This is a genomic window from Streptomyces mesophilus (genome assembly GCF_011044995.1).
Lineage (GTDB): Bacteria > Actinomycetota > Actinomycetes > Streptomycetales > Streptomycetaceae > Streptomyces > Streptomyces mesophilus.
Map to the genome: position 1 here is coordinate 1 of NZ_JAAKZW010000020.1, position 55,628 is coordinate 55,628.

General features: G+C 68.5%; 56 protein-coding genes. 30 read left to right on the forward strand and 26 right to left on the reverse strand.

Annotated elements, in window-relative coordinates:
* The 15 genes from G6045_RS08720 to G6045_RS08790 all read left to right on the forward strand — a co-directional run.
* A partial coding sequence (locus G6045_RS08720) for a hypothetical protein (RefSeq protein ID WP_165331270.1) occupies positions 1-422 on the forward strand: 422 nt, incomplete at its 5' end.
* Entirely contained in the window at positions 419-1,717 is a 1,299-nt protein-coding gene (locus tag G6045_RS08725) for a vWA domain-containing protein (protein WP_165331271.1), read from the forward strand. The genes G6045_RS08720 and G6045_RS08725, both read left to right, overlap by 4 nt.
* Complete coding sequence (locus G6045_RS08730; RefSeq protein ID WP_165331272.1) at positions 1,714-2,658, forward strand: hypothetical protein; 945 nt, start codon at positions 1,714-1,716, stop codon at positions 2,656-2,658. Before G6045_RS08725 ends, G6045_RS08730 begins: the two co-directional genes overlap by 4 nt.
* A 499-nt stretch (positions 2,659-3,157) precedes the next feature.
* A complete protein-coding gene (locus G6045_RS08735) occupies positions 3,158-3,544 on the forward strand; it encodes a hypothetical protein (RefSeq protein WP_165331273.1) in 387 nt (128 codons plus the stop codon).
* Between the two features lie 89 nt (positions 3,545-3,633).
* The gene (locus tag G6045_RS08740) at positions 3,634-4,422 is read left to right on the forward strand and encodes an ATP/GTP-binding protein (RefSeq protein WP_235967714.1); all 789 of its coding nucleotides are present in this window, start codon (positions 3,634-3,636) and stop codon (positions 4,420-4,422) included.
* Positions 4,423-4,449: 27 nt separating this feature from the next.
* A complete protein-coding gene (locus tag G6045_RS08745) occupies positions 4,450-5,163 on the forward strand; it encodes an SAF domain-containing protein (RefSeq protein ID WP_165331274.1) in 714 nt (237 codons plus the stop codon).
* A 2-nt stretch (positions 5,164-5,165) separates the two neighbouring features.
* Positions 5,166-6,125, forward strand: coding sequence for a hypothetical protein (locus tag G6045_RS08750; RefSeq protein ID WP_165331275.1), 960 nt, complete (start codon positions 5,166-5,168; stop codon positions 6,123-6,125).
* A complete protein-coding gene (locus G6045_RS41310; protein ID WP_165331276.1) occupies positions 6,118-7,686 on the forward strand; it encodes a CpaF family protein in 1,569 nt (522 codons plus the stop codon). The genes G6045_RS08750 and G6045_RS41310 overlap by 8 nt, the downstream gene beginning before the upstream one ends.
* Positions 7,687-7,709: 23 nt before the next feature.
* Positions 7,710-8,597, forward strand: a complete 888-nt coding sequence (locus G6045_RS08760; protein ID WP_165331277.1) for a type II secretion system F family protein — start codon at positions 7,710-7,712, stop codon at positions 8,595-8,597.
* A gap of 38 nt (positions 8,598-8,635) precedes the next feature.
* Positions 8,636-9,484: a type II secretion system F family protein gene (locus G6045_RS08765; RefSeq protein WP_165331278.1), complete on the forward strand. Its 849-nt coding sequence runs from the start codon at positions 8,636-8,638 to the stop codon at positions 9,482-9,484.
* Positions 9,485-9,510: 26 nt separating this feature from the next.
* Positions 9,511-9,711, forward strand: a complete 201-nt coding sequence (locus G6045_RS08770) for a hypothetical protein (protein ID WP_165331279.1) — start codon at positions 9,511-9,513, stop codon at positions 9,709-9,711.
* 2 nt (positions 9,712-9,713) lie between these two features.
* On the forward strand, positions 9,714-10,127 hold the full coding sequence (locus G6045_RS08775; RefSeq protein WP_165331280.1) for a TadE/TadG family type IV pilus assembly protein: 414 nt from the start codon (positions 9,714-9,716) through the stop codon (positions 10,125-10,127).
* Between the two features lie 62 nt (positions 10,128-10,189).
* Positions 10,190-10,612, forward strand: a complete 423-nt coding sequence (locus tag G6045_RS08780; RefSeq protein WP_165331281.1) for a TadE/TadG family type IV pilus assembly protein — start codon at positions 10,190-10,192, stop codon at positions 10,610-10,612.
* Positions 10,609-11,055, forward strand: coding sequence for a TadE/TadG family type IV pilus assembly protein (locus tag G6045_RS08785; RefSeq protein ID WP_206343462.1), 447 nt, complete (start codon positions 10,609-10,611; stop codon positions 11,053-11,055). The genes G6045_RS08780 and G6045_RS08785 overlap by 4 nt, the downstream gene beginning before the upstream one ends.
* A gap of 54 nt (positions 11,056-11,109) precedes the next feature.
* Positions 11,110-14,526: a LysM peptidoglycan-binding domain-containing protein gene (locus G6045_RS08790; RefSeq protein ID WP_165331282.1), complete on the forward strand. Its 3,417-nt coding sequence runs from the start codon at positions 11,110-11,112 to the stop codon at positions 14,524-14,526.
* Between the two features lie 834 nt (positions 14,527-15,360).
* Here G6045_RS08790 and G6045_RS42355 read toward each other — a convergent pair.
* Complete coding sequence (locus G6045_RS42355) at positions 15,361-16,683, reverse strand: type I-E CRISPR-associated endoribonuclease Cas2 (RefSeq protein ID WP_408056319.1); 1,323 nt, start codon at positions 16,681-16,683, stop codon at positions 15,361-15,363.
* On the opposite strand from G6045_RS42355, the gene G6045_RS42360 reads away from it, so the two are divergent.
* Positions 16,585-16,917, forward strand: coding sequence for a hypothetical protein (locus G6045_RS42360; protein ID WP_408056320.1), 333 nt, complete (start codon positions 16,585-16,587; stop codon positions 16,915-16,917). The two genes, G6045_RS42355 and G6045_RS42360, sit on opposite strands and share 99 nt — an antisense overlap.
* Positions 16,918-16,959: 42 nt before the next feature.
* Here the strand turns inward: G6045_RS42360 and cas6e are convergent, their stop codons facing one another.
* The 6 genes from cas6e to cas3 all read right to left on the reverse strand — a co-directional run bounded on the left by cas6e (position 16,960) and on the right by cas3 (position 25,324).
* Complete coding sequence (gene cas6e / locus G6045_RS08800; RefSeq protein ID WP_206343463.1) at positions 16,960-17,712, reverse strand: type I-E CRISPR-associated protein Cas6/Cse3/CasE; 753 nt, start codon at positions 17,710-17,712, stop codon at positions 16,960-16,962.
* A 5-nt stretch (positions 17,713-17,717) separates the two neighbouring features.
* Positions 17,718-18,515, reverse strand: a complete 798-nt coding sequence (gene cas5e, locus G6045_RS08805; protein ID WP_165331284.1) for a type I-E CRISPR-associated protein Cas5/CasD — start codon at positions 18,513-18,515, stop codon at positions 17,718-17,720.
* The gene (cas7e, locus tag G6045_RS08810; RefSeq protein WP_165331285.1) at positions 18,512-19,666 is read right to left on the reverse strand and encodes a type I-E CRISPR-associated protein Cas7/Cse4/CasC; all 1,155 of its coding nucleotides are present in this window, start codon (positions 19,664-19,666) and stop codon (positions 18,512-18,514) included. Before cas7e ends, cas5e begins: the two co-directional genes overlap by 4 nt.
* Positions 19,667-19,763: 97 nt before the next feature.
* On the reverse strand, positions 19,764-20,351 hold the full coding sequence (gene casB, locus G6045_RS08815) for a type I-E CRISPR-associated protein Cse2/CasB (RefSeq protein ID WP_165331286.1): 588 nt from the start codon (positions 20,349-20,351) through the stop codon (positions 19,764-19,766).
* Between the two features lie 125 nt (positions 20,352-20,476).
* Entirely contained in the window at positions 20,477-22,174 is a 1,698-nt protein-coding gene (gene casA, locus G6045_RS08820; RefSeq protein WP_165331287.1) for a type I-E CRISPR-associated protein Cse1/CasA, read from the reverse strand.
* Positions 22,175-22,411: 237 nt separating this feature from the next.
* The gene (gene cas3 / locus G6045_RS08825; RefSeq protein ID WP_328707707.1) at positions 22,412-25,324 is read right to left on the reverse strand and encodes a CRISPR-associated helicase Cas3'; all 2,913 of its coding nucleotides are present in this window, start codon (positions 25,322-25,324) and stop codon (positions 22,412-22,414) included.
* Between the two features lie 156 nt (positions 25,325-25,480).
* Between cas3 and G6045_RS08830 the strand changes: the two genes are divergently transcribed.
* Both G6045_RS08830 and G6045_RS08835 read left to right on the forward strand, forming a co-directional pair.
* Positions 25,481-25,663: a hypothetical protein gene (locus G6045_RS08830; RefSeq protein ID WP_165331289.1), complete on the forward strand. Its 183-nt coding sequence runs from the start codon at positions 25,481-25,483 to the stop codon at positions 25,661-25,663.
* Between the two features lie 50 nt (positions 25,664-25,713).
* Positions 25,714-26,163: a DUF6221 family protein gene (locus tag G6045_RS08835; RefSeq protein WP_165331290.1), complete on the forward strand. Its 450-nt coding sequence runs from the start codon at positions 25,714-25,716 to the stop codon at positions 26,161-26,163.
* A 119-nt stretch (positions 26,164-26,282) separates the two neighbouring features.
* Here G6045_RS08835 and G6045_RS08840 read toward each other — a convergent pair whose 3' ends face one another.
* Positions 26,283-26,591 carry a hypothetical protein gene (locus tag G6045_RS08840; protein ID WP_165331291.1) on the reverse strand — a complete coding sequence of 103 codons (309 nt, stop codon included), beginning with the start codon at positions 26,589-26,591 and terminating at the stop codon, positions 26,283-26,285.
* A gap of 116 nt (positions 26,592-26,707) precedes the next feature.
* On the opposite strand from G6045_RS08840, the gene G6045_RS08845 reads away from it, so the two are divergent.
* Together G6045_RS08845 and G6045_RS08850 are read left to right on the forward strand one after the other, a co-directional pair.
* The gene (locus tag G6045_RS08845; RefSeq protein ID WP_165331292.1) at positions 26,708-26,974 is read left to right on the forward strand and encodes a hypothetical protein; all 267 of its coding nucleotides are present in this window, start codon (positions 26,708-26,710) and stop codon (positions 26,972-26,974) included.
* Positions 26,975-27,864: 890 nt separating this feature from the next.
* Positions 27,865-28,452 (forward strand): peptidoglycan-binding domain-containing protein, encoded by a 588-nt coding sequence (locus tag G6045_RS08850; protein ID WP_165331293.1) that lies wholly within the window; start codon positions 27,865-27,867, stop codon positions 28,450-28,452.
* Between the two features lie 317 nt (positions 28,453-28,769).
* On the opposite strand, the gene G6045_RS08855 is transcribed toward G6045_RS08850, so the two are convergent.
* Positions 28,770-29,144, reverse strand: a complete 375-nt coding sequence (locus G6045_RS08855) for an SH3 domain-containing protein (protein ID WP_328707708.1) — start codon at positions 29,142-29,144, stop codon at positions 28,770-28,772.
* Positions 29,145-30,286: 1,142 nt separating this feature from the next.
* Here G6045_RS08855 and G6045_RS08860 point away from each other — a divergent pair.
* The 3 genes from G6045_RS08860 to G6045_RS08870 all read left to right on the forward strand — a co-directional run bounded on the left by G6045_RS08860 (position 30,287) and on the right by G6045_RS08870 (position 32,169).
* Entirely contained in the window at positions 30,287-31,363 is a 1,077-nt protein-coding gene (locus G6045_RS08860; RefSeq protein ID WP_165331294.1) for a tetratricopeptide repeat-containing glycosyltransferase, read from the forward strand.
* Between the two features lie 138 nt (positions 31,364-31,501).
* On the forward strand, positions 31,502-31,957 hold the full coding sequence (locus tag G6045_RS08865; protein WP_165331295.1) for a hypothetical protein: 456 nt from the start codon (positions 31,502-31,504) through the stop codon (positions 31,955-31,957).
* A 23-nt stretch (positions 31,958-31,980) separates the two neighbouring features.
* Positions 31,981-32,169, forward strand: a complete 189-nt coding sequence (locus G6045_RS08870) for a hypothetical protein (RefSeq protein ID WP_165331296.1) — start codon at positions 31,981-31,983, stop codon at positions 32,167-32,169.
* A 15-nt stretch (positions 32,170-32,184) separates the two neighbouring features.
* Here G6045_RS08870 and G6045_RS41320 read toward each other — a convergent pair whose 3' ends face one another.
* The 8 genes from G6045_RS41320 to G6045_RS41340 all read right to left on the reverse strand — a co-directional run bounded on the left by G6045_RS41320 (position 32,185) and on the right by G6045_RS41340 (position 39,622).
* The gene (locus tag G6045_RS41320) at positions 32,185-32,373 is read right to left on the reverse strand and encodes a hypothetical protein (protein WP_235967730.1); all 189 of its coding nucleotides are present in this window, start codon (positions 32,371-32,373) and stop codon (positions 32,185-32,187) included.
* A 2,966-nt stretch (positions 32,374-35,339) separates the two neighbouring features.
* Positions 35,340-36,308 carry an amidohydrolase family protein gene (locus tag G6045_RS08880; RefSeq protein WP_165331297.1) on the reverse strand — a complete coding sequence of 323 codons (969 nt, stop codon included), beginning with the start codon at positions 36,306-36,308 and terminating at the stop codon, positions 35,340-35,342.
* Positions 36,309-36,351: 43 nt separating this feature from the next.
* A complete protein-coding gene (locus G6045_RS08885) occupies positions 36,352-36,870 on the reverse strand; it encodes a gamma carbonic anhydrase family protein (protein WP_165331298.1) in 519 nt (172 codons plus the stop codon).
* 13 nt (positions 36,871-36,883) lie between these two features.
* On the reverse strand, positions 36,884-37,342 hold the full coding sequence (locus G6045_RS08890; RefSeq protein WP_165331299.1) for a MaoC family dehydratase: 459 nt from the start codon (positions 37,340-37,342) through the stop codon (positions 36,884-36,886).
* A gap of 80 nt (positions 37,343-37,422) precedes the next feature.
* The gene (locus G6045_RS08895; RefSeq protein ID WP_165331300.1) at positions 37,423-38,430 is read right to left on the reverse strand and encodes a hypothetical protein; all 1,008 of its coding nucleotides are present in this window, start codon (positions 38,428-38,430) and stop codon (positions 37,423-37,425) included.
* A gap of 287 nt (positions 38,431-38,717) precedes the next feature.
* Positions 38,718-38,972 (reverse strand): FAD-binding protein, encoded by a 255-nt coding sequence (locus G6045_RS08900; RefSeq protein ID WP_328707709.1) that lies wholly within the window; start codon positions 38,970-38,972, stop codon positions 38,718-38,720.
* Positions 38,973-39,077: 105 nt separating this feature from the next.
* Complete coding sequence (locus tag G6045_RS41335; RefSeq protein ID WP_235967715.1) at positions 39,078-39,290, reverse strand: hypothetical protein; 213 nt, start codon at positions 39,288-39,290, stop codon at positions 39,078-39,080.
* 92 nt (positions 39,291-39,382) lie between these two features.
* Positions 39,383-39,622: an alpha/beta hydrolase-fold protein gene (locus G6045_RS41340; protein WP_235967716.1), complete on the reverse strand. Its 240-nt coding sequence runs from the start codon at positions 39,620-39,622 to the stop codon at positions 39,383-39,385.
* Here G6045_RS41340 and G6045_RS41345 point away from each other — a divergent pair.
* The gene (locus G6045_RS41345; RefSeq protein ID WP_165331301.1) at positions 39,621-40,895 is read left to right on the forward strand and encodes a pentapeptide repeat-containing protein; all 1,275 of its coding nucleotides are present in this window, start codon (positions 39,621-39,623) and stop codon (positions 40,893-40,895) included. The two genes, G6045_RS41340 and G6045_RS41345, sit on opposite strands and share 2 nt — an antisense overlap.
* A 17-nt stretch (positions 40,896-40,912) precedes the next feature.
* On the opposite strand, the gene G6045_RS08915 is transcribed toward G6045_RS41345, so the two are convergent.
* Entirely contained in the window at positions 40,913-42,229 is a 1,317-nt protein-coding gene (locus G6045_RS08915) for a phosphatase PAP2 family protein (protein WP_235967725.1), read from the reverse strand.
* A gap of 157 nt (positions 42,230-42,386) precedes the next feature.
* Between G6045_RS08915 and G6045_RS41350 the strand changes: the two genes are divergently transcribed.
* Entirely contained in the window at positions 42,387-42,674 is a 288-nt protein-coding gene (locus G6045_RS41350; protein ID WP_235967726.1) for a DUF6183 family protein, read from the forward strand.
* 164 nt (positions 42,675-42,838) lie between these two features.
* Here the strand turns inward: G6045_RS41350 and G6045_RS08920 are convergent, their stop codons facing one another.
* On the reverse strand, positions 42,839-43,735 hold the full coding sequence (locus tag G6045_RS08920) for an NAD-dependent protein deacetylase (RefSeq protein WP_165331302.1): 897 nt from the start codon (positions 43,733-43,735) through the stop codon (positions 42,839-42,841).
* A gap of 52 nt (positions 43,736-43,787) precedes the next feature.
* Positions 43,788-44,105: a hypothetical protein gene (locus G6045_RS08925; RefSeq protein WP_165331303.1), complete on the reverse strand. Its 318-nt coding sequence runs from the start codon at positions 44,103-44,105 to the stop codon at positions 43,788-43,790.
* Positions 44,106-44,689: 584 nt separating this feature from the next.
* Here G6045_RS08925 and G6045_RS08930 point away from each other — a divergent pair.
* Positions 44,690-45,808: a hypothetical protein gene (locus G6045_RS08930; RefSeq protein WP_165331318.1), complete on the forward strand. Its 1,119-nt coding sequence runs from the start codon at positions 44,690-44,692 to the stop codon at positions 45,806-45,808.
* Positions 45,809-46,494: 686 nt separating this feature from the next.
* Here the strand turns inward: G6045_RS08930 and G6045_RS08935 are convergent.
* A complete protein-coding gene (locus tag G6045_RS08935; protein WP_165331304.1) occupies positions 46,495-46,647 on the reverse strand; it encodes a hypothetical protein in 153 nt (50 codons plus the stop codon).
* 504 nt (positions 46,648-47,151) lie between these two features.
* Here G6045_RS08935 and G6045_RS08940 point away from each other — a divergent pair.
* On the forward strand, positions 47,152-47,619 hold the full coding sequence (locus tag G6045_RS08940; protein ID WP_165331305.1) for a nuclear transport factor 2 family protein: 468 nt from the start codon (positions 47,152-47,154) through the stop codon (positions 47,617-47,619).
* Between the two features lie 85 nt (positions 47,620-47,704).
* Here the strand turns inward: G6045_RS08940 and G6045_RS08945 are convergent, their stop codons facing one another.
* From G6045_RS08945 to G6045_RS08960, 4 genes are all read right to left on the reverse strand, one after another.
* On the reverse strand, positions 47,705-48,169 hold the full coding sequence (locus G6045_RS08945; protein WP_165331306.1) for a GNAT family N-acetyltransferase: 465 nt from the start codon (positions 48,167-48,169) through the stop codon (positions 47,705-47,707).
* A gap of 304 nt (positions 48,170-48,473) precedes the next feature.
* Entirely contained in the window at positions 48,474-49,790 is a 1,317-nt protein-coding gene (locus G6045_RS41355) for a DUF2637 domain-containing protein (protein WP_328707710.1), read from the reverse strand.
* Between the two features lie 189 nt (positions 49,791-49,979).
* A complete protein-coding gene (locus G6045_RS08955; protein ID WP_235967717.1) occupies positions 49,980-50,816 on the reverse strand; it encodes a DUF3558 domain-containing protein in 837 nt (278 codons plus the stop codon).
* A gap of 145 nt (positions 50,817-50,961) precedes the next feature.
* Complete coding sequence (locus G6045_RS08960) at positions 50,962-51,798, reverse strand: DUF3558 domain-containing protein (RefSeq protein WP_165331308.1); 837 nt, start codon at positions 51,796-51,798, stop codon at positions 50,962-50,964.
* 203 nt (positions 51,799-52,001) lie between these two features.
* On the opposite strand from G6045_RS08960, the gene G6045_RS08965 reads away from it, so the two are divergent.
* Positions 52,002-53,195 carry an RtcB family protein gene (locus tag G6045_RS08965; RefSeq protein ID WP_165331309.1) on the forward strand — a complete coding sequence of 398 codons (1,194 nt, stop codon included), beginning with the start codon at positions 52,002-52,004 and terminating at the stop codon, positions 53,193-53,195.
* Positions 53,196-53,326: 131 nt separating this feature from the next.
* On the opposite strand, the gene G6045_RS08970 is transcribed toward G6045_RS08965, so the two are convergent.
* Positions 53,327-54,091 carry an SDR family NAD(P)-dependent oxidoreductase gene (locus G6045_RS08970; RefSeq protein ID WP_165331310.1) on the reverse strand — a complete coding sequence of 255 codons (765 nt, stop codon included), beginning with the start codon at positions 54,089-54,091 and terminating at the stop codon, positions 53,327-53,329.
* A gap of 201 nt (positions 54,092-54,292) precedes the next feature.
* On the opposite strand from G6045_RS08970, the gene G6045_RS08975 reads away from it, so the two are divergent.
* Complete coding sequence (locus G6045_RS08975) at positions 54,293-54,760, forward strand: hypothetical protein (RefSeq protein WP_165331311.1); 468 nt, start codon at positions 54,293-54,295, stop codon at positions 54,758-54,760.
* A gap of 133 nt (positions 54,761-54,893) precedes the next feature.
* Positions 54,894-55,601 carry an AAA family ATPase gene (locus tag G6045_RS08980; protein WP_165331312.1) on the forward strand — a complete coding sequence of 236 codons (708 nt, stop codon included), beginning with the start codon at positions 54,894-54,896 and terminating at the stop codon, positions 55,599-55,601.
* Positions 55,602-55,628 lie beyond the last annotated feature (27 nt).

Genomic DNA, 55,628 nt, shown 5'->3' on the forward strand with positions numbered 1-55,628 from the left:
CCCCCTCCACCGCCCCGCATCACGCCACCAGCCACGACCAGCCCCGCCCGAAAGCCACCAGCGACCAAAGCGTGGCGCGCGGCCCCTGGCCGGCGCGCACCGAGAGCGTGCGCCGCCACAACGGGATGGTCGAACTGCGCGGCACCTTCACCGACGCCGACCTGGTCCAGCTGCAGCGCGCCGTGCCCGCCCGCGTGATCACCCTCGATCAGGACCGAATCCTCATCTGGCCGCCCGGCACCAGCGCCATAGAGCACCACAACCGCGGACTCGTCTTCCTGCACGGCTACTTCGAGGCCGGCGACCTCGCCGCCATACGGGCCCTACACCCCGAGCAGACGGTCAGCCACGCCGGAGACCAGATCACCATCTGGCCGACCACCCTCACCCGCGCCCGACTCGAGAAGGGAGACCAGCGATGAGCACACCCTGGCGCATCGTAGCCGCCGCGCTCGGCGCCGCCCTGGCCCTTGCCGTGACACCGAGCGCCCACGCCGACGAGCCCGAGGGTTCGAGCACCCCGCGCATCGAAACGATCATCGACGCATCCGGGTCGATGAAGGAACGCTCCGGCACCACGGTGAAGATGGACGCCGCGAAGGCGGCCGTGACCCAGCTCATCGACCGCATCCCGGCCGAGGCACCGATGGGCCTGCGGGTGTACGGAGCGACCTACCCCGGCGAGGACAAAACCACCGGGTGCGCCGACACTCAACTCCTGACACCAGTCGAGCCGATGAACCAGGCCGCCAAGCAGGACGCGAAACAGAAGATCAACGCCCTGGTCGGGACCGGGTTCACGCCGATCGGCGACACCTTGAGGATCGCGGCCGAGGAACTCGGCACCGAAGGCAACCGGCGCATCATCCTCGTGTCCGACGGCGAGGACACCTGCGCTCCCCCTGACCCGTGCAACGTCGCCCGCGAGCTGAAAGACCAGGGCGTGGACTTGGTCATCGACACCCTCGGCTTCCAGGTCGACGCGAAGGCCGAGCGGCAGCTGCGCTGCATCGCGGACGCGACCGGCGGCCAGTACGACCCCGTCGGCTCCGACGATCTCGCCGAGCAGCTCGACGACGCCTTCAAGCGGGCCTGGAACCCCTACGAGGTGTCCGGGTCCAAGACCAGCGGATCCGACCGGTGCGCCACCGCTCCCCTGCTCGCCCCCGGCCAGTACACCGACGAGGTCACCCACACCCAGGAGCGCTGGTACAAGGCGAAGTTGACGGTCGGACAGGCCATGCGGTTCTCCGCATCGATGGTGCCGCAGTCCGCATACAAGACGGGCGCGGCACTGCGCCTGGACTACTACCTGCCCGGCAAATCGCACGCCTGGAAGCACGAAGTCAGCGTCACCCAGAACTGGGCCAACCTCATCTCGGCCGGCACCGAGTCCGACCGCCTCACCTACAAAGACCTGCCCGCTGGGGCGCGCGACGGGGAGATCTGCGTGAAGGTCAGCGGCCGGATCGACTCGGTCAACAAGACCGAACCGATCGAGCTCCTGGTCGCCACCGCACACCAGGAGGTCACCGCCGACGGCGCCCCCGCCCCGGACGAATCCAGTACGGCTGATGGAGACACCAAGGTCGTTCCGCAGGCCAGCAGTTCCGCCTCAAGTCCACTGGTGTGGCCGCTGATCGGCACGGCCGCGCTCATCGGACTGCTCCTGTCGCTGCTCATCCGTACGCGTCTCAACCGGGGAGACCGCTCATGACCACTAGCCGCACACCCGCTCTGGTCTCGACGGCTGCCCTCTGTGGTCTGCTCGCACTGGGACTGTCCTCCCCAGCGAGCGCGGCGGACGGCACGAACCTGAATGGGCACTCGTTCAAGGAAGCCACTGCGATCACCGCCGGCAGCACGGTGAAGCAGGAACTCGTCGTCGGCGACATGCTGCTGTGGCGCATCGACCTCGAGCCCGGACAGAAGCTTGCCGTCGAGGCCCGTACGACCACCCCAGCCGGCTACGGCGAAGGCGGCGCGCTGGAGGCCTTCGGCATCCAGATCTACGACCCGGTCCGCCAGGCCCTGCACTGCGGAGGTGACCGCAACACCGCCATACACTCCTCGGTCGGCAAAGGCCGCGACGGCTCCACACTCGTCGCGGACTGCAGCGTCGGCGACCCTGCGGACAACCGGGACAAGCCCGTTGAGCTCGCCGGCACATACTACGTACAGGTCGCCATGGGCAAGGTTGCCGACAGCCGCGGCACGGTACTACCCATCGAGCTGAGCGTGAACACCGGCGAGGGCATCGCCCCCACCCCGACACCCGCCTTCAATCCTGGCACCCCCAAGGAAGCCGCCGCCCCGACCGGGTCCTCGCGTGCGGACGCCGCGCCACCGGCCGAGAGTGAGAAGCCCGCGGCGCAGGCGCCGACGTCGAATGCGTTCGCCAGCACGACGATTCCGAGCTGGGCATGGTTGGTCGGCGCGGCCACGCTCGCTGCGGCACTGCTGCTGCCCCTGCTGGGCAAGCGTCGGCGACCTTCTCGTCCCACGGTCCGCGACCTACACGCGCACAATCCCCGGCGGCCTCTGGACGACGAATTCGACGAGGAGCCCAGTGCAGCGTGCGACATGTACCGGCCTCCATTCGCGCATTCCCCACCAACCGGACGGCCTTGGGGTCCCCCGCCGAACAGGCGGAGGTGACGTGGCCATGTCGGCGAATCACTTTGCTCAACGGCAATCGCGAAAGAAGCGGCCGCTCCCACACGGGAAACGTGCGTATCAGCACCACGGTCCCGGATCACCGCGTTCTGGACTTACGGCCGTCCTGAACTGCCAGACGAGGGTCGGAGGTGACCCGAGCTCACATACCGTGCTCACAGCGCCACGCACCGGAAACCACCGTCGCGTCAGCAACGTGGATGGGGTGTACCGGTATGAGTCGGTACAGGCAAGCCCACAATCGCGGTGGGCACGGCACGGGAGGCCACTAATGACATCGGCAACGCATGTTCGCAACACCGCGGGCTCACGCAGTCAGCGCTTCGGGTGGTGCCTTGCTGCTCTGCTCAGCGTATCTGTTGTGGCTGGCTGCAGTGATGACTCGAAGCCTTCGTCTGGCTCGCCTACGAGTTCATCGCCGTCTGCATCGAAGTCCGCGCCTGCCGAACCGGGCGCGGCCGACAAGGAGGCACTCAAAGAGGTGTACGGCAAGTTCTGGGACACCCAGGCCGCGGCCTACGCCAAGGGTTCCAGCAAGGGCACGAACTTCAATGACTACGCGACATTGGACGCGCTGGCCTCGACAGAGAGCGATCTGTTGACCCTGCAGGAGCAGGGCATTGTCACCCGAGGCAAGCCCACGAGCACCGTCAGCCGGATCAGTGTCGATATGGATCGGAAGATCCCCAACGGCCGCCTTACCGACTGCCTGGACACCGAACCGTGGACGTTCCACTACAAGGACACCGGCAAGCAGGTTCCGCGCTCGAAGGAGCGCATCCTGCGCTACGTGACCGAGGTCGAAGCCGAGAAGTGGGGGAAGCAGTGGATGATCACAAAGGTCACCCCGTCAAAGCGAGAGTGCTGACCGGCGTTCTCGCAGGCCTGGTGGCGCTGCCGTTAGTTGGCCTTATTCCTCAAGCGATGGCCGCTCCCCCAGAGGGTGGCGAATGCGACATGAACTCCAAGTGGGTGGCTTGCGAGGCCACCGAGGAGACGGACCTGTCCGGCACGGACACCAAGCCGGCCGGGGACAAGGGCAAGGCCGGTAAGCCTGGCAAGGTCGATCCGGATGCCCCGGTGTGCACGGTGACGAAGATGGAACCCCAGCCGCCGGCGACCCATCGGGCTTGGAAGGGCCACAAGCCCGGTGATGGCGCCATCTACGTACGGTCCTGCGGAAAGAGCTCGTTCGGAGACCCGGGCGCCGTCGATGCCGACATGTTCGCCGACGCGTTCTGGGCTGCTGCAGCTCCCCCAGCGGTCGATCCCGCGATTCTGGCGCTTCAGGCCGTCAGCAAGATGAAGCTCGCAGGTCCGAACATCGCGAGCCCGCGTGCAGATGGCCAGTACGGCGTGAAGGTGCCGATGTGGCTGTGGGTGAACGCTGGTCCGAACACGTTCGGGCCGATCACCACGTCTGCGACCGCGGGCGCGGTCACGGTGACCGCAACGGCCAAGGTCGCATCCATCACCTGGGACTTAGGCAATGGCGGCAAGTCAGTCACCTGCAACAGCGCTGGAACCCCCTACAAGGCGTCGTACGGGATGGCGAAGTCCCCGCGCTGCGGGACGGTCTTCACCGAGGCCTCGACCGAGGAGCCGGGCGGCACGTTCACGATCACCGCGACGTCGACGTGGAACGTGGACTGGCAGGTCGTCGGTGGTGGCGCGACCGGTCAGCTGACCGAGCTCTTCGATACGCAGGTGCCGGTGACCGTAGTGGAGTCGCAGGCCATCAACTAGCGCAAGGCGAGAGGAACTTCCGTCGTCATGGACACCCGTACTTCGCTTCCACCGCGGCCGAACCGTGGCGGCGGCCAGCGCCAGCCCGATCTTCCCATCAGTTCGGGGGCGCTGAAGTCGGTCGCCCCGCGCAGCAAGCTGCTCAAGGCGATGGCCGGCGTGCTCGTGATGGTGCTCGGCATCCTGATCGCCATCATGGCCGTCAACCGTGCTGGCGATCGTGTGCCGGTGGTGGCGCTCGCCACGGACGTGCCGGCAGGAGAACAGATCGAGGCGAGCGATCTGGTGGTCGCGTCGATCGCCGAGGATCCTGCCCTGTCACCGATCCCCGGCGCGGAACGCGCGTCGCTGGAAGGCCGGCGGGCAGCGGTTGATCTACGCAAGGGCTCACTGCTGACTCGCTCACAGCTGCAGACCGGCAACGCTCTGGGTGATGACCGGCAGATCGTGGGCATCGAGCTGAAGCGCGGCACCGCGCCGCGCGATGTGTTGCGCCCAGGTGATGCCGTGCTCGCTGTGGTCCTGCCGCCGCAGGGAGCCGCCCAGGGAGCGAAGCAGGAGGACACGGACGCGTCGCCCGTGCAGGTTGGGGCGACGGTCTTGTCGGTGGGTGCCACGGATGCATCGGGCGCCGTCGTCGTGAACGTAGCGGTAGCGGCGACGGACGGTCCGCTGCTGGCGACGAAGGCCGCGGCCAAGCAGATTGCGCTGATCCGTCAGCCTCGCGGATCGGAGCAGTAGGCATGGCGCTGATTTCGTTGGTGTCTGCCGCGTCGGACGGTGTGACCACGTCCGCGGCTGGTCTCGCGCTGGGCAGCGAGCGGCCGGTGCTGCTGGCCGAGTGCGACATGTCCGGTGGCACCCTGCGGGGCCGTCTGCTGCGGGAGATCCGCCGGCCGTTCGGTCCGTTGGACGCCAAGGGCCGGGTGCAGCAGTGGGAGCCATTGGGCCCGCACATTGGCCTGCACAAGGTGGCCGAGAGCTTCTTCGCGTCGGGCGGGCAGGACGAGACGAATTTCATCCGGCAGGTGGAGCCGCACTTTTGGCCGCTGGACGACTCTGACGAACGGTTCGCGCTGCCCGGGCTGATCGATCCACGGCAGGCCGCATCGCTGCGTGAGGTGTGGCCGAGTCTGGTCCATGTCCTCCAGCTCGTCGACCACGAACTCAAGGTGGACGTGGTGGTCGACGGAGGGCGGATGGTGCTGGAGGGCGGGCACCCGCATCCGGTCTTGTCGCCTGCCCCGCTGCTGCACCAGTCGGACATCGTGCTGCTCGTGATCCGGCTCGCCGACCCCGCTTCCGTGATGCTGGCCGCGCCGATGGTGGAGGCCCTGCAGGACGAGTTGTCGCGGCACGGCACCGGAGCCCGGGCGCTCGGCCTGCTCACGCTCGGCAACAACACCCGCCGTGAATTCCACCCAGGGCAAGTGGAGCGAGAGTTGGAGGCCCCCGTGGTGGGCTCGCTGGCCTGGGATGAGACCGCCGCCGCCTACCTGCACCAAGGCGGGAAGCCGCCGCGGAACCTGTCGCGCAGTGCGCTGCTGCGCGGGGCACGCGACGTGATGCAGCCGTTGCGCGCATATGCGAACCAGCGACGCCTGCAGCTGCAGCTCAGGCAGGTACAGCCGGGGTCCCCGCAGGCGATGGCGCAGATCCGGCAGCTGGTCCTGGCGCAGCGGCAGGGAGCACTTCGTGGCTGACACTCCGCACTACAACGGCAACCATGCTGGCGGACACACCCGGCTCGGCGCGCGACTCAACCAACACCAGGCCGCGCAACAGCCCCAACCTCCCGCGATCCAGCCGGATGCCCCCATGCGGTCAAGGCCGCAGCCTGCACCCGCGCCGGTCAGAAAGGGGCCGGGCACGAGAAGGAGTGTGCCGAGGCCGGCCGGGCCTGCGGACCTGACTGCCGCCACGCATCTGCCGGGCGCGCTGCCGGTGGACCCGTCGGTGATTCAGGATCTGCGGCTCGAGGTCGCCGAGGATCTGCGCCTGGAGCGCGCCCGCCGCGGCGGCGAGAGCCTTACACAGCAGGAAGAGGAGCAGCTGGCCGACGTGTTCGCGCAGCGACGGGTCGCCGCGTGGCATGCCACCAAACTGACCGAGAAGCAGCCGCTGACCCGCGAGCAGCTCAATCTGGTCCGCATCGAAATCCTCAACTTGACTTTCCGGGCCGGCGCACTGCAACGGATCTTGGACCGGCCGGGCGTGCAGAACATCGACATCGACCTGCACCAGATGGTCATGTTCGTCGACGAGATCGGCCAGCAACGCCAGCTGTTGAGCTGCCCGTTCGCCGATGCGCAGCAGGCCCTGGACTGGGTCAACACCATGGCCTCACAGTCCGGGCACGGCGAGCGGCAACTGGCGCACGGTTCCCCGTTCGTACGGTTCCGCCTGCCGGACCGCTCCCGTGTGGCCGCGTCCTTGATGGCGTCGAACGTGGCGATCTCCATCCGTAAGCACGGCGCCAGTTCCTGGCGACTGAAGGACATCGAGCAGGTCGGCACCATCGATCCGCTCATGCGTGAGTTCCTCGCCGCCGCGGTACGGGCTCGGCTGAACATCGTTGTCTGCGGCGGCATGACGGCCGGCAAGACGTCGCTGGTGCGGTGCCTGGCTCGTGAGATTCCCGCCGACGAGCGGCTGATCACGCTGGAAACCGAGTTCGAGCTGTTCTTGGACACCGGTCAAACCGCGGCCCACGTGGTCGCGTTCGAAGCGCGGGAGTCCAACGGCGAGGGCGGTGCCGGCGAACTGACCATCGCCGACATGCTGCCGGAAGTCCTGCGCTACAACGCTGACCGGATCATGGTTGGCGAGGTCCGTGGCAAAGAGGCCGAAGCCATGATGGAGGCCATGTCCATGGGCATGGAGGGCTCGATGTGCACCCTGCATGCCAAGAAGCCCGAGGAGTTCATCAGCCGCCTCGTGCTGCGCCTGGGCAAGGCAGGACTGGACGTCAGCACCAGTCACGGGCTTATCGAAAGCGCCGTGGATTTGATGGTGTTCATCGAGAAGCGCCCCTATGGAGCGAAGGCCGTCACCCACATCTGGGAGGTCGACGGGCTGGGTGAGGGCCACCGGGTGGTCACCAACCCGTTGTTCGCGCCGAGCAAGGAGACCGGGCGGACGGTGCCCACTCCGTACCCGATGACCTCGGACCGCGCAGAGCGGCTCGCCGCGGCAGGCTTCGACCCGCTGCTGCGGGCCCACTATCCGCAGGGCGCGTGGCCAACTGATCGGCAGGCTTCGTGATGGGCCGCGCACAGCTGACGCTTATGGCCATCACCGGGGTCCTGGTGTTCCTGGTCGGTGCGTACGCCACGGTGGCCGCGGTCCGCGGAAAGCTGATCGCTGTGCGCCGCCGTCGGAGGAGGAGTGGACTCGGCGGCGCGATCGACGAGCTGCCGAACCCGTGGCGGAAGAACTACCGCCACCTGGTGGGCGCCGCGGTGATCGGCGGGGTGCTGGTGTGGGTGGCCACGGACCGGCCCGTGCACGGCCTAGTCGTCTTCATCGCCCTGGCCGGTCTGCCGTTCCTGCTGCACCCGGGCGGCTCGGCCCGCGCGGAAACCGTGCAGCTGGAGGCGATGTCGGACTGGCTGCAGCAGGTCGCCTCCCTGGTGATGTCCGGCCGGCCGATCGACCAGGCGCTGCACGCCACCCTCACCACCATCCCCGCGCCACTCGCAGGCCCGGTGGGCCAGTTGGCGCTGCGGATGAGGGACGGCATGCCACCCGCGCATGCCTACCGGCTGCTCGCCGACGACCTGGGCACCCTGTCCGGCGACGACTTGGCCCAGGTGTTGATGATGCACACCCAGACTCGCGGCTCTGGTCTGGCCGAGGTCCTCAAGCAGATGGCCACTAAGACCGCGGACAAGGCCAAAGGCCTGCGCGAACTGGATGCCGCCCGGGCTCGCACCCGGCGGCGGGCCCGCAACGTCACCCTGATGACCCTCGCAGTGATCGCCGTGGGCCTCACCGGCGCCGGATACACCTCCTGGTACGCCACCGGTGCAGGTCAAATCGGCCTGACCGCGGTGAGCGGGGTCGTCACCGCATCCCTGTTTTGGCTGCGCCGGCGGGCTCAGATGGACGAGGAACCCCGGCAGCTGAAGACGGCCCAGGAGCGGGCCGCCAACCCGGAAGGGGCCGCCGCATGAATGTCTCCTTCCCGGCGGTCGTCGGCGCCCTGTTGGCCATGGGCGGCGCCCTGTTCGCGATCCGCACCCTGCTGCCCAAGCGCCCGGACGTGGTGGAACTGTTGCGCCGCTCCCCCGTCGCCCCGGTGACAGTGTTCAAGTCCGGCAAGTCATCACCGGCGTGGGCCGAGCAGCTCGGAGCGCGCCTGGTGAAATCACCGGCGGTTGCCACCCGGCTGCCGAGCCAGGACCTGAAGCTGCTGGGGCAAACGCCAGCCGAACTCGCCGCCAAGTGCGTGGCGTTCGCCGTGCTGGGCCTGTTCCTGCCGCAGGGCTCCATGCTGCTGGCGGCCGCGGCCGGCGTCGGGCTGCCGCTGCCCATCCCGGTCGGCGCCGCACTCGTGGCCTCGGCGTTCATGGTGTTCAAGTGCATCGACGACGTCCGTGATGAGGCCAAGGCGTTGCGCCACGAGTACCGGTACGCGGTCATCTCGCTGCTGGAGCGTCTGATGCTGGTCCGCACCGCCTCTGCAGGGGCGGCCGGCGCGCTGATCCAAGCCGCCTCGGTCGGGGACCGCCAACCGGCCCAGCAGATCCGCGCCGCGCTCGATCACGCCCGGCTCACCGGCACGAACGGCTGGACCGCGCTTGAACAACTCGGCCGCGACCTCGGCATCCCGGAACTCTCCCACCCTGCACGCGCCCTGGCCCTGGCCGGCGAGGAGCGCACCGCCATCAACAACACCTTGTCCAACCAGATCGACTTGTTGCGCACCGCCCTGCACACCGACCGAATGACCCGCGCCAACCAAGCGAGCGAGCAGATGGAGCTGCCCATCCTCGCCGTGGGTCTGAGTTTGGTGCTCTTCATGGTCGTGCCCGCCATGGTGCGGATCCTCAACATCTGACCCGCCGACTGCCCAAGGAGCAGACCGTGTTCACTACGCCCCTCGCCCGCATGATCGCTGCTGTCCGCCGTCACTTCACCAAGGTGCGCTCGGCTGCGAGGGATGCCGGCTACTCGGTCACCGAGTGGGCCGCCATCACTGCCTTTGGCGGTCTCATCGCCGGTGCCATCTACGTGGCCATCAACACGAAGGCGCAGGAGAAGATCGCCCAGATCATGGGGATCTGACCATGCCCCCACACCGCTTCCCGCGAACGTGGCGCCTATGGCACTGGCTGCGTCGCCGCGGCGATCGCGGCGGCGGCGTCATCGACTTCGCCGTGGCTTTCCCGCTGCTGGTCATCCTCGCGCTGATGGCGATCGAGACGGGCTTGTACTTCCATGCCCGCTCGGTGGCCTCGCACGCCGCGCAGGCCGGCGTCGATGCCGGGCGCGCCCACGACGCCGAAGCTGGCGCCGGCGCGGAGGCCGCACGGGACTTCCTGGCGCAGACCGGAAAGTCAGTGGAGGACGCAGAGGTGGCTGTGGACACCGACGGCGACCAGATCGCCGTCACCGTGACCGGCAAGGTCTCCAGCCTGGTGCCTGGGCTGTCCTACACCATCGAACAGCGCGTTCAGGGTCCCGTGGAGGAGTTTCGGTGAGCCACCGACGAGCCCCTGCGGCATGGAGTGCGGCAGACCTACGGGCTGCTCACCGGGCCTGCTTGTGGGAACGCCTGCGACAGGACCATGGGAGCGCCGCGCTGAGCCTGGCCATCTTCGCCCCGGTGCTGGTCGCCCTGCTGTGCATGATGGCAATCGCCGGGCGGATCCAACTCGCTCAAGGGGTCGCCGATGCGGCCGCACGAGATGCAGCGCGGACCGCGTCCCTAGCCGACATACCGGCCGAGGCTGAAGGCGCCGCGCGTGACGCCGCGTTGGCCTCCTTGCAACGCTCGGGCATGACGTGCGCCGACATCGACGTCGCGCTCCAGACGCAAGAGGGCACGCTGGGCACGAGCGGCACCGTCACCGCCACCGTGTCCTGCACCGCGCCCCTGGACGACATCGCGTTCCCAGGAGTGCCCGGGGCCAAGACGCTCAGCGCCACCATGACCAGCGTGATCGACGAATGGCGCGCCTCATGATCCAAACCTGGACCTTGGCGGCATGCCGGCTGCGACGCCGACACGATCGCGGGTCGGTTGAGATCGCCATGCCGATCATCGCGCTGACCCTGTTCGTCATTTTGGGTCTGGTTCTGGACGGCGGCGGCGCGCTGAACGCGAACTCGCGGGCAGCGTATGTCGCACAGGAAGCAGCGCGGGCTGGCGCGCAGCGCATCGATCCCGGTGCGGCTATCACCGGTGAGGCGATCGTCGTCGACCCGGATGCCGCGACAGCCGCCGCCCAGGACTACCTCGCCGCGCACGACCTGGAGGGCACCACCAGCGTCTCCGCCGACGGCAAAACCCTGTTCGTTCAGGTCACCGGCACGTACGACACCACCTTTGCCTCCCTGATCGGCTATGACACGCTGCCGGTCACCGGGGAAGGCCAGGCCACCTTGCTCCACCAGCCCGGAGGCTGAAGCCAAATGAAGATTCTTGGGCGCGTACTGGCCGCCCTGCTGCGCCTGATCGCCGTGGCCTCGGTCGTCGCCGGTGTGCCCATCCTGCTCCTGGTCCTCAGCCGCGAACTGGACGCCTCACCCCTGCCCTCGACGCTGCCCACGCTCGGCGAGGTCGTCGACGCCGTGATGGCCCCCGATGACGGGAAGTTTCTGATCGGCGTACTCCTCGCGGTGGCCTGGGTGGTGTGGTTGTGGCTCACCATCCCCCTCCTGGTCGAAATCGTCGCGGTACTGCTGCGTCGCTCCACACCCCGCCTGCCCGGTATGCGCACGGGCCAGCGGTTGGCCGCCTACATCCTGGGCGGCCTGCTGCTCGCCTCGCCGGCGGCGGCCGCGGCTGCGGCTACCCCGGCGCACGCCGTCACGCTGTCCCTTGAGGACCGCGCGACGGCGGCACCCGCAGCCCAGCCCGAAGCCACCGACGGGCCGGCGGTACCTTCGCAGGCGATGGCCGGGCAGCAGACGCACCAGGTGCGCGAGCCAGGGGTGTTGGCGTACGACCTAGCCGAGGAGCGTCTCGACGAGGGCCTGCGATGGAGTGAACTGGCAGACCTCAACCCGGATCTACATATCACCGGCGCAGCAACGGAACTCCCGGTCGGTAGCGTGCTGAAGCTCCCCGCCGATGCTCGTCCCGAGGCGAACATCGACACGCGTGCCCAGAGCAAGCACACGCAGGTGGCCCCTTCCGCATCGCCCACGCAGAACAAGCCCACCGCCCAAGCTCAGGAGAACGCCGGCGCTGCGGAGCACGAGCGTGTGGTCGAGCCGGGCGACAGCCTGAGCGGCATCGCGAAGGAAGAGACCGGCGACGCGACTTCCTGGCCCGAGCTCTACGAGGAGAACAAGGGGCAACCACAGCCGCACGGGCACACATTCACCGACCCGGACCTGATCTACCCCGGTCAGAGCCTGACGCTGCCGGCCGGGTGGAAGGCATCGAGCGACAACGATGCCCCTGGCGAGGACAACGACCACGACGAGCCGACGAACCCTCCAGCGGACCTGGGCGACAGGGATGCGTCGGGCGACGAAGCCTCGCCTTCGGCCGCCCCGGACGACCGCGAATCCGCGACCCCCGACGACGACTCCGACGAGGCGGCGCCGGCTCCGGACGCCCCTACGTATCCCTCGCAGAGCGCAGAGGCCCCGCAGAAGCCGACGGCCGAGCCGTCGGCGTCCGAGTCCGCCAAGGAGGGCAGCGCCGTGGTGCCGCCGCCGAGCGCCAGCACCCCACCGTCGGCAAGTACACCCCCAGGGACCTCCAACAGCCCGTCGGCGACGCCGACCACGTCGCAGCGCTCGGTGGACCTTCGCCTAGTTGCGGGCGCCGGTCTGCTGCTGGCCACCGGCATCGCAGCCGCGCTGGCGACGCGCCGGGCACTGCAGCGTCGGCGCCGAGGCCCCGGGAAAACAATCGCGATCGCCAAGGAGCCCTCGGCGGCTGAGGCTCAGCTCGTCGCGGCCGCCGACGAGGCTCCCGCACGGCAACTGGACCGCGCGCTGCGGACGTTGGCCCTCGCCGCCGACGAGGACGGGATGGACCTGCCGCAGTTCGCCGCGGCACGCATCACACCGCGCACCCTTCAGGTGCTGCCCATCGACCCCACCACCACCCCGCTGGCGCCGTTCGCCACCGGCTCCGACGGATGGTGGACCCTGGCCGAGGGTGCGCAGCTCATCTCGGATGAGGACGCGCAGTCAATTGTTCCGCCGTATCCGGGACTGGTCACGCTCGGCTCCAGTCCCAGTGGCGATCTCGTGCTGGTAAATCTGCCGCAGCTCCAAGTCGTACTGCTGGAGGGCGAGCCGACCGATATCGAGGAGGTCCTCACCGCACTGGCCCTGGAGCTGACTGAGGCTCCGTGGGCGCAGCATGCCGAGCTGGTCACCACCGGCTTCGGTGCCGAGCTGCAGGGGCTGCTGCCGTCGTCGCGCATCGCGTACGCCCGCACCGGTGGGCACGCGGCCCGCGACCTCGCCGAACGGCTCTTGTCAGCGCAGCAGTTCCCCGAGGAAGCCCACCAGCTCTACCTGTTGTGCGCCAAGACCCTGGATGCAGACTCCGGATGGCTGCTCGCCGAAGCCTTCGCCAACGCTGGTGAGGTTCCTTTCGCGTTGGTCGCACCGGCCGCCGGGGTCTCCCAGTTCTTCCCGCACGCGCAGGTCCTGGACGCCTCCGCCGACGGCGCGCAGTTGGTGGATGTGCTTGACCTGCCCCTGACGCTGCAGCGTCTCGAGCACAGTGCTTACCAGCAGATCGTCACCACGTTCCAGGTCGCCAACCAGCCCGCCACACCCGCCGAGGGCCCCTGGCGGAACGTGCCCGGCGAACCCGAGGCGCACCAGGAACCGGCCACGCGCACCGCGGACGTGCCGGTGATCGTCCCAAGGCCCGCGGTGACGGTGGCGGCCGCAACCGACGACCAGGCAGCGGAGCCGACATCGATCCCCGCGGCATTTCGAGCGCCAGCGACGGACACGGCCGGGCTGCGCCTCATGCCCTCCCCCACGCCCACCCCCGGCGGCACCCAAATCGGCAACATCGAAGCGGGGGCCGCCGGCGAAATGGAAGCGCGCTCCCCAATCGGTGCGACGTCCGTACACCCGCCTGCCGCGCCCGCCACCGACCACACGGCGCCGCCTGCTGGTCGGGGCGAGACTGACGTCCAGGAGCTACATGTGCCGGAGATCAGAGTCCTGGGCCCGGTGGATGTCACCGAGCTGGCGTCCAGCAGCAAGGGCCCGCGTCTCGCACAGCTGGCCGCATTGCTCTACTTCAAGCCCGACCGGGATGCCGACGTGCTGTGCGAGGACATGAGCCCCACCGAGCCGTGGAGCCGGGAGACCCTCAGCGCCCGCATGACGGACCTGCGCACCCGTCTCGGCAAGGACCCCGACGGCGAGCTGTACGTGCCGCGGCGCACCTCGAGGGACGATCCGTTCCGAATCTCCCCCAAGCTGCGCTGCGACTGGACATGGTTCCAGCAACTCGCGGAACAGGGACTGTCCGCAGGGCAAGACGGACTGGCCGTGCTGGAGAAGGCACTGCAACTGGTGCGCGGCCGACCCTTCGGCTCCCACCCGCTGCCCTGGTGCGACCCGCTGCGCCAGGAGATGTCTGTGCGGATCGTCGACGTGGCGCACACCGTCGCCACCTGGCGCATGGCCCCTGGCACTGCGCAGGACCTGGCGGCTGCACGACAAGCCGTCACCGTGGGCCTGACTGCCGAGGAAACTTCCGAGGTTCTGTACCGGGATTGGATGCGCATCGAGCACGCGCTCGGCAACCGACCGGGCCTGCACACCGCGATCACACGCTTGCAGACAATGAACCGTGCGCTGCACGCCGACCTGGAGCCGGAGACCGAGGCACTCGTCGACGCATTGATGTCGGCCACCGGCGGTGCAGACGCGCACTCGCGCTGACCCCCTGGTCTGCGCCTGATGCACAGACCATGCGCAGTGCGCTCAGGTGCGGGTTTGGGGCGCGCCGGAAGTGGAGCGTGGCGGCGCGAGTGGTGTTCGCACAGCTCGTTCTGTGGAAGTCCGGAACATCCCCGCGGTTGCGGGGCGACACAAAAGGGCCCCAGGACGACCGCGTGGTCGCGGACCAACCCCGCAGGCGCGGGGCGACCTGCACCGTCAGGCCGCGGCGTTCGACGCGTACGGGCCCCAGTCACGCGGCAACGCATCAGCGATCGGGAAGGGCTCGTTGTCGTCCGGATGCTCCCCGCGGGCACGGGGCCACCAGGGACCGGACGAAAGGGACTTGCCGAGAAGCGGAAGACCCCCGCAGGCCGGGGCAGCTGGCGGAGGTACCTCCCGGGGGGGAGGTACCGGGAAGAGAACCCCACCGGCGCGCGGGCCACCCGCGGTAGTTGTTCGAGCCCAGGTTGATGACCGGAAGATCCCCACAGGCGCAGGGCAACTTGACGTACGAGCCGAGCAAGGGCTGCGCGCAGGGAGCATCCCCGCAGGCGAAGGGGCGACTGGACAGGCTGGTCCACTCGCGTACGACCGTTCCGGACCATCCCCGCAAGGGCGGGGGCGACGTCGCGCTCGGCGGACTGCTCACCGTGGACGCCGGACCATCCCCGCAGGCGCGGGGGGGGCAACCCGTCATGGGCCCGGAAGTCGGCGGTGTCCTGCGGACCATCCCCGCAGGCGCGGGGGCAACCATCGCAGCACCACCACCCTCCCGGACTTGGCCGGACCATCCCCGCAGGCGCGGGGGCAACTCCTTCACCAACTCCCGGTCGGTCACCTGCTCCGGACCATCCCCGCAGGCGCGGGGGCGACGTGGACCTCTTCCCACGGACCATCCCCGCAGGCGCAGGGGCGACGTCTTCCGCCGCCTGGACGACATGTTCCAGTTCGGACCATCCCCGCAGGCGCAGGGGCGACGTGCACCCGGCCCACACCTCGCGCACGGCCTGCGGACCATCCCCGCAGGCGCGGGGCGACGTCGGTGTCGGTGCTGCACAGGTGCAGGAGTTCCGGACCATCCCCGCAGGCGCGGGAGCGACGGGGGCGGAGGCGGCGAGTTCGATGGCGGCTTCGGACCATCCCCGCAGGCGCAGGGGCGACGCCCATAGCGCACCCTACCGGTTGACCGTGCATGGACCATCCCCGCGGGCGCGGGGGCGAGGCCGCGGACGTAGCTGCCCAGCAGGGCGCCGACGGACCATCCCCGCAGGCGCGGGGGCGACGTCGGCGTCCTTGCCGAGACGCGTACGCAGGTCCGGACCATCCCCGCAGGCGCGGGGGCGACCGCAGTGCAGCCGGGCACGAAGGGGAGCACGCAGGACCATCCCCGCAGGCGCGGGGCAACTCGAACTCGCCCTCCTTCACGCCCTCTACGAACGGACCATCCCCGCAGGCGCGGGGGCGACGGTCGGGCCACGGGGGTCGGAGGATCCGGACGCGGACCATCCCCGCAGGCGCGGGGGCGACTGGGAAAGAGTCCAGGTCGTGGTGCCGCTCGAGGGACCATCCCCGCAGGCGCGGGGGCGACGGAATGTACCCCAGGCGGAAGAGCGTCGCGAACGGACCATCCCCGCAGGCGCGGGGCGACTCCGCGTCCTTGATTTCGAGGCCGGACAGGCTCGGACCATCCCCGCATGCGCGGGGGCGACCCGTTGATGTCAGTACCGTGTGTCCGCCATGCAGGACCATCCCCGCAGGCGCGCGGGCGACGACGCGGCGATCCAGAAGGACGCCACGATGTTCGGACCATCCCCGTAGGCGCGGGGGCGACAAGACGCTCCTTGGGGCGGGTGACCAGCCAGGCGGACCATCCCCGCAGGTGCGGGGCGACACGAAGCGGATGCGGTTCTTTCGCGGGAGGTGACGGTTTTCGTTTGGTTGGACTTTGGTCGCGCGGAGAGGATGAGTCCGTCGAAGTCGACGGATTGCCAGCGGTTTCGGCCCGCGGTGCGGACTACCCATCCCTGCTCGCTTGGTGGCTGGTTCAATGAGGATGGCTTGACCGTCGCCGATGCGGGTGGCCAGTACGTCCCAGAGCCGGTCTCGGACACGGCGGTTGGGGTTGTCGACGAACACGCCTGGGCTTGCTTCGACCATCCTGCGTGTGCGGTGTCCTCGGAGTCCCCAGCACATGGTGGCGCCAGAGTCGGCGAGCAGGCGGATGGCACCGTGGGTGACGCGGGTGCCTGGGCCGAGGAGCATGACCGCCACCATGGCGGCGGGGACTCGGACGGTCTGCTGTTTGTTGATGATGACGACGGCGTTCTCGTCGCGGTCCAGGTGGCTGCGTTCGACGTAGACGCTGGAGGCGCGGTCAGCGATGCGGTGTAGGTCTTGAGGATCGGCTTTCCACCAGATGTCGGGCACGGGCGCTCAGCCCCGTTGCTGTAGGGGTGCGAGGGTCAGCAGGCCGCAGCCGTACGCCTTGGTGGGGCCGATGCCGTTCAGGAGGCGCTCGGTGAAGAGGTCAGGATCGGTGACCTGGAGCTGTCCTTCGAAGGTGACGGCATTCATGACCACGTGGGCTTCCTTCGCAGTGACCGTGCCTTTGGCGAAAGTTCGATGGTGGCGGTTGGTAATGCGGACATCGCGGGGCGGTTGGCCGTCTGCGGTGTGGGTGCCGTCGAGTTGGGGTGCGGGCGGGATGTCGAATCCCCAGCGGGCGGTGCGGGTCAGGAACCAGTTGAGCTGCGCTGCGGCGGTGCGGTGTCCCAGTCGCAGGCCGCGTCGTTGGCCTGCGTCGAGGCGTTGTTGTTGGCGGGGGGTCGGCTTGTCGGGCTGGGTGGTGTTTTGGACGGGGTTGGCGGTGAGGCGGAATGCGAATCTGCGGCCCTGGGCGATCTGTTGGAGTAGGGGGGTGTAGTCGCGTATGGCGTAATGCTCGCCGGCGGCGTCGGGCCATCCGGCGTGCTCGACGAGGTGGGTCCAGTCCGGCTTGTCGGTGGTCAGGACGAAGAGGTGGGGGCGGTGCGGGTTGTCGCCGTCGAGGCGCCAGAGGGTGCGTCCTATGTCGGGCGGTCCGGGGATGCCGCCTTCGATGGCTGCGTGCATGGCGCGGGGGCTGGCCAGGAGTTTGCGGCTTTCGGCGCGCAGGGGGTTGATGCGGATGCGGGAGAGGTAGGGCATGTCGGTCACCAGCCCAGGAGGGCGAAAGGGTCGTGGCCGTCGGTGGTTGAGGGCCGTGTGGGGTCGGGGGTCAGTCCGGTGGGCACAGCGAGGTAGGTATGCCTGATGCGGCGGGTGGTGTAGGTGCGGTTCGTGGGCGCGAAGGACAGGGGGACGTCGTCGCGAACGTCATCTCCGGCCGGGTCGTCGAGGGTGGCGGGCAGGTCGACATGGGCCGCGTTGCCGTTGTCGCGTCCCCACCGTCTGCGCACCGCCGGGGAGGCCTGCCAGGGCTCCGTGCGCAGTACGGTTTGCAGGGTGCCGGTGCGCTGTCCAAGGAACAGAGGTTGTGTCGGGGCGCAGGAGCGGCGACCGAGGGCGAGTGGGAATGCGGGGCGGCGGACAGCGTGCTCGAGGGTGGTGACGAGATCGCCAGGTCCCTCTATCGCGGCCAGGAAGATGGCGTCCTGGAGGTAGAAGCGCTGGGTGACGTGGGTGTACTTGGCGGGTGAGGTGGACTTTTGCTGCCCCTTGGCGGTCACCGCGGACGACAGGAGCGGCCGGCCGCGATGGTCGCTGACCGTATGGAAGTCGCGCAGGATCGTGCCGGGTTGCTCGATGCGGATGCCGAGGCTCAGACCGGCGAGGTCGTCGATGGGGGCGTGTCGCGGGCGGCCGGCCGCGGCGGCGAGCAGTCCGACGATGCCCGACTTGGTGGGTTCGGGCCGGGTCTCACGGCGATTGAAAGCACTGCGGTCGCCCCACGACTGGAGCGGTGCGGCGAGACGGAGCAAGAGGACAGAGGTGCTGTCGGGGTCGCTCACGCCTGCTCCCCCAGGACTGCGGTGAGGCGGGTGCGCAAAGAGGTGCGCAGGTCGGCGAAATCGACAGCGTCGCCGAACGCCTGGGTGAGGGCTTCGACGGTGTCCTTGGCGTGGGGTTCGCGGGTGCGGAAGGTGTGGCTGGCTGCCGTGAAGAGGGGACGGTCACCCCATAGGCGCGTTGCGGTGAGGTGCTCTTCGGCCAGACGGCGGGCGGAGTCGGCCTGGATTCCGGCCTGCGCAGCGATGGGTTCTTCGAAGGCGGAGACGAGGTTGACGGGCTGATCGGCGCGGACGACGACAGCGAGGAGGCTGGGCCGGGTGTGGTGGGCGAACGCGTTCTGGTAGCCGGTGGGCATCGAAAGGGCGAAGCCGTCGAGGAAGCGGTCGAGGGCATCGAGAGCGGCTTCGGTGTCGCCTCCGAGGTTGTCGGTGAGCTGGGCGAGGCCGACGGTTGCGTAGCGGTAGAGGGTGGCGGAGTTGAAGCCGATGGTGCCGATCATTCCGGCGCCGGTCTCTCCCTGCTCGTTTTTGTCGTCGACGGCCGTGAAGTAATCGAATTCGAGCTGCGTCTCGTGGGTGGACAGCGCGTGCGCTACCTGCACGGCCGCGTCCACGTTGAGTTTGGGGATGTCCGCGACCATGCGGCCGAACAGGGCGACCCCGACCGGATGTCCGCTTTGGAAGGTGACCGCGACGGGAAGTTCCTTGACCGCCTCGCCAAGTTCCTTCTCCTCCAGGGCCACGAGGTCTGCTGCGTTGTCGGGCACAAGGGCCGCCACGGCGTCGAGCTGGGCATTGCCGTAGAAGAGGAGGTAGGCGGTGTCGCCGGCCTTCTTGCCCTGGCTGAGGCCGAGTTGGGCCAGCAGTGCGGCGGCGATGCGGTGCGCGTCGTCGCGGTGCAGGCCACTGTGACGGGCGATGCGGGTGGCGAGTTCGGCGGTGATGCGCTTGGTGCGGGTGGCGCGGTCGGGCTCGGGGGCCCCGGTGTCGAAGTGGCGACGGGTGGCCCGCTTCCATGCCTGGGAGGAGACCCGTGAGCGGCGCACGCCCCCGTAGATGGCCTCCTTGGGGTTTCCTTGATCGTCACGGTTGATGTTGGCGGGCGGCACGGTCTGGATGGCGTGTACGTCGATGTAGAGACGCTGCGGCATGGGGTATCTCCCTGACATGTAGTGGGTGTTGGTCGGGTGGGGCTGGTGCGGCGGCCGGTCCCTCGGTGCGCAGCGAGGCCCGGGCGGATGGGTGGTGTCAGGTGGTGGAGGGTTGGGTCCAGCCGTAGTAGTCCAGGCCCCATTTGCGGCGCACCCGAGAGCGGGCTTCGGGCCGGTGCCAGGCGTGGAGGTCAGTGGCGAGGCGGTCGTAGTCCAGGGGCTGTTTGATGTCTTTGAGTTGGGTGATAAGGCCGCGCAGTCGCAGCTGCAGTGCGGCGGCGGAGGTGGCGGAGAACGCCTGCTGGAAGCGGGAGTCGACGGCTTCGTCGCTGGTTCGGTCGTGGCGGCGCAGGGCGAGCATGGCTCGGCCCAGGCTGATGCCGGCGCGGTGCATGGGCCGGTCTTGGCTTTGCTGGTGCAGTCCATAGAGGGCGAGGGCGATGTGTTCGGCTTCCTGCTCGCGGGAGACTTCGCCTTTGCGGGCGGCGAAGTCGTCGATGGGGCAGGTGTAGAAGGGGAACATCTCCAGCACGGTGCCGGCGGGGCGACCAATTCCGCGACGCAGCACGGCAAGGTCCTCCCCTGGCGGGCGCTGTTGGGCGCCGGGTTGTGTGCGGCGCCAGGTGCCGTCCGTGGCGATGTAGAGGTGCCAGATTCTTGGTTGGGTCCGGGTCTCTTCGGTCATGGCCGTGTCCAGACGTAGTCAGGGCGCTGGGGACTGTTCGGGTGTGCCGATGGGCCCGGGCGTGCATCACGGGATACCTAGGCCGGGGTGGGCGAATCGGGCGAGGTGGTGGGCGAGCCCCGTTGTCAGGTGTGTGCTGACGCGGTGTGGTCGGCGAGTGCTCGGTGGAGGATTGCGCCGCGGCGCTTGTGGAACGACGCTTCGGCCGTTGATGCCCGGTATGTGCGCTCGGGTTTACTGTCGCCGTGCGAGAGGCGTCGGCCGGCGAATGCTCCGACCGGTACGGCCTGTAGGAGCCGATCGGCGATGTCGCCGGTGCGGCGCCAGGCCAGCTGTTCCCAGGCGAGCTGTCCCGCCTCGATCTGCTCGAGGTCCTCCACGTCGCGCAGGCCTGCCAGGAGCCGGCGCACCAAGGGGTCCAGCGAGTGCAGGACTTGCTCGCCGGGGCGCTGCCCCTTGTCCCAGGGGATCGGTTCGCTGCCCAGGGAGCGTCTCAGGTCCGCGGAGAGGCGGTTGATGGCCATCGTCAACTCCTCGGCCTGCTCCGTGACTTCGAGGAGCGTGGCGCGAAGGTCGCTGTCTACTTCGAGGGCCGCCAGCGGAAGGGGCAGCGTGTCGAACATGAGGTCGTCGATGACGGCCGACTGGTTGCCATAGACGATGCCGAAGAGTTCCACGCGCAGGGGGTAGCTACGGTCGAGGTCTGCAGTCAGGGCGCCGGCTTGGTCCAAGACTTTGCTGGTGGCGAATCCGCTGGTGGTGTCTGCGGCCTCGCGCGATTGCCGTTCGGGTGCCAGGAGCGCATCGAGTCCACGCCAGGCGGCCTTGCCGGGCTGCAGGCGCAGCGGTCGTCGCGCAGGTGCGGCGGTGTCCTTCTTGCGTGCGCGGCTTTTGGCGGTGGTGGGCTCGATGCGCCACATGGTGTGCGGTTCGGTGAGGGGGGTGTGCGGCATGCGATCGCCTGCGGCGACCAGGACGCGTGTCACGCGCAGGCCGTCATCGGTCTCTTCGGGAAAGAGTCGGATGCGGCGGGACTGCCATGTCCACAGGTCCAGGAGTCCTTCGGGAGCACGCTCGTGCCATTGAGGGCTGCCGGCATGGTGCGGGGCATCTGGTTCGCGTCGTCGCCATTGCGGCCGATCGTTGGCCAGGGGGGACGATCCGATGGGAAGATTCAGTAGCAGGGTCTCGAAGAGGGTCCTGCCGCCGAGCAGGGTGACTCCCAGCTGGCCCAGGGGGCCGGTCGGGTTGCCCGTGGTCTTGCCTTTGGCTGCTCTCGGGTCGCCGACAGCGCCTGTCTTGATGGCCGCGGTGTCCCAGCACTGAGTGTGCAGGAGCCAGTGCGCTGCTTGTGCGGGGGTGAGGGAGAAGGCGTCCCCTTCGGTTCGCGAGGCGAACAGCGGCACGTTGTTGCCTGTTGAGGCGGTGGCGACGATCAGGCCGGCGTTCTTCGTCTCCCCTTTCGCCGTGTGCAGATCGGCGACCTGCCCGAAGGGATGGAGTGGATGGAAGAGATCGAACAGTTGCTGGTGCTCGTCGAGGTACGCCGTCAGCCTGGTGCGCTGCTCTGGCGTCCATCGCCCTGTGGCAAACCAGTCCATCCACTCGCGTTCATCGGCCGGCCGCCCCAGCGCGTCGACGATCACGGGTAATAACAACTGGCGTAACACTGCAGGTCTCTGCGTGGGAATCTCCGTCTGCAGGCCACCAAGCGTGTGGCATTCCAGCACTGCCGTGCGTAGCGGTAACTCTTGGGCGGGTCCTCCGGCCGCGGGCGGTATGTGCAGCCAGGGCTCATCGGTCAGATGAAATGCGTGAACCATCAGTCCCCCTTGACTAAAGTCTCTACGTTTGAAGCTACACATCGGCGAGGAAGCCGGACCCGTCGTTTCGTAACTCGACCTAAGATGGCCGTTATTGACCCCGCGTCCCGCCCCTGGGGCGAGCTGCGGGGATGGTCCCTCTCTCCGTTTTCTTCACGGATCGGGAACGCCGTCGTCCCTGCGTTTGCGGGGATAGGGGCTGCCGGGCTCGCCCGGCAGCTCGTTTCACCCTTCACATCACCGGGCGGCAGCGCCGGCTCGCCGCATTGTGCGCAGACCGAACTCCACGTCGTACGACACCTCGACATCGCCCAGGGCTGTGCGGCCTGAGGAGTCGAGTACGAGGGCTGCAGTTCCTCGCAGCCAGGGGTGTCCGTACCAGCCGGGCAGCGGCTTCAACGCCGCTGCTGCTTGGGTGAGGTGCGGTGGCAGACGCACGACGGACCCCAGCACGTCGTCCAAGACCTCCAGGGCCACGTCGCCGTTGGCTCCCAGGGGCCGGCCGGACAGCGTCCGGTAGCCGGCGTCCGGGCCGTCCTTGAGTACGAGGGCCACCTCGATGGACTCGTCACCGTCGCGAACAGCTGCCCGCAGGGAGTTTTCGTCGCTTGCCGCGGACATCCCGCCGTAGTGCAATCCCGCCAGGGTCGGCAGTTCACGCTCGCCGCGCGCGGTCAGCAGGAACTGTCGGGCGTGCTCGGCGCGCGCACGGTTCTGCGTCTCCTGCTCGCGCATGGCCGTCGTACCCGCTGGGCGCCATGCTTCGGGCAGCAGTGACGTGTCGTTCTCGTACGCCTGCGCCACCAGGTGGGGAACGTCCCCCGGAACGGACCACGCCGCGCCCTCTTTGGGTAGCAGCGCGGCAGTGCGTAGCAGCAGATGCCGGCCGTAGATCTTCTCGCTGGCGTACGCCAGCGACGGTTCGCGGCTCGCACGTGGTTGAAATCCGGTGACGAAGACCTGCGGCGTGCGGAGCCGGTGCGGGCGCCGCGTTGTTTGGTGGCGGTGCACCCGACCGATTCGCTGTAGCAGGAGGTCGACGGGAGCCAGATCCGTGATCAAGAGGTCGGCGTCGACATCGAAGGACTGCTCTGCCAGCTGTGTCGCCACCAAAATCAGTCGGGCGCCTGGCTGGCGCGGTGTGTGCGGGCCCAGGAGCCGCAGGCTCTCCTCGGTCAGTTCGGCACGGTGGGCGACGGTGAACCGTGCATGCAGCAGGCGCACTTCGTGCGGGCCGAAACGCCCACGCAGTTCCGCGTACAAACTCTGGGCCCGCGCTACCGAGTTACGGATGACCAGTGCAGTCCCGCCATCGGCGAGTTCACTCGCCAGCAGGTCCCCCACTGATGCTTCTGCCTGGGCCTGCGCCCTCTCGCGCTTGGCACGTGAGGCACCCGCGCCGGGCACGGCTTCGGGCACCGTGCGCACCACGACCTCGAGGTCGGCGCGCCAACTGTCTGTCGCCTGCGAGTGAAACCGCGTCTCGCCCGCGGGCGAGATCCACGCCGCGGTCACGCTCGGGTAGCCCGGTGGGGCCGGGACCTTGACGTCGAGTTCTTCCCGCGATGCCGCACCGGCCAGATACGCCTCGAAAAGCGTCTGGCGCTGGGCGGGGGCCAGCGTCGCGGACAGCAGAACCACTGGCACTCGGGCCTGTCCCAGCCATCGCAATGCCTCCTGCAGGAACTGGCTCATATACACGTCGCACGCGTGCACCTCGTCCAGCACGACGACCTTGCCGGCCAGGCCCGCCATGCGCAGCATGACGTGCCGAGTCCGGGTCGCCGCGTACAGCAACTGGTCGACCGTCCCGACGACGAACGGCGCCAGCAGCCCCCGCTTCGGCCCCAGGAACCATTCGGACAGGGCCTGCCGTTCCGATCCACTGCACGCCGGATCGGCTTCGACACCATAGGGATCGTCGTCCAGACCGAATTCATCCACTCCGCGAAACGGCTGATCCGCCTGCGCCTGAGCGCCGTCACGCATGGCCTTCCACTCCTGGTTGAAGGCCCGCTTGCCGTGTAACAGCATCACCCGCAGCGCCAGTCGGCTCTCGATCGTCTCCACCCAGCGGCGTACCCGGGTGAACATGGGATCGCTGGTGGCCTGGGTGGGCATCCCCACAAAGACACCGTCTGCGCCGAAGCGAGCGGCGAGCACCTCCGCTGCAGCCAAAGCAGCTTCTGTCTTGCCTTCGCCCATCGGCGCTTCGATCACCATGAGACCCGGTGCGCCCAGCTGTCGAGCAACGTCGATCGCCATGGCCTGCGAGGGCCGCGGCGCGCACCCGAACCGGTCCTGGAACGCCTCGGGCCCCGGCACGCCCAAAGACCTCCAACCGCCCTGCATTCCCAGCGCCTCCCACGCCGCGCCAGCGCGCTTTCGAGACGCATCCAGACTCACCGACGCCAGATCATCGACGCCGACGAAGTAGCGCTCGTCACTCGCGATCCAGTCCGCCATCACCACCAGCCCGCTGAGCTGCAGCTGCAACGCCCGGGTGGGCACCTGCGCCGGCTCCACCTCGTGGAGCGATGCGAACCCGACTTCTCGCGTGAACTCGTCGAGCACAGCCTCCTGGACCTGCCGCCACTTCCCCCTCCCCCGCAACTGCCCCTTCGCCGGACCCGGCTCCTGCACATCACGCAGCGACGGAAACGCACCGTGATGTCCTGCCACCAACGGCCACAGCCAGTCCACCTGCCGTGCATCCCAACCCGACGCAGCGAGCAACTCCCTGGCCACCAGCCCGCCGGCCCAGTCGTGGCGCCATCGCCCGTGCTTCTTCGCGCCGGCGACAGCCGCAGTTTCCAACCACGACAGACCCGTCCGGCGGACGGCCTCTGCGCCCTCGGCCCACAGTCGCTGATGAGCAGGAGTGGCCTTCCCGCAGTCGTGGATCCCGCAGAGCCAAACGAAAAAGGTCCGTCCGCGTCCCGTGCCACCCGCGACCTCATCCAGGGCCGCCTGCGTCGACCGCGCGAGATAGTGCTCCCACACCATCTCCGCGACCGCCGCGGTGTCCAAGAGATGCGCCATCAGCAGGCTCGTCGTACCGCCAGCCCGCTCCCGCGACTTCCCCCACAAAGCCGCCAACGCCTCAACCACAAACGGCTCGTGGCGCTGACCAAGCTCCTGCGTATCCACCGGGCCCCCTGGGCTTGGAATCACACGTAGGCTCGGGATCGTAGGCGCCACCACTGACATCGGGCGTTGGATGTAGCTCTCCTGCAGAGAACTGGTTGAGCTGTCTATTGGGCGAGCGAAGTGGCGGCGGGTCGCTGCCCTTCTACCGTTGTAGTGGTGGAGGCGGTGCCGATCGTGCCGTTTATCAAGGAGTTGGAAGCACGAGCCTGCGGCACAGGACAGGTGGAGCTTCTTGCGGCCCAGATCGCGAAACTGACGGCACGGTCGCGTGCCGAGCAGGAGGCGCGGTCGCGGTTGCAGGCGACACGGGAGTCGCTGTGTGACACGCCCGCAGCCTGACCGACGATCTTCCCTGGGCTCCGAGCCTTTGGCTTGCACAACCTGCAACGATGAACGCCATGACCGATGCACTGGTGCAGTTCCTGCGTGACCGCCTCAACGAAGACGAAAAGGCCGCACGTCAAGCTGCCGACCTCGGCCAGTGGGCGCTCGGCGAAGCCTCAGACGACGAGCGGAACTGGGTCTACCAGGGCGAGTACGGCAGCATGGTCATCGAATGCCAGCGCCGTGCTGATGCCATCCATATCGTGCGCCATGACCCGGCTCGCGTCCTCGCCGAGATCCAGGCCCACCACACGAACGTCGACGAGTACGAGATCGCCCTCTGGGCCAAGACGGAACCCCAGGACGCCGCCTGCTGGGAAGCGCGGCGAGCCACGCTCGAAGAGGTCTGCCTACGCCTTGCAACCGTCTACGCCGACCATCCTGAATGCCGTGAGGAGTGGCGGCCAATGGGCGCAGCATGTGGCCATGGGGCTGCGAACTCGCCCAGTGCGTAGGGCATCAGCCGGAACGTTCCATCCCCTCCCAGCGCAACTCCGCTCTACCTACCGGCAGTCTGTGGCGAATCCCTTACGGGCTTCTCGTTGTTGGCTTCGATACATGCCTGTTGGGCCGCTCACCAGATGTCTGGGGCGACGGCGCCGATCAGGGCTCGGAGCTTTTGCAGGGCGGTGTCGGACGCTGGCGTTCCGATGTTTTCCGCGACCTGGATTGCGGGGTGGAGGACAGCGACCAGGTGTCCGGAGCGCACGTGGTCGGGGATGTCGCGCAGTGCGGTGCGCGGGCTGTGTTCGGTCCAGTCGGTGTAGGCGACACACTCGGCGAGAAGTCGCTCCTGCGGGCTTGGGGTCCAAGTGCCGGCGAGGAGGTCGCTGTGGAGGGCTTGAGCGGAGTGGGTGAGGGATGCGGCGAGGGCGTCGGTCATGCCCGGGACAACGGTGTCGGATGATCGAGGGTCACGACATCCACCGTTCGGCTCCCATCCGCTGCCCTGGTGGGACCCGCTGCGTCAGAAAATGACCCTTCAGTATCGTCGACGTGGTGCAGACCATTGTCGCCTGGCGCATGGTCTCCGGTACTGCGCACGTCTTGGCGGCCGCGCGGCAGGCCGTCGCGATCGGCCTGACCGTCGAGGAGGTCTCCGAGGTCCTGTACCGGGACTGGATGCGTCTCGAGCACGCGCTCGCCAACCGGCCGGGCCTGCACACGGCGATCATCAGCCTGCAGACGATAACTCATGCATTGCGCAGCGACTTGGAGCCCGAGACCGAAGCGCTCATCGACGAACTGATGGGTCACGCCGCCTAGCGCGCACGCGCTGACCGTCCCGTCATGCGCAGTGCGCACTTCATGCAGTGCACAGTCGACCTTCCTTGTCGGCCGTGCGGTGCAGTGAGCGTCCGCCAACTTGACGTCGCAGGTCAAAGGCTGGTGTGAACGGCGAGTTCGGGATAGCTGGCGTCGAACGACTGAAGGACCGCAGCGACCCGACGAACTCTGAACTCCACGGCCACGACCGGACCGTGGTCGAACATCGCAACGGCCAGCACGGCCCCACCACTTCGACTTCAGCGACATGTCGTGCGGCTACAGGCAGTGGGTCGTTCACGCCGCCGCCGACCTGGACATGCCTGGGAAGACGTTCGTCGTGGACACCTCCCGTGACGGCGACGGTACGACGAGCGACGACGGAGGCCACGTCGACTCCTACAACCCGGCCGCCGCCGCGGTGTCGCCTCCTCGATCGGTGTCGGCGGAGCCGAGTACCTGCCTTGGATCAAGGTGCGTGAGGATTTCGGCGGGCAGCGCGGCGTCACACCGTAGGACACTCCGGCGGGCACGTTTTCCCGCACTCGGCAGAGTGGCTGACCGGCGCCTGGTTAGGCCTGGCAGCGGTAGGCCCCGGCCAGATCGCGCCTGTCACTGACTGATGAGGACCGGCCTGCGCCTTGCACCGTCCAGGATCCTGCAAGGTTTGCACAGGGTTTCTGCGGCAGGATCACCGAGCATCGGGGACCAGCTGGACTGCTCTCAACCTCGAGACCTTGCGGTGCGTCGCATCCGTGCCGACCGGTCCTGGGTGAACACCGTGCTTGCCCACTGCGCCCTGAAACCTTGCAGGTACCTGAGGCGCCGCATCCGTGGCAGCGTCCACCTGCAAGACGAAATGTCAGACTTCAACGGGGAGAGAGCTTTTCATGAGCCTGCCCACCACACGTACCCGCCTGGGCGCCCTCGCCGTCGCCGCGCTCGCGGCGAGCGCCTTGACCGTCAGCGCCTCGCCCGCCTCCGCTGCGGCATCTGACGGATGGATCAGTGGAGCTGGATCGGTATACGACGACTTCGGAGACGAGGGAACCCTCTCGACGACGTCCTACGAGAGTTCCAACGCTGCCTGCCTCTGGCAGCAGATTCTCTGGGCGGAGGGCGTCCACGAAAGCGACGGCACCATCTTCGACAAGGAGGATGCCGATGGTCACTTCGGTGCCAACACGGTTCACGCAACCAAACAGTTGCAGAAGCGCTGGGGGCTGACGGCCGACGGCATCGTGGGTAAGAACACGCTCGGCAAGGTGGACACCAAGCGCGAGCAGATCGGCGGAGAGTGGACCGGGAGGCTGTTGCACGCCGCGACGAACAGTGACGCCCTCTACCGCACCGAGCTCAGGTACTACGGCAAGAGCCACACCTTGACCTTCTACCGGACCGACACCGGCAAGTACTACTTCCAGACCTATAACGTCGGCTTCGCGTACGCGGCGTACGGCCACAACTCCTGTGACTGACCTCGCGCTCCACTAAGGCCGATGGCTGCGCACCTGATCTATGGTGCGCAGCCATCGGCCTTAGTGGAGCGATAACAGGGCGCGGGCAAGAACCCACGCCGTGGGAGTTGCTGCGCGCGATGCAGCAGATGCGGCTTAAGCTGCGTGCTGACTTCGCGCAGTTCACGGAACGCCTCGCGCAGATGCAGTCCGCCTGGAGAACTTCGAGAAGGACATCACGGACCTGCAGCGCGTCCGGCGAGTTACGCGGCGAGAGGCGCAGCGGCCCCGGCGCTCCTGTCCTCCGGCGCCGTGAGCGTGGTCGGGGTGGGCAAGGCTCAGAAGCCGCAATCCACCTGGGACCCAAAGTCGTCCAACGTGTCAGTGCGCATCCAGCCTTCCACTCCGGTCCGGACGTTGCGGGCATACGTCCACATCATGGCGGAGCCGCCCGACCAGGCACCCTCTGTCTGGCAGTGGTAGTCCATCTTGTCGGTGGATCCTGCGTAGCCGTTGATCGAGCATCCTGTGCTGGAGCCGGATCGCATGTTGACTCCGTCGGCGGTGGCGCGCCAGGAACTGCTGTCCTTGTCGGGAGCCTTCTTGCCGCAGGGGGCGTACGCGTGTGCGGGGGCTGAGGTGACCATGGGGGTGATCAAGGTAGCTGCGAGCGTGAACGTTGCGGCAAGTATGCGTGCCTTGGAAACGAGCACTGACTACTCCTTGGGGGGGGTGGCTCGGCAGGGGGATCATGCGACGGTTTGCGCGTGCCCATGCCAAGGGGTGCAAGTTATCTAGATCGCCCTGGGCGCTGATAGGAGAAATGCGAACTACCTCAGGCATGAGTGGAGCTCTTGCCCACCACCGGTTGTGGTTGGTCGTGTTGTTATTCTCCTGCGCCTCATCTGCCCAGCCGCGTGCGACGTCGAGGACTAGCACCAGGGCGCAGGCGCGGAAGTACTCGCGACCACGCACGGGCAGTTCTCCCGCGTCGTGTAGGGCTGCAAGGCAGGACCGTTCGAGGGCTGCTGCCTCGCCACTCGTCAAGCCGTCGACTATGGACTCAACACGGTCGAATCCGTCGAGTCTGTGCGTAGCGAGACGGAGCCTGCCGTTCCCAGATGTGATCCCGAGCTTCAGCACCTCACTCAGCTCGTCAATGACGACGTAGAACACGCCGAAGGCACGTCCTTGGCAGAGCCCGCAGATGCCAACCCCTTGTTGCACGTTGTTCGCCCGCGGATCACACTCGTGCCCAGCTGCGCACCGCACTCTGTGCCGACCATCGCTCCGAGCCACTTGGGCTCGATCAACGTCGCGCCAGTCTTTTCGAGGTGAGACCGGAATGCGGCCTCAGCCCCTTCGGGTCCTTTCCAGCACAGGTACGACAGACGCCCTTGCCCTGCTGAACACTGATCGGGCGCGGACTGTTCTCGTGCCCAAGAACGCATCGAATCTGGTGAGGTCGCATGACGCCTAGCCACTTGGGCTCAAGGAGCGTCGCGCCGAGCTCATCCAGGCGTGTACGGAATTCCTTCTCGGCGACTCTAGGGTCTCTGACAGCGCATGCACGGCAGATCCTCCTCCCCAACTTCACATCGGACGGTCGTGGCACGCATTCGTGGCCTTCGATGCACTGCACACGGTGCGGACTGTCCACTCCCAGCCGTGCGGTCGCTGGCACGGGTGAGCGCACCCTCGCATCGGAAAGTCGTTCATCCCACTTACCTCGACACTCCTGCCCACGACTGTCCCCCCACGCTTCCACCGGAATCCTGAGCGTCATCTTGCGCTCGCGGCCCCGGAAGGACACAACAAACCGATGACACCCCGTAAGCCCACCGTTTGCCTCTGCATGATCGTGAAGAACGAGGCGCAGGTCATCGAGCGCTGTCTCAATTCCGTGCGGGACCTGGTCGATATCTGGTGCATCTCGGATACGGGTTCCACGGACGGTACCCAGGACCTCATCCGCACGGCTCTGGTCGGCGTTCCCGGCGAGCTGCACGAGGAGCCCTGGCAGGACTTCGGGCACAATCGTTCCCTCAACCTCCGCCACGCGCACGGCACGGCGGACTACCTGCTCCTGATTGACGCGGACATGGTCGTACGCCAGGATGCCCCGCTGCCGCCGCTCGGCGCGGAGGCGTACATGCTCAAGCACGCCGGTGAGACCGAGTACCGGATCAAGCGCCTGGTCCGCGGCGATATCGCCTGGCACTACGTGGGTGCCACACATGAATACCTTGCCGCAGACCAGGGCCACCGTCAGGAGAACCTGGACGCGCTGGTCATCGAGCACTTCGCGGACGGGGGTTCGCGCGGCGACAAGTTCGAGCGGGACGCCCGGCTGCTCAAGAAGGACATCGAGCGCGACCCGACCAACAGTCGGGCGGTCTTCTATCTCGCCCAGACTTTGCGGGACTTGGGCGAGCACGAGGAGTCCGTCGCGCTGTACGAGCGGCGGGCGCGGATGGGCGGCTGGGCCGAGGAGGTCTACTTCTCGCTGCTCCAGGCCGGCGTCCAGCGCGCCGAGCACGGCGACTGGCCCGGCGGCATGGACTGCCTGGTGCGGGCGTGGGAGTCGCGGCCCGAGCGCCTGGAAGCCCTGTACGAGCTGACCAGCAGGCTGCGGCTCAAGGAGCAGTACCGCAGCGCGCACGCCTTCGCGAGCGCGGGAATCGACCGGCCGCGGCCGCAGGACGACCTGTTCGTCCAGCCGTGGGTGTACCGCTGGGGGATGCTCTTCGAGTACTCGATCACCGCGTACTGGACGGGCGACACGGCCGCCTCCGTGGCCACCTGCGACCGGCTGCTCGCCATGGCCGACCTGCCCGCCGCCTACCGCAACCAGGTCCTGGCCAACCGCAGGTTCGGCCTCACCCTGGTCCCCCAGTCGCGCACGGTGCGCATTCCCCAGCCGATCTGGTGAGCCGCAGATCCAGTGACCAGCCGGCCTTGTGTTCCCGCCGCCCCGAACCACGCTCCGCACCGACAGGGTTGAGGCCCTCATGGCGTTGACCACCGCCCCCCGTCCCAGCTCGCCTACGGCGTGCTACGGGAGGACTGGATGGGGCTCTATCGGTTCGCCACTCCCGTGTGGACGCTCACGATCCTCGCAGGCGCTCTGGCCGTCGCCGCGCTGTGGGATGCGGAGCGCCGTCCGCGTCCCCGCGCGCTGCTCGCGGCCGGTCTGGCCCTCGGGTTCGTACTCTCCCTGACTGGACAGCATCCCAAGAACCAGGACTGGCTCGACGAGCCCGCCCTGTCCCTGTGCAAAGTCACCCACCGGTTCGGCGGAGTGTTCAACGGATGCGCCCAGCGGCTGGCCATCCACGGCCGCAGCGTTCTGCTGCCCGATCTGGGCGGCACCCTGCTCACGAGCCGTCTGAAGGTGGTCGACCTCGCGGGCCTCACGGACCCGGTCGTCGCCGACGCCTACGCCGCACACGACCCCACGCCGTACGCGCCTACGTCTTCGACGGGGCCCGGCCCACCTTCATCCACGGCCACGATGGATGGCTGAACTGGAACGGCATCACGCCCGATGTGCTCACCGCGCACGGTTACGTGCCGCTGTACATGAAGGACGACGACATGGACTGGGTCCGTGCCGACGCCGTGCCGGACCGCCGGCTGATCGAGCCGACCGGCCGGTGGGCGTCCGAGGCGGTGCCCCGGGCGGAGAACGCCTGGGACACCGCCCCGTTGGCAGGATGCGGCACCCGCTTCACGTAGCCGCGCCTCGCTGGCTCACTGGCATACGGCCCGGACGCGCAGGGTGCCGCTGCCGATACCGGTGGCCTCGAGGGTCGCGGTATAGGCGGTGCCGTCAGCGGTGGGCAGACTGCTGGTGAACTCCCCGAAGTCCCTGGGCCCTGACGCATCCAGGCTCTCCGCCCCGCCGCCGACCACTCGCGTCCCGACGGGGCAGGTCGCCACGACGGTGTACTCCTGACCGAAGTTGAACGAGCTGATGTTGAGCTCCTTTGTGACGACCTGCGGGATTTTGGTGGGGCCTGTGGGTCCTGTTGCGCCGGTAGCGCCAGTGGGACCGGCGGGGCCGGTAGGGCCCGTCATGCCGGTGGTGCCTGCGGGGCCTGTTGCTCCTGTCGGGCCGGTCGCACCAGTTGCGCCTGTGGCGCCTGTGGCGCCTGATGCACCGGCGGGACCGGTTGCGCCTGACGGACCCGTCGCTCCCGTGGATCCGGTGGGGCCGGTGGGGCCGGTGGGGCCGGTCATGCCCGATGGGCCGGCCAGGCCGGTGGCCCCCGTCGCGCCGGTCGGACCGGCAGTCCCTGTCGCACCTGTGGAGCCAGTGGCACCTGTCGCCCCGGTGGTGCCAGCCACGCCGGCGGGGCCAGTCGGCCCGGTCGCTCCCACCGGTCCGGCCGCCCCGGAAGGGCCAGTCAGGCCGGTCTCGCCGGCAGGTCCCGTCGCACCTGTAGGGCCCGCTGGTCCTGTAGCTCCGGTCGCACCCTTGGCGCCCGGTGCACCGTCCTTGCCCGTCGGGCCCGCGGGACCGGACTCGCCTGCGGGACCGGTCGGACCGGTAGAGCCCGTCGGACCCGTAGCGCCCGCCGGGCCTGTAGCTCCACTGCTTCCTTGGGGCCCCATGGGGCCGGTCGCGCCTGTAGCGCCCGTCGGCCCGGTCTCGCCCCTGGCACCAGGAGTTCCCGCGGGCCCCGTCGCGCCCGTAGCGCCCGTAGCGCCCGCCAGGCCTGTAGCGCCCGTATCTCCTGGCCTTCCGTCCTTACCCGGTGCTCCAGTGGGACCGGTCGGACCAGTGAGGCCGTTCGCACCAGTTGCGCCCGTTGCTCCAGTGGCACCTGTCGGTCCCTGAGGGCCGGTGGACCCTGTCGGCCCGACCTCACCGGCAGGGCCTGTCGGGCCTGTTGCTCCAGCCGGCCCTGTAATCCCGGCACTACCGGCAGTCCCCGCGGGCCCTGTCGGGCCGGTGTCGCCCGTGGCTCCCGGTGCACCGTCCGTACCCGGGGCGCCAGTTGGACCGGCCGGGCCCGTAGCACCCTGCGCACCTGTCGCTCCGGTCAGTCCAACGGCTCCCGCAGGGCCCGGCTCGCCCGCCGGGCCGGTGGCGCCCGAGGCCCCGGCAGGTCCCGTCGGGCCGGTCACGCCCGCCGGGCCAGTCGCGCCGGAAGGTCCTGCCGCCCCTGCAGCGCCGATCGGCCCGGTTGCGCCGGTCGCACCCGTATCGCCAGGTGCGCCGTCCTTGCCGGGGGCGCCAGTTGGACCGGCCGGGCCCGTGGTCCCCGGGGGTCCCGTCGGGCCCGTCTCGCCCATCGGACCGACGGCGCCCATGGCACCAGCAGGGCCGGTTTCACCCGCCGGGCCGGTCGCTCCCATCGCACCCGTCGGACCAGACGGGCCCATGGCACCAGTAGCCCCCGTAGGTCCCATCGGACCCATCACGCCGGCAGGACCCACGGACCCGGTCGCGCCCGTCGAACCAGCCGGACCCATGGCACCCGTAGCGCCAGCAGGGCCGGTACCCCCTGTTGCACCCATAGCCCCAGCAGGACCCGTTGGCCCCGTCGCGCCCGACTCACCAGTCGCGCCCGAAGGACCAGTTGGTCCCATCGCACCCGCAGGGCCAGTGGGGCCAGCCGTTCCAGGAGGGCCCGTCGGACCCGTAGCTCCGGGCGGGCCGGGCGGCCCCGCGGCTCCCGGGTCGCCCTCCAAGTCCTGCACGAAGGCGATCTCGGATTTGCCTGGGTTCTTCTCCAGCCACTGCTCATACGCCGAGTCGCCCTCGTCCCCCGGCACGCCTGGATCCCCCTTCGGGCCCTGCGGTCCCGTCGGGCCAACCGGCCCGGTTGCCCCTGTGGGTCCCACCACCCCGTTCACCCCACACACCTTGCAGGATCCGGCCGGACCAGCTGGGCCTGCCGGCCCCCTAGGCCCCGTAGGCCCCGTACGCCCGGTTGGACCCGTCAGACGTCCGCTGCCCTCCCCCGCCACGAGACTGGTCGCACAGAACGGCACCCTGCCGTGGTTGGTGACGTAGCGAGCGCTCAGCCAACCCGTCCGGCCTGCCGGCTTGTACCAGTGGTTCGTGCCGTTGACCCACTGTCCCCGCGTCTTGCATTCGAGGGTGAGCCGCGCACCCGATCGGTACGTGCCCAGGGCGCGCGACGCCGTCGTCGGGCGAGCTCGGAGGTACTGCCCGATGCGGGACGTCACGGTTCCGGGCGTCCCGCTCGCGGCGATGGCCTCCACCACCCCTGCGGCCTCCCCCACGCCCATCGGCACAGCCAAGGGCGGCACAGCTGCGTGCACGGGACAGGCCGAGAAGGTCAGACCGAGGGTCACGACCCCGAACATCGAGCGGGACAGTGTGTCCCATGAGGTGGGTGAAAGCATGCCAGGACCGCTCTTTCCGAAGAGAGACAAGGGCAGGCCGAGCATGCGGCTTCCAGGCTGTTTGTCAGTTCAACCGCACGGGCGTGAGGGCTGGTTGGACGTACGGGATCACGGTCCTGGGTGAGAGATTCCCATTGGTGACGCAGCGCCCGGCGACCAGGATCAGCAGCGGATGGGCCCGCCGATCCCCCGGGCGCGACTAACCATTACGGCCCGCATCTCGACATCGCCAGAGGGCTCCGCCCATGCAGTGCGCAGATCCACGCCCGAACGAAGCGCGCGATCAGTGCCATCGGCTCACCAAAGCGGCCGCGTCGAAGAACCGGTGGGCCCCGCCACGCATCAGGCCGGTGTAGCCGTGCCGCAGCCGGCGCACGCTGATGGCGACGGGCGATAGAACGCTTTCACTACCGTGGCGGCAATCGTCGAGGCGAGTAGAACCACGCAATCATCAAGACCAGTCCTCACAGCAATAACTTCCATGCTCCGAGGGGAGGCGCAGGACCCCACCCACTCGAATTGCAGTGCTAGCTGGAGATCTGCGTGTCAGTGAGGCGAGGGAAGAGGCGGGCGGCAGGTGAGCCGGGGGCGGTGTCCAGTCGAGCGTCGTGCAGTGCGTGGGTGCGGCGAAGGGCGTCGGCCAGGCTGGTGACCGCTTCTGCGGGTGTGAAGGGGTAGTCGCTGCCGTACAAGAACCGTTCCGGCGCGGCCAGTTCTCGCAGTCCCTTCAGCGCGACGGGGACGGGTGTGCCGGCCAAGTCGTAGTAGAGGCTGCCGAGGGCCGCTGGTACGTCGGCGCCTTCACCGGTCAAGGTGGAGACGAAGGCGGCCCGGTGCGCGAGCGCGGGCAGGACGGCGCCCGCGTGCGGGATGATCCAGCGGATGCGGGGGTGGCATGCGAGGGTGCCGCTGAGGATGAGGTCGACGACACAGCGGGTGGTGTCGAAGAGGAACTCGATCATGGGGCGCGGTCGTCCGAGCGCCGTGCATTCCCAGCCGGGCGGGGACGTCGGATGCAGGGTCACCACAGCTTCGCGGGCGTCGAGTTCGGCCAGGACAGGGGCGAAGGCAGGGTCGGACAGGTACCGGCCGTGGTAGTGGGTCTTCAACGCGACCGCGTCGGTGTGCAGTTCGTCGTAGGCGCGGGCCAGTTCGTGGAGCGCGCCGTCGACGTCGGGCAAAGGCAAGGACGCGGACAGGCCGAAGCGCTCGGGGTGGTCGGCGACCAGTGCGGCGCCGGCGTCGTTCACGTGCTCGGCCAGCTCGCGGGCGGCTTGGTCGGCGATGAGTTGATGGTCCCCGAAGTGCACCCCGGGCGACGAAATCGACAGGACGGCGGCGGCGATGCCGTTCGCGTCCATGACGTCGAGCGCGGACTTGGCGCTCCAGGAGGGAAGACCGGGCATGCCGTCGGGCTGCCCGTGGCCGGCTGCCGTACAGGCGGCGGCGTAGTGGTCGGTGAGGTAGTGGGCGTGGACGTCCAGCCAGCCGGTCATGCCGGTCGCTCCTCGAGTGACGCGTCGTGCGGACGGGGCGAGTTCAGCCGAGTCTGCGCAGGTGCGTGCGGTACCGCCGACCGTTGGCCACATACTTGGCGGCGCCTTCGGCGAACGCCCCGGGTTCGATCGTGCGGCCGGTCAGGCGCGCGGGCACCCCGAGCGCCTGCGCCCGAGGCGGGACCGCCATGTGCTCGGTGACCAAAGCAGCCGCGCCGATCAGTGCGCCGGCGCCGATGACCGCGCCCTTCAGGACCACGGCGCCGGCACCGATCAGACAGCCATCGCCCACAGTGCAGCCCTCCAGGTGGGCGAGGTGACCGATGACGCAGTCCGCGCCGATGCGGGTCGGCCAGTCGTCGTCGGCGTGCAGGACGACACCGTCCTGCACTGAGGTACGGTCGCCGATCGTGATGGTGCCGAAGTCACCTCGCAGGACCGCGCTTGGCCAGACGGTGGCATGCTCACCGATCCGGACGGAGCCGATGACGGTGGCGGCCGGGTGGACGAACGCCTCAGGGTGGATCTGCGGCACCTGGTCGCCGAGCGCGTACACGGCCATCGGACGAGCCTCCTTATGCGCTCTGCGGTTTGGGGACGATCAGCGTTCTGCGGAAGGACATCACCTGTTGCCCGTGCTGGTTGAGACCACGGGTCTCGATCCGTACTGCTCCGCGGTCCGCGGCCTCGGCGCAGTCCTCCACGGCGAGCACCTCGCTCTCGCCGTAGAGGGTGTCACCGTGGAAGACCGGCGCCGTGTGCCGGACCTCGTCGAAGCCTCGGCACGCAAGCGCGCGTCCGCTCACGTCGGCTTCCGACAGGCCGATCAGCAAGGACATGACGTAGCTGCCGATGACCAGCGGCCGCCCGTGCCGAGTGGCGGATTCGGCGTACACCGCATCGAGGTGCAGCGGGTGACGGACCATGGTGAGCAGACAGAACAGGTGATGGTCGGACTCGGTGACGGTCTTGCCCGGCCAGTGCCGCAGCACCGCACCCATGCTGAACGCGTCGAAATCAGCGCCGAACGGCACCCGTACCACCTCTGTCTTGCGGTGCGGCCGCGCACAGCACGCCTGCGCCGGCGCGGCCCACCGTGTCGATCGCGGTCCCGTTAGCGGGCACAGCGCCGCGTGCCGCAGCTGGAATCCTGCCGACTGGGCACGTGCACGCCCGACGCGCTGAGGTTGTCCTGCTGGTCGGTGTCCACGTCGGCCTTGTCCGCAGGAGCGATGAGAGCCAGGCCGTACAGCACGCCCGCCGGGGCGGTGTCGCGCACCCGCAACGGCAGTGTGAGGGTGTCCTGTTCCTCGACGTCGAGGCCGTCGACACGGCAGACGACGATCTCAGGAACCCCCGGGGTGGGTTCGTTGAGCTTGATCTCGCACCCCTCGGGCAGCTCCCGGCCCTTGTCGATCTGGGTGAGGAAGGGGGTGACGACGGTGATCTGGATGGTGCCCGACTCGTTCGGCCCCACGTTGCCGTAGGTGAAGGTGGCCTCGGCACGGCCGTCTACATCGGTGGCGGGTGTGTCCCGGGTGAGATACAGCCCGACTTTGTTCCCGCCCGGCGTCGGCGGGGTGGGCCGGGTGAGCATCAGCTGCGTGATGGCCCAGTTGTCGGAGAGGTTCGCCTCCGTGTCCTTGGAGCCCGGGACCGGGACCGCGGCCGCTCGACCGAGAACGATGCCGGTCAGCCGTGCCCGCTCGGTGACCACCAGCGGCACGGGAACGGTGACGGGCTTGCCCTTGGCCAGTCCCTCGGGCAGCCGGCAGACCAGCACTTCATTGACCGTGGGATCCGGGTTCGCGTACCGGATCGTGCAGCCCTTGGGCAGCTTCGCCTTGCGGTCGATGTTGACGTACGACGGCGTCGCAAACGTGACCAAGGTCTGGCCCTTGGTGGTCGTACCGTTGTTGGCGACGACAAGTTTCTGCACCCCGGTCTTGCCCGGCGCGATGGTCGGCGGGGTCGAGGTGATGACCAGGTCCACCTTCCCGTCGCCGGCCGGCGCGGGTCCGGCCTGGGCCGTGGGCGCCGTGACGGCGAGCACAGCTGTGGCGGTGACGGCCAGGCGCATGCCCTTGGTACGGGCCATGGAGACGAGTGAGGGGAAGGGCATGACGAACTCCTTGGAAGCCGCCCGCATGGCACAGGGCACATGTGGGCCTTCACGTCTGCGCGACCGCGCAGCGAACCCCTGATTCCTAGCCCTGGCCGCCAACCCACATGCGGTCCGCCCGTCAACCTCCGCCGTCTGGCTCAGCGATGCAGAGCGTCGCGTCCCCTCCGACCCGCTCGTCGCCCGTGGCTCCCGCACATGACCTCGTCGGGGTTGCCCGACAGCCGCGATCGCTTCGCAAGTCCGCGCACCCGTACACGGACCTGTGATCGTCCAGCGAACTGCCCTCAGCGCGAGGCCCAGGCGCGACGGGCGTGGTCATAGGCGGGCAGCGCAACGCCCAGCCGTACGGGCATGCTGACGTACACGCGCCGGTTGATCACGCCGCCTTCAACGGCATTGGCGCCGCCCGACAGTCCCGTACCTGCGCCGCGTGCAACCAGGGGGACTCCGTGCTCCAGGTACGCACGCACCACGGTCTGGACCTCGTCGGTGCTCTGGGCGCGCACGACGGCCATCGCCCGGCCGACAGGCGCCCACACCGCCTGGTCGTGGGAGAGGCCGCGAAAATGTCCGGATCAGTCACCACCCGGTCGGCGGTCAGCCGTTGCCTGAGTACTTCGGCGATGGAACCGCGGCGTCCAGAATCACTGGGCACGGCAGCTCCTGAGGTAGCTGAGGTACGAGGTCTGCAGGCTGGTCACGTGCGTTTCATGCGTGAGTGCGCTGGTGACAGATCCGCTGCGGGAGGTGAGGCGGTGAACGAACGCGGCCGCGTTCTTCGCGAGACTCTGGTAGACCGCCAAGTCGCCCAGGATCTCCCGCTCGTTGAGGGTCACGTGGAGCTTGGTGTCGCCCATGGCGTCAGGGCGAAGACCTGACTGTCCGCATTGACGATGCCGGGGCTGCCCGCGCCGATGCTCTCGAAGAGGGTGCTGTTGGTGAGCCAGGCTTAGAGGCTGAAGAGTCCGCCGTAGGAATAGCCGAAGAGGCCGTGACCGCTGGGGGCCGTGCCGTAGTCGCGTGCGATCCGCGGGTGCAGGACGTCGGTAAGGAAGTTCAGGAACATGTCCCCGCGGCTGTCGTTCAGTTCGGCGAGGTAGGCGTCGGCTAGCTCGCGCGTCGTCGTGCCTGCTTCGACCCCGCCGAACCGGCCACACCGGCTCGCCGCGTCCGACACCATCACCGACATGGACACAGTGCAGCTCGCCGCTCTCAGCGCTGGCGACTCCACCGCCGTCACCATCCTCGGCCTGGCCCTCGCCGTAGTGGCGGGCGCGGCACTCAAGATCAGCCGCCTTCGTGCCGGCCCAGAAGCGGACGACGACGAGGGCAAACGGCAGTACACCAGAACTCAACGCCGGCTTGCAGCCATTGCCGGCCTCGCGGGCGCTACCGCGTTCGTCCTTCTCTTCTGGCGGGGCCCTTGGTGGTTCGATGGCCTGCACCTGCGTAGAACCGATCTCGAAGGCGCCGACGGAGTCGTTATCACCGGTTTTCGCACCGGTCTCGTCGCTGTCCTCGCCGGGATCATCGCAGCCATCGGCCTCTACTACACCCGCGAGAAGCACCGCCTCGAGCGAGACGAGTTCCGCCATGCACAGGAGCAATTCGCTGAGAGTCAGAAGCAGTTCGCGAGCACGCTCCAGGAAGCCCAGAAACGTGACCGGCGGCAGGCCGAGCTGGCCCGGGAAGGACAGGTCACTGGCCGTTACGTCGACGCGATCAAACTGCTGGCGTCCGACAAACTCCCCGAACGCCTCGGCGGCATCTACGCCCTCGAACGCATCATGCACGACAGCAACCGAGACCTGGCCAACATCATCGAAGTCCTGACCGCCTACATCCGCGCCCAGGAAGACGACGACCACGAGCGTCCCAAGCCGGATACCCACGCCGCACTCACGGTTGTCGCTCGCCGGCCCGAGGGGAAAAAACACGTGATCACCCTGGGTGGCACCAATCTCAAATTCACGATTCTGCAGCAACCAAGCTTCCGGTACGCCGTCCTGACCGTGGCAGACCTCAGCGACATCTCCTGGTTCGGAGCAGATCTGCGAAGCGCCAACCTCGGTACTGCAGACCTCCGTCGCGCACACCTCGAAGAAGCCGACCTCATGGACGCCGTCCTCATCGAAGCCAGGCTCGACCACGCCGACCTCCGCAAGGCGCGCCTCGAAGGAGCAGACCTGCGAGGCGCACACCTACAAGACGCCAACTTGCAAGAAGCGGATCTGCTTGGCGCCGCCCTGCACGGAGCCGATCTCAGAGGAGCAGACCTCCGAGGCGCCAAGTCCCTCGACCTCGCACAGCTCCAAAATGCCGACCTGTCCCGAGCAACGAAGCTGCCGGCGGCTGTCGCCGGCAATGCCGCAATCCAACGCCGGATCGAGGTGTGCGAGCAGCGCGACGCCGATCGCTCACCGGGCGGTCACGGCCACTCAACAACGCCCGCCCCCGCTTAGACCCCTCGCGGCTTCGATCACGCCGCGAGGGTCTCGGAGGGTGCGACAGGGTGACCGCCCTCGAAGCGGGAGCCAGCGCGGACAAGGGCGGCTTTCGGCTCCGGCAGCTTGGTGGTGGTCCGGACATAGGCGTAGATCACCGAGCCCATCGCCAGCAGGAGCAGCGGCGCGAAGAGGCCCGGGTATCTGGCCATCTTTGTCGGCAGGTAGCGGTACGACATCAGCAGCCCGGCGAAGACCGTTGTGCCGTAGGCGACCAGTGGGACGCCCAACCACTTCCAGCCGTACGCCTGCGCGCGCAGTGTCCCTTCGATCGTGAGGGTGAATACCACGCCCGCGATGATGTCCACGCCGTAGTGGTAGCCGAACCCCAGCGTCGCCCCCACCGTGGCGACCAGCCAGAACGTGCCCGCGTAGCGCAGCAGTCGTGAAGTCTGGCGGGAATGGATGAAGATCGCGGTGGCCCATGCCGTGTGCAGGCTGGGCATGCAGTTGCGTGGTGTGAGGTCGTTGAACGTCATGTGGTGCGGGGCAGGGATCGACGCCATTGCGTCGGGCCACAGGTTGGCCACCGCCGACGGTCCGCCCTGGGCACCGAAGGCGTAGACCGGACCGACCACCGGGAAGATCATGTAGATGGCCGGGCCGAGCAGGCCGATGGCCAGGAACGTGCGCACCAGATGGTGGCGCGGGAATCTGCGCTCCTTGGCCACATTGCGCAGTTGGTAGAACGCGACGACGACCGCGGCCACCGTGAGTTGGGTGTAGACCCAGTGCAGGATGTTCGAAGGGACCGGCCCGGTGGCCTCGATCAGTCGGCCGGCCAGCCATGACGGGTTGCCCAGTGCGTGATCGGCAGCCGCCAGGTATTCGTCGAGTACGGTCGGGCGGGTCGTCGCTGTGATGAGCAGCCAGATGTTGCCCATCTTGCGGGCGACGAGCAGCAGCATGCCAAGGCCGACGCCCTTCAACAGCAGGACGCGTTCCTTGCCGCTGCGGTGTGTGACCGCCATGACCGCGCAGGCCAGCATCACCCACAGCGGGCCGGTGCCGAGGGTGGTCCTGGCGTCGAAGACCAGTCGCACCAGCACCAGGACGCTGTCGATGACGACTGCGACACCGGCCGCGATGAACCGTTGACGCCAGGTGAACATCACGGTCATCAACGCCATGCTGGTGTACATCAGCGGCCACGATTCCGGGGTGAAGATCAGCTGCGGTATCTGGACACCGGGGTGTCCGATGATCGGCCCGCCGCCGTAGCGGCGTTCGGCGAACTCGATCGCGAGGAAGAACCCGAGGCTCACCATCACCGCCACTCCGGCCCACAGCATCACCTGCGGCCGACGCCACGCGGCGAACTCAGTTCTGCGGTCTATTCGCGAAGTCACCGGTGATGCTCCAGGTATCGATGATGTGCCCCATGGTCAGATCGTGGGTGCGGCAGGGCTGCAAACCTGATCATGTTAGGCGAGTGACATGCGGGTCTGGATGGCTATAGACCGATCCGGCAGCGGGCTATCTTCCGGTCCGAGCCCCCGCGTTGGCGTCTTTAAGGCGTCGGCAACGACACCCGGCAAAGTCCCGGGAAGGCGCAAGCTCTCCCCTTCCCGTCGACCGGCGAGCACAGGTGTCCTGCGCCGGCTCCGCCGGCCGTGGTGCGGCAACGGGCGAGGACGGTGGCGCTGGTTCGAGCAGGTGGCGTGGGACATCGGCGTCGTCGCGCGCTCGCCGGATCACCGGCGCCTGTCGCTGCTGACGGCCACCGATACCGACTGAAGATCGCCTGTGAGTATGCGCACTGCAGGTCACACGCTTGGTGCGCCCACGCTGATCTTGAACGAGACACATGCCGAAGTCGTGTTCTCAGGGCGCTTCTCGGCCGGGTCAGTCGGCCAGGGCCGCCCGAGTCCTGCCGGTCGGTGGCCGCTTGTCCTGTCGACTCAGGACTGTGCGACCCGTTGCACCACTTGGGACAGCGTTGCTCCCAGGGGTAGTTCGATTCGGGCGGTGGCCCATCGGTCACCGCGGGTCGGCCCTTGATTGACGATCAGGACCGGGATGCCGGCGTCGGCCGCCTGGCGTACGAAGCGCAGTCCTGACATGACGGTCAGAGATGAGCCGAGTACCAGCAGTGTGTCGGCGGTGTTGACCAGGTCCTGGCACCGGGCCACGCGCTCGGGTGGGACGTTCTCTCCGAAGAAGACGACATCGGGCTTGAGCAGGCCGGTTCCGCAGGCCACGCACGGCACCACGCGGAACTCCCGCACCGCATCTTCGGGCAGTTCCACGTCTCCGTCGGGATTGACCCGCGCTGCCCGGTGCCGTTCGGCGACGTGCTCGAATCCGGGGTTGGCCTCGCGCAGCCGCCCATCGAGCGCGGCCCGGGTCTCCTCGTGGCCGCAGTCGAGGCACACCACGCGGCTGAGGCTTCCGTGCAGCTCGATCACGTGCTGCGCCCCGGTGACCTGCTGCAGTCCGTCGACGTTCTGTGTGATGACGCCGGTGACCAGGCCGGCGCGAGTGAGGGCGGTGACCGCGCGGTGTCCGGCGTTCGGGTGCGCGCGGGTCATGGCTCGCCAGCCGAGCTGACTGCGGGCCCAATACCGCCGGCGGGCCCACTCGCTGCCGACGAACTCCTGATAGGTCATCGGAGTGTGCCGCTGCAGGGAGCCGTGCTCCCCACGGTAGTCCGGGATGCCGGACTCGGTCGACAGGCCGGCGCCGCTCAGCACCACGACGCCTCCTGCCCGCACGGCGTCGATGACGGCCGTCACATCGGTCGTCGGCGCGGGCAGGTCACCGGAGGGTTCCCAGCTCAGCGTGGGTCTGATCCGCATGTCTGCCAGCGTACGCATCGCGCAGTGCCGGGGCTGGGTCAGTTCGGGGACGTCAGGCGGGATTGTCGATACCGGTCACCGACGCCGGCCCCAACGGGGCGTCCTGCTCCTTGAAGCCCGCCGCGCGGAGGGCCTGGGTGGCAAGTTCCTCGGCCGCGCTGCGGGCCTCGGCACTCGCGTCGGCGGTGACTTCCACGCGCATGCTGAAGGTGCCGTCGTCATTCACGGTGAACAGGTCCAGGTCCTCCTCACGGCCCAGCTCCGTGTCCTGCGGGTCGGCGCCGCGCAGCTGTCGTGCGATCTGGGCCTGGGCTTCGGCGTTTGCCGGGCGCAGAAATGTGCCGGGGATGGTGATGACGAAGGTGGTCATGTGAGGGCTCCTGTCTGTACCGGATCCGCGGGCCGGCCGTGTCGGCTCGTTTTCCCCAAGTGGGCGCGCTCACTCCGGTGTGGCACCCCGATGCTTCGTTCGGCGCACGCCCCACAGGCGCAGCCCCGCCTACATCACCAGGCCGGTGGCGAACGCGACGTGGTGGCCGAGGGCCGCGCCGTGCAGTGCCTCGGCGACCAGGCCGACGTACGGACCATGTCGATAGGGGGTCCTCGACGACAGGACGCAGCGCCGGCCGCCATCAGCCGGTTGCGCCAGCTCACCTCACATGGTGACTCCGCCTACCGTGTCGCCAACTCGAGACCTGGTTCCTCAACCACGGCGCCGCGCTCGGGTCGGCTGACCGGGCAGGGAACTCGCTGACCACCGCTGCCACTGATCCAGCGAACCCCTCTGGTTCGTGGGGCTCTAGGGCAGCACGCCCTCATTCTTCTGCACGCATGCAAGAAGCAGATGTTGAGGTTCCGACTGGTCGTGCGGCTGCCTTCCCGCAGCGGCCGGAAATTGCGTTGGCTGAGCGTCGCCATGCTGGGAGCATGCCTCTGATTCCCAGCGGAGGACATTTGTTCGTTTTCGTGTGCGTGGGGTGCGGCGGAGAGCTGACTGCCCCGCTGACCCAGGTCGCCTTGCCGGTTCACGCCCGCCAGTCGTTCGGGAATGGGCTTAAGCTCCCGGTGCTCATGGAGTCGGGCACGTTCGCCGTGGACCCAGAGCCCTCGGGACCACCGTGGCGACCGTGGGAGGACATCGATCCGGGTGAGGCGGCGGACCGTGGCATCTACGCGCCGGTCGACGGTCTGTTCGACGGCGCACCCGGTGCGATCGTCATCGCCCCCGGCGATACCCGCGGCACCGTACTGATCCCGGGGAAACGGGGCGGCACCTGCTGCGGCATGGACGGCGCTGACGGTCCCAACATGGCGTGCGAGGCGTGCGGACTGCCCGTGGCGAGCCGGATCGACGACTGTTCGCTGTGGCAGGCGGTGTGGCTCGCCCCAAACGCCGTGCGCCGTCGCCCAGTCGACGGCGGCGAAGTCGCACCACTGTCCTGGGCAGAGCTGGTGGCCGAAGGCAGGAGCACACCCCCGTTCGAGCCGATAGTCAACACGTGGGGTCGTTCGTGGCTGGGGTTGCACGACTCCTGGTCGTGGAGCCCGCAGTGGGAAGCGGCAGCGGGCCGGGCGCTCGCCCATCTGCTGGTGGCCTCCCAAGGCAGGCCGGTGACCGTCCAGGAGGGCCTGGTCGAGGAAGTGTTCCAACGCGCCCTGGACGCCCTGCTGCCCAAGGGTCCGCCGAAGCAGCGTGCCGTCCTGGCCGGACCGGGGCAGCCCGCCCCTGACACGGACACGGACATCCTGCTCGTGCCGCCCCACCCTCAGACGGGAAAGACCTGGATGCCACCCGGCCCGGCCGCCTCCGCATACCCAGTGCCGCTGCCGTTCGGGGTGTGGTTGTGGCTGGTCTCCCCGGAACCGGACCTGCCTGTACCCGCGTCAGGCGGCCTGCCTGACGGCGTCCTCCGCGACGACCTGACCACCCCGCTTCCGCATCGACTTTTCCAGGCCGACTCGGCAGTGTTCCGGCACACCCTCACCCGGCTCCCGGCCGTACGCAGCCCATGGTTGCGCGAGATCCTTGAGAACCTCACGCAGCACATGCGCGCCGGCCTCTTCGGCTGGTGACGGAGATGCCGCCGTGTCGCGACGCACGGCACGTCGCTAACTGGTCCCGGGCAGGCGAATCGCTTCCATCTCGAGGTCACCGAGCAGCGCCTCAACAAGCGGGCGAGGGCCACAGACCTTGGTGCCCCACAGGTCGTAGTCGGTGCAGACGACCCAGGAGCGGTCCGCAGCCCACAGGTTGGAAGGGGTGTACAGGATGTCCGGGTTGTCGAAGAGGGAGGGAGCATCGCCCAGGCGGCCGGAGCGGACCTGCCCCTTCTCGAAGTCCTGCGTGACGAGCGGGTTGTAGTGCGCCAGGCAGGCGGTGTCCGCTCCCTGAGAACTGTGCGCGATGAGGAACCGGATCAGATGGTCCCAGATCGGTCGGTCGAGACTGCCCTCGGCGGACCATTCGATGGAGCCGGGCTGGACGGTCGCCGCTGTCGCGGAGGGGAAGCAGCGATGACAGGGGTAGAGGCCCTGTGGAACGACCGGATCACCGAGGCGGGCGGCCAGCTCAGCCCAGCGCAGCCACCCGCGGCTGCCCCACGCTCGTAGATGCCGTGGAGTACCCAGGCGGCGTCGGGCAGCCCGGGTGCCTCATAGCCGGTAAGGCCGTCGTCCTGGGCGAGCTCGGCGAGCCATTCGGTCTCGGAGGCGGGCGCGAGGGGCCACAGGGTGAGGATGTCGGCGGGCATCCGGCCAGGCTACGGACCCGAGCGCCGCAGCCAGCCCCGCACCGGGCTCACGCGGGTCACGAGCGTGCGGTTGCTGTAGGCGGTGTCCAGCCACGTCCCCCGGTTGGACGGGCCGTTCCAGGCACACCTGCGGTGGCCGTCGGTGGCCCACCATCCCGGCACGAACAAGTGCTGCGGCGTGCGCGATCGGCTCGTGCCAGCGGGCCTCGGGCCGTACGTTCTGCTCGGCCAGGCGGCGGGCGCAGGGTTGCCAGTCCATGCCATCCACCTTGTCAGTAGGCGGGGTTGCAGGCTGGGGAGCAGTCAGAGCCGTCATTGTTCGGATTGCAGGCCGTCGCCACGTCGGGTGAGGGCTGCCAGGAGTCCTCCTGCGGCGTGCGCGCGTCCGGTGCCCAGGAGTCGTGAGCGGCACGGCGACGCGGGATCGCCGAAAGAACCGCGAAGACGGCCTTAGTCGGTCGGTGGTCGCGTTGCCGGCGGGTGGAGGAACCGGGACAGCACGCAAGGCCAGATCTGTCCGTCGGGGCCGATCGCCACAGCCATCTTCGCCTCAGTGCGTCCACTGGTGAATCGAGTAAGGGGGGGTGGGGAGCGACGAACGCGCCCTGCCGGTGCTGGAGCGGAAAGCCATTGCCCTGAGGCCTGTTGGGACTGATAGACAGGGGTATGGACGACAAGGTCTTGCCCCCGGTCGAGCGGATGCTTGCGGAGCGCGCCTGCGAGCGCATCATTGTGGACTTCATCCACCGACTTGACCTCGGCGAGCCGAGTTCGGTGGCCGAGCTGTTCACGCCCGATGGTGTCTGGCACTGGCCTTTCGGGGACCGGCGCACTGAGGGGCGCGAGGCTCTGCGCGCCTACTTTGCCTCACGCCCGAACGACAGGCTGTCGCGCCGTCTGATGACCAACATCCTGGTCACGGTGGAGTCCGAGGCGACAGCGCGGGCGGTCTCGTATCTGACGACGTACCGGGTCGATGGCTACTCAGGTGGAATGATCGAGCCCAGGCTCCCGGCGAACGTCGGCCACTACGAAGACACCTTCCGGAAGATCGACGGCGTCTGGTTGCTCGCCAGCCGCACTGTCTTCCTCCCCTTCGGCGGCGGAACGGAACGGCTCCCCGTCGCGGAGTGAGGCTCACGCTGTCACCGTGATAGTCGTCGGTTCCGGTCGAGTTCAGCGAGGACGCACGACGGAAGCCGGCACGACGGATCGGGCTTCAGGAGACAAGCCGACGATGAATCTGCCGTGACCCGCCTTCCGGCCCCGGGTCTGCCGCCTCAGCCGGAGCGAAGCCCAGCGACTCATAGAAGACGCGAGCACCGCTGGAAACGGCGCCTGGATGGTCGGCTCCGAAGGTGATCACCTCGATGGTGCCTGGCCCTCGCACGAACCTGCGTGACGCCTCATCCATCAAGGCGCGACCGACGCCGCTGCCGCGTCCCTCTTCTGCAACCACCAACCAATTCACGTGAAAGACAGGCGGCTTCTCGCCGAACAACAACCCGCCGAGGACGTCGGATCCTGCAGAGATGGCGACGAGCGCTGTCGACCGACGAATGTGATCTTTGACGGCGTCGTGGAAGCCAGGTTCTTCGACCATCGGGCCGAACCAGTGCCCGACCTGGGCAGCCAAGGCAAGAAAGCTCGGGAAGTCACGCTCCTGCGCGGGTCTGACAATCACCCAAGCAGTTTGACAGACGCGGCCAGGGACCCGGGCCACGTCAGGGTGCCTGGGGAATCAAGTGACGCTCGCCGCGGGAGGTTACGTGAGCATCCACACCTGGACCTCCATGGATGCGGCCCTCCCTCACGGCTGCTCGATCTGACCGTGCCGGCGGACGATCCGGATGCGCGCCCCAACCCCGCAGTACGCCGGCTGTGCGCTCTGCGGATCCGGATACTCCGGAATCTGGTGCGGTGTGCGCCGTGGCTGCGCAGCCGAACCCCTTCGGCAACAGTCTGTTGCGCGGGTGGGGATGGGCCGGTCAGGAGCTGGTCCACTGGAAGGTGAGAATCTTGTACCGTCGCCGGAAGTCCGGCAGGTAGTCCTCGCGCTCGGTCAAGGTCTGTGCGTCGATAGGGCGGCTGTACTGGCCGGTGATGCCGCGCAAGGCTGCCTCGGCCGCAACCTGCTGAGCAGCTGGCTCCGTACCGAGCTCATCACGCAGATGCGCGTAGACCGCATAGAGGCGAAAGCTGAGCGGGTACCGGCGCAGCCCGGCTGCGGTCACCGACTTACCCTGAGGACTGTAGATCCGGCGCTCCTTGAGGTACTCCGCCAGTTCAACGACTGAGGGTTCGACGCCGTACTCCAGCTGGAAGGCCTCCCACGCGGCGAAGTACCGGTCGACCGTGGTGACCTGAGCGGCCACTTGGTCCGTTCCTGCGGCGGACCCCTCGGACTCCGACGGGGGTTCCAGCAGCGAGGACGTGCTGCTGTCGCCTCCGGGGCTGCTCGGAGTCGGCTGCTGGCCCTGTCCCGGCTGCGGCGGAGTCGCGAACCACGGGCTGTCGTGGTTCGTCGGCCACTCCTGCGGGATCTCCACCGGCTGCTCCGCGGAGGGGGCCTGCGGAGCCTCCAACTGGCGCGTGGACGCGGGCAGTTGCGGCGGCTCGATGCCGGCGGCGGCGAGTCCGGCGGGGGCGGTCTCGGCGAGCGGGACGCCGTAGCGCGCCAGGCGCAGTGGCATCAGGGACTCGACGGGGGCCTTGCGGCGCCAGGCGCGGCCGTAGCGGGAGCGCAGGCGGGCGCGGTAGACGAGGCGTTCCTGTTCGAGCTTGATGACCGCGTCGTAGGAGCGGAGTTCCCAGAGCTTCATGCGGCGCCACAGCAGGAACGTCGGCACCGGTGAGAGCAGCCAGCGGGTGAGGCGGACGCCCTCCATGTGCTTGTCGGCGGTGATGTCCGCGATCCGGCCGATCGCGTGCCGCGCGGCCTCGACCGAGATCACGAACAGGATCGGGATCACGGCGTGCATCGCCGTGCCGAGCGGATCGGGCCAGGCCGCCGCGCCGTTGAAGGCGATCGTCGCGGCCGTGAGCAGCCAGGCGGTCTGGCGCAGGAGCGGGAACGGGATTCTGATCCAGGTCAACAGCAGGTCGAGGGCGAGCAGGACGCAGATGCCCGCGTCGATGCCGATCGGGAAGACCAGCGAGAACTTCCCGAAGCCCTTCTGCTCGGCGAGCTCGCGCACGGCCGCGTACGACCCCGCGAAGCCGATGGCCGCGATGACGACCGCGCCCGCGACCACCACGCCGATCAATATCCGGTGTGTCCGCGTCAGCTTCAGTGGCGCTGCCACCCGTGATCCTCTCCAAGTGCCTAGCCCAGAACCTGGGCCCGTTTGCGCGCAACAGCCTGGCACATGTGTGCGGGTGGCCGTGGGCCGGTATCGCCGAAGCCCGGCCATCGGGTGAATGGCCGGGCTTGCGATGGGGTGTTCTGCGGGTGTTTCGGTGCAAGGGCTACGGAAGTTCGCGCACCCGTGCGGTCACGACTTGGCGGTGGCCTTGTCGGACGGCTTGGTGGAGGCCTTGTCGGACGGCTCGTCGGAGGCCTTGCCGGACGCCTTGTCCGACGGCTCCGTGGAGGCGCCCGGCTTGTTGGCGGCCGTCACCGAGGCGACCGCTTCCTTGGCGGCCTTCTCGACGTCCTTGACCATGTCCGAGGCCTTCGGGGCCTTCTCGCCCGCGAGACCCGCGCCGTTGTAGTCCAGCGTCACCACGACGTTCTCGATCCGGGTCACGACCGTCTGCTGCTTGTAGTCGCCGAGCTTGCCCTTGTCGAGGTCATAGCTGACCGTCGTCGCCTCGTCGCCGACACCGGCGGCGGGCTCGGACTTCACGTTCTTGGCGCCGTCCGTGCCGGCGGCCGCGGCGACCTGCTTCTTGAAGTAGCCCTTGGCGCGCGTCTCGGCGCTGCCCAGGCCCTCCTCCGACTCGAAGCGCGTCAGCGACGCGGAGAGCCAGCGGAACTGCGAGCCGTCGACACCGTTGGTGTCGAGGCCCTTCCAGGAACAGCTGCTACGGGTGGAAATATCAGAGGACTTGCCCGTCTTGCCCGACTTGTCCTCAACCTTGGGCACCAGGTCCTCGACCGTCTTCGAGGACACCACCTTGCAGGCGGCCGGCAGCTGCTTGTACGCGGCCGCGGCGAGGCTCGCCGCCTTGTCCTTGCCGTCGGTGCCCTGGGAGGCGGAGGACTTCGCGCCGGAGTCGCTCTTGCCGCCGTCGCCCGAGTCCGAGGAGCACGCCGCGGCGGTCATGACCACCGGAACAACGGCGCAGGCGGCGAGAATGCGGGTGAATCGCGGTCCTTTTCGGTGCATGGTTCCTTCGCTCATCAGTCGTGCGGTTCGGTTCCGGGGCGCCATGTGCGGCAGGTGCCCCCTGTGGTTCCGCCCAGCCACGGTACGCGGTGGCGAAGTGCCCCGTGAGGAAACCGGAGCCCGGCCGCGGTGACCCGCGCCACGCTCACTCGGTGAACTGATCGGCCAGCTTTCCGGCCAGAACCCTTGCCCTGTCCTGCAGTTCCTTGCTGTCCGGCGTCTCCTTCACGGAGGCCGGCTGGGCGGTGTACTTGACCGTCACCAGCACATTCGACGTGCGGAACACCACAGTCACCGTCCGCTGCCGCGTCGCCGAATCCGCCGCGCCGAGCTCGTCGTCCAGATACGCCTCGTCCGCCAGATCGTCGAGCACCCGCGGCTGAAGACCCTCCGGCGGAGCGGAGGAAGCCGACTGGGTCGGCTTGCCCTGCTCGGGGTCGCCGCCCTTGCCGTCGTCCGGGCTCTGCGTGGCGGTCGGGTCCGCGGACTCCCCGGAGTCGCCTGACTCTTCGGACTCCTCGTTCTCCGTCGGCTCCGGCAGATCGGCCGCGATCTGCATGTCCAGGAACAGGTCGGCCGCGAGCTCGTCATCACTCACCGCGTCGTCGTACGAGACCGCGCGCTCGAAATCGATCTGCAGCCGGTGCGTCGCGTCCGAGGACGGCGCCGACCAGCGGCAGCCCGCCCTGCGGTCCGTGTCGAACGTTATGGTCGCCGCGCCCGCGTACGCCTTCTTCCGCTGCTCGTCGGGGAGTTCCCCGATCCCGGGCAGCAGCGAGTCCAGCGTGCCCTGGTCCACCGCCGCGCAGGGCTCGAGCAGCGTGTCGTACTTCCCGGGCTCGGCCGTCTTCGTCGGCGCCGTCGCGAAGCCGCCCGGCTTGTCGTCGGCGCTCCCCGCGCCGTCACCCGAACCGGAGGTGCAACCCGTCAGCAGCACCGCGGCGAGCAGGGGTGCGCCCGCCAGATACCTCTTGTGCCGCACGGTGCGGGTCCTCCTTCGGATACGGGTGCGTGGTCTGAGCCGTCCCCGTACGGCGAAAAGCATTGGCGCCGCACAAAGGCCGGTGAACACAATGTGTATCGCACGCGCCGCTGTGATGGCCGATCAACCGTCCCTTTTGTTGACCTTGGCACCAGTATTTGCGCTTTAAGACTTTTCTTTTGTTATACGGGGGTTGGGCAACCATGAGTTATGTAGAGGTACCGGGAGCGAAGGTTCCCATCCGTATGTGGACGGACCCGGCCACGGTCGAGGCGGGCGCGATGCAGCAGCTGCAGAACGTCGCCACGCTCCCGTGGATCAAGGGCCTCGCCGTCATGCCCGACGTCCATTACGGCAAGGGCGCGACGGTCGGTTCGGTCATCGCCATGCACGGTGCGGTCTGCCCGGCGGCGGTCGGCGTCGACATCGGCTGCGGCATGTCCGCGGTCAAGACCTCGCTGACGGCCAACGATCTGCCGGGTGACCTCTCGCGGCTGCGGTCGAAGATCGAGCAGGCGATTCCGGTGGGCCGTGGGATGCATGACTCCGTGGTTGATCCGGGTCGTATGCACGGCTTCCCGACCGCGGGCTGGGGCGACTTCTGGTCGCGGTTCGACGGGGTCGCGGACGCGGTCAAGTTCCGTCAGGAGCGGGCCACCAAGCAGATGGGAACGCTCGGCGGAGGAAATCACTTCATTGAATTCTGTCTCGACGAGACAGGTTCGGTCTGGCTGATGCTGCACTCCGGTTCGCGGAACATCGGCAAGGAGCTCGCCGAGTACCACATCGGCGAGGCCCAGAAGCTGCCGCACAACCAGGGTCTGGTCGACCGCGATCTCGCGGTGTTCATCGCGGACACCCCGCAGATGCAGGCGTACCGGAACGATCTGTTCTGGGCGCAGGAGTACGCCAAGTACAACCGCGCGATCATGATGGGTCTGTTCCAGGACGTCGTCCGCAAGGAGTTCAAGAAGGCCAAGGTGACCTTCGAACCGGTCATCTCCTGCCATCACAACTATGTGGCGGAGGAGCGGTACGAGGGCATGGACCTGCTTGTCACCCGTAAGGGAGCGATCCGTGCGGGCTCCGGCGACTACGGGATCATCCCGGGCTCGATGGGCACCGGCTCGTACATCGTGAAGGGCCTCGGCAACGCGAAGTCCTTCAACTCCGCCTCGCACGGCGCCGGCCGCAAGATGAGCCGGAGCGCGGCGAAGCGGCGCTTCTCGACGCGGGACCTCGAGGAGCAGACGCGGGGCGTGGAGTGCCGTAAGGACTCCGGCGTCGTGGACGAGATCCCGGGCGCGTACAAGCCGATCGAGAAGGTCATCGACCAGCAGCGGGACCTGGTGCAGGTCGTGGCGAAGCTCAAGCAGGTGGTGTGCGTGAAGGGTTGAGCCGCGCATAGCGGTTGAGCCGCGCGGAGCGGTGCCGACAGGCGTCGAGGCGGGGGGCCTCGGCAGTGGCCGGGGAGTCGTGTGGGAGCGGCTCCCCGGCCTTTCGCGTGCTGTGGCTCGCGGCTTCGTGTCTACAGCTCCCGGTGGACCTTCGTGTTGGAGGCCTGGGCGCGGGGGCGGACCACGAGGAGGTCGATGTTGACGTGGCTGGGGCGGGTGACCGTCCAGGCGACGGTGTCGGCCACGTCCTCGGCCGTGAGGGGCTCGGCGACGCCCTCGTACACCTTGGCGGCCTTCTCCTCGTCGCCGCCGAAGCGGGTCGTGGCGAACTCCTCCGTCTTGACCATGCCGGGGGCGATCTCGATCACGCGGACCGGCTTGCCGAGCAGTTCGAGGCGGAGCGTCTCGGCGAGGACGCGGGCGCCGTTCTTCGCGGCCACATAGCCCGCGCCGCCTTCGTACGTGGCGTGGCCGGCGGTCGAGGAGAGGACGACGACCGTTCCGTCGCCGCTGTCGACGAGGGCGGGGAGCAGGGCCTGGGTCATGTGGAGGGTGCCGATCACGTTGACCTCGTACATCCGGCGCCACTCGTCGGGGTCGCCGGTGGCGACCGGGTCCGCGCCGAGTGCGCCGCCGGCGTTGTTGACCAGCACGTCCACGCGGTCGAGCGTGCTCGCGAAGGCGTCGACGGCCGCGCGGTCGGTGACGTCGAGCGGGTGGGCGGTGGCGAAGTGGCCGGCCTCGGTGAGCTCGGCGGCCAGCGCCTCGATGCGGTCCTTGCGGCGGGCGGTGAGCACCACGTGGTGGCCCGCCTCGGCCAGCTTGCGGGCGGTCGCGGCGCCGATGCCGCTGCTCGCGCCGGTGACGACTGCGGTACGGCGGGCTGCGGCGGTCATGGGCTGCTCCTCGGTGCGACGGTGCCGGGCGGTTTCGGCCAGGCTAACCGGCTCGTGCGGGTCGGCGGTCAACCGTCCGTCGCTCGGTCATCCGTACGCGCCGAACTCCGCCGAGGGCACGGTGAATTGCGAAGTCTGGGTATGTTTCGCGCGTATCGGACAGGTGTCTTTGTGGGAACTGCGGGAACTGTGGGAGCTGGAATGCGAGTGAAGCGCGCGGGACTGGTCGCGGCGTCGGTGGCCGCCGCCGCTCTGGTTGCGGGGGTGCCGGCCGAGGCGGCGGCGCCGGAGGCCGATGTGGCGTACCACGGCTATGCGTCGCTGTGGGAGGGGCGCCTCGGTATCTGGCTGACCCCGCAGAACCACGGCCCGGTCGATGTGTCCGAGGCCACGGTCCGGCTGCGCTACTCGGCGCCGCTGGCGAGCGAGCAGAAGCTGCCCGAGCGGTGCCTGCGGGCCGGGCAGCGGGTGGTGCTCTGCTCGACGGGTGAGATCAAGGCCGGGAGCTGGAGCGAGGAGATCGGGCTCGACATGAGGCTCAAGGGCTCGCCGTCGGAGGCCACGGTGCAGATCGACACCCTGTGGAACGGCGGGGCGTCCGACCGCAACGTCAACAACAACCGTCACAAGGTGCTGACCCTGGACACCGGGGACTCGTACTTCTTCTGAGACCTGGGCTTCGTCCGAGACCCGGGTCGTCCGAGACCCGGGTTTCTCTTGGGCTTCCCGTGGTGACCGGCCCGCGGCCCGCGGCCTTCGGCTGCCGCGGGCCGTTGTCGTACCCCCGTGGCACTCTCGAAGAGTGATCGTCGAACGTGCGTATGCCCATGTGGACGGGGAGGGCCCCGGGGAGTATCCGTGGAGCGTGCCCTGTGTGCGGCAGCTGCTGCGCGAGGGGCTGCGCTTCACGGCGCCGGTGACGTTCCTGGTGGGGGAGAACGGCTCGGGCAAGTCCACGCTGGTCGAGGCGTTCGCCGAGGCCTTCGGGCTCGATCCGTACGGCGGCTCGCACGACTGGCAGTACGCGAGTCACCGGACCAAGTCCGCGCTCGGTGAGCGGCTGCGGTTCGACCCGGCGGCCGGCGGGCGGCAGATGATGCGCAGCTGGTCGGCGCGCAAGGGGTTCTTCCTGCGGGCGGAGACGGCGCTCGACGCGCTGCGGCGCGAGCGCATGGCGCCGGACGAGCGCAGTCATGGGGAGGGGTTTCTCGTCGCGTTCCGCGACAAGTTCACCAAGCCGGGGCTGTACGTGATGGATGAGCCCGAGTCGGCGCTGTCGTTCGGTTCATGTCTCGAACTGCTCGGCCATATCGACCAGTTGACCCGCGCGGGCGGCCAGATCGTCTGCGCCACGCACTCCCCGCTGCTCACCGCCCTGCCGGGGGCGGACATCGTCGAGGTCGGGGAGCACGGGATGCGGCGGGTGGCCTGGGAGGAGCTGGAGTTGGTGGATCACTGGCGTCGGTATCTGGGGGATCCGCGGGCTTATTTGCGGCACATTGTGGGGTGAGGGGCGGGGGCCGTTCTCGGCGTGGGG

What these genes read in the sequence shown, in the direction of transcription:
- G6045_RS08940 (WP_165331305.1), top strand. Translation starts at nt 47,152, where the DNA reads ATGGACGACAAGGTCTTGCCCCCGGTCGAGCGGATGCTTGCGGAGCGC.
- G6045_RS42355 (WP_408056319.1), bottom strand. Translation starts at nt 16,683, where the DNA reads ATGGTCGAAGCAAGCCCAGGCGTGTTCGTCGACAACCCCAACCGCCGT.
- G6045_RS08760 (WP_165331277.1), top strand. Translation starts at nt 7,710, where the DNA reads ATGGCCATCACCGGGGTCCTGGTGTTCCTGGTCGGTGCGTACGCCACG.
- G6045_RS08725 (WP_165331271.1), top strand. Translation starts at nt 419, where the DNA reads ATGAGCACACCCTGGCGCATCGTAGCCGCCGCGCTCGGCGCCGCCCTG.
- G6045_RS08775 (WP_165331280.1), top strand. Translation starts at nt 9,714, where the DNA reads ATGCCCCCACACCGCTTCCCGCGAACGTGGCGCCTATGGCACTGGCTG.
- cas6e (WP_206343463.1), bottom strand. Translation starts at nt 17,712, where the DNA reads ATGCCCTACCTCTCCCGCATCCGCATCAACCCCCTGCGCGCCGAAAGC.
- G6045_RS08975 (WP_165331311.1), top strand. Translation starts at nt 54,293, where the DNA reads ATGCGAGTGAAGCGCGCGGGACTGGTCGCGGCGTCGGTGGCCGCCGCC.
- G6045_RS08740 (WP_235967714.1), top strand. Translation starts at nt 3,634, where the DNA reads ATGAACTCCAAGTGGGTGGCTTGCGAGGCCACCGAGGAGACGGACCTG.
- G6045_RS41345 (WP_165331301.1), top strand. Translation starts at nt 39,621, where the DNA reads ATGGACACAGTGCAGCTCGCCGCTCTCAGCGCTGGCGACTCCACCGCC.
- G6045_RS08895 (WP_165331300.1), bottom strand. Translation starts at nt 38,430, where the DNA reads ATGCCCTTCCCCTCACTCGTCTCCATGGCCCGTACCAAGGGCATGCGC.
- G6045_RS08785 (WP_206343462.1), top strand. Translation starts at nt 10,609, where the DNA reads ATGATCCAAACCTGGACCTTGGCGGCATGCCGGCTGCGACGCCGACAC.
- G6045_RS08880 (WP_165331297.1), bottom strand. Translation starts at nt 36,308, where the DNA reads ATGACCGGCTGGCTGGACGTCCACGCCCACTACCTCACCGACCACTAC.
- G6045_RS08750 (WP_165331275.1), top strand. Translation starts at nt 5,166, where the DNA reads ATGGCGCTGATTTCGTTGGTGTCTGCCGCGTCGGACGGTGTGACCACG.
- G6045_RS08920 (WP_165331302.1), bottom strand. Translation starts at nt 43,735, where the DNA reads ATGCGGATCAGACCCACGCTGAGCTGGGAACCCTCCGGTGACCTGCCC.
- casA (WP_165331287.1), bottom strand. Translation starts at nt 22,174, where the DNA reads ATGGTTCACGCATTTCATCTGACCGATGAGCCCTGGCTGCACATACCG.
- G6045_RS08865 (WP_165331295.1), top strand. Translation starts at nt 31,502, where the DNA reads ATGGGGCTCTATCGGTTCGCCACTCCCGTGTGGACGCTCACGATCCTC.
- G6045_RS08955 (WP_235967717.1), bottom strand. Translation starts at nt 50,816, where the DNA reads ATGCACCGAAAAGGACCGCGATTCACCCGCATTCTCGCCGCCTGCGCC.
- G6045_RS08965 (WP_165331309.1), top strand. Translation starts at nt 52,002, where the DNA reads ATGAGTTATGTAGAGGTACCGGGAGCGAAGGTTCCCATCCGTATGTGG.
- G6045_RS08745 (WP_165331274.1), top strand. Translation starts at nt 4,450, where the DNA reads ATGGACACCCGTACTTCGCTTCCACCGCGGCCGAACCGTGGCGGCGGC.
- G6045_RS08925 (WP_165331303.1), bottom strand. Translation starts at nt 44,105, where the DNA reads ATGACCACCTTCGTCATCACCATCCCCGGCACATTTCTGCGCCCGGCA.
- G6045_RS08885 (WP_165331298.1), bottom strand. Translation starts at nt 36,870, where the DNA reads ATGGCCGTGTACGCGCTCGGCGACCAGGTGCCGCAGATCCACCCTGAG.
- G6045_RS08765 (WP_165331278.1), top strand. Translation starts at nt 8,636, where the DNA reads ATGGGCGGCGCCCTGTTCGCGATCCGCACCCTGCTGCCCAAGCGCCCG.
- G6045_RS41340 (WP_235967716.1), bottom strand. Translation starts at nt 39,622, where the DNA reads ATGTCGGTGATGGTGTCGGACGCGGCGAGCCGGTGTGGCCGGTTCGGC.
- G6045_RS08840 (WP_165331291.1), bottom strand. Translation starts at nt 26,591, where the DNA reads ATGACCGACGCCCTCGCCGCATCCCTCACCCACTCCGCTCAAGCCCTC.
- G6045_RS41335 (WP_235967715.1), bottom strand. Translation starts at nt 39,290, where the DNA reads ATGGGCGACACCAAGCTCCACGTGACCCTCAACGAGCGGGAGATCCTG.
- casB (WP_165331286.1), bottom strand. Translation starts at nt 20,351, where the DNA reads ATGACCGAAGAGACCCGGACCCAACCAAGAATCTGGCACCTCTACATC.
- G6045_RS41350 (WP_235967726.1), top strand. Translation starts at nt 42,387, where the DNA reads ATGGCTATAGACCGATCCGGCAGCGGGCTATCTTCCGGTCCGAGCCCC.
- G6045_RS08835 (WP_165331290.1), top strand. Translation starts at nt 25,714, where the DNA reads ATGAACGCCATGACCGATGCACTGGTGCAGTTCCTGCGTGACCGCCTC.
- G6045_RS08915 (WP_235967725.1), bottom strand. Translation starts at nt 42,229, where the DNA reads ATGCTGTGGGCCGGAGTGGCGGTGATGGTGAGCCTCGGGTTCTTCCTC.
- G6045_RS08970 (WP_165331310.1), bottom strand. Translation starts at nt 54,091, where the DNA reads ATGACCGCCGCAGCCCGCCGTACCGCAGTCGTCACCGGCGCGAGCAGC.
- G6045_RS08850 (WP_165331293.1), top strand. Translation starts at nt 27,865, where the DNA reads ATGAGCCTGCCCACCACACGTACCCGCCTGGGCGCCCTCGCCGTCGCC.
- G6045_RS08730 (WP_165331272.1), top strand. Translation starts at nt 1,714, where the DNA reads ATGACCACTAGCCGCACACCCGCTCTGGTCTCGACGGCTGCCCTCTGT.
- G6045_RS08860 (WP_165331294.1), top strand. Translation starts at nt 30,287, where the DNA reads ATGATCGTGAAGAACGAGGCGCAGGTCATCGAGCGCTGTCTCAATTCC.
- cas7e (WP_165331285.1), bottom strand. Translation starts at nt 19,666, where the DNA reads ATGCCGCAGCGTCTCTACATCGACGTACACGCCATCCAGACCGTGCCG.